Here is a 56037-nt window from a genome sequence, read left to right as displayed (position 1 = left end):
GCGCCGTCGAAGAAGGCCGCCTGCGCCCGGCGCTCGCCCCGGTGGAACGGCTCCATGACGCCTACCGGACCCTGGTCACCGACGCGAGCGACGGCCGCGTCGCCCGCCTCGACCCCGACCGGCTGACCGCCCTCGGGCGGCCGGCCGACACCCCCGCCTTCGTCAGCCCGGACCTGCTGCTCACCGGCGCCCGGCACGGCGAAGGTCCCCTCGTGCTCGGCGAGATCCACCCGTACGTCTTCGGCTGGGGCCTCCAGGGCGGCTTCGCCCCCGACCCGGAAGCGCTGCGGCAGGAACTGGCCGGGCTCCTGCCCGCCTGGGGCGGCCCCGACCGGCTCGCCACCGTGCTGCACCGCAGGCGCCACAAAGGCCTGATCACCAACCGCTTCCCGGGCACGTTCATCGAAGTCACCGGCACCGCGCACAGCGCACCCCGCCGCGTGCCCATCAACGCCCTGCGGGCCGCCCTGCGCGACGGCGAACCCACGCTGCTGGGCCCGGACGGCCCGCTGGAGCTGTACGTCGGCGAGGCAGACCACCCGCACCTGCGCGTCTTCGCCCCCGCCCAAGTCGAAGTGGCCCGGCTCGCCCTCGGCGAACGCACCCCGCGGATCGTCGTCGGTGACGTCGTGGTGCAGCGCGCGGCCTGGCGGCCCGGCGAGACTCACCGCGACGCCCTCGTGGCGGCCGGCACCGACCGACTTCCGCTGGCCGTCGCATCGTTGCGCCGCGCCCTCGATCTGCCCCGGCACCTCTTCTCCCTCGGCGCGGGCGAGATCAAGCCCCTCTACCTGGACCTCGACTGCGTCCACAGCCAGTACGCGCTGCGACAACAAGCCGAACACGGGCCCCTGTCCCTGGTGGAAATGCTCCCCGCGCCCGACCAGCTCTGGCTGCGCCGCTCCACCGGCGCCTTCACCAGCGAGCTGCGCCTGTCCATGTCCCGGGTGCCGGGAGGCCGCACATGATCACGGTCGTGCCCCCGTACGGAGACCCCAGCCTCCGTCTCGCCCACCGCCCGCAGGACGGTGAACTCCTCGACGTCACCGCCCGGTTCGTGGCTGATCTGGTGGCGGCGGCAGAGGCCGGAAAGCCCCTCGGCGGCGCCGAACCCGCCGACCGGGGCGCCGCGCTGATGCGGACGGCGGGGGCCGCCGCACTGGGCAACGGCCACGCCGACATCGTGCACCGGCTGCGCGGCCTCGGCCCCGTCCTCACCAGCCTCGCCGCCCCGGCACACGGCGTACACCTGCGCCTCGACGACCTCGAACTGACCGAAGGAACCACCCAGAGCAGCGCCGACGTGCTCCGCGCCGCCGCCGCACCCGCCCCCTACCAGGCCGCCCTGGACCGTGCCGCCGACCACGCCCGTACCCATCGCGAGGTCACCGTCGTCATCGAACGCGACCAACAACTGCCCGCCGCGCTGTGGCTCCTCGACGAACTGCGCGCGGCACCACCCCGCACCCTGCGGGTGACCGGCCGCTACGCCACCGCCTGCTGGCCCGTCCTGCGCACCCTGCCGCCCTGCGCGGACGCGACGCTCGCCCCCACCCCCCGCGGACTGCCCTGGCTCGTCGTCGACCCCTTCCGGCCCGATACCCCGCCCGCCCTGCGCTGGCGGGAACGGGCGGCCGACCCACGGCCGCACGGGCCATGGGCGGGTCGGGTCGCCCTGCGCGACGTCCTCGCGGGTGAGGCCACCGGCACCCGCACGGCCGTTCTCGGACTGTGCGCCGACGGCGAACGTGCCCTCGGCCGCGGCGGCTCCACCGCCACCTGGCCGGAGCTGGCCGGGGCCCTGGAGGCACTGCGCGCCCAGGGCACCCGCGTCCTCGCCGAAGTGTGGGTCGGCGCCCCGGGCTGTGTACCGGGCGAGGCCGGGCGGGGACTGCGGGCCGTGGCGGACGTAGTGGACCGCGTCGCCGGACTCCGCATCTTCGACTGGCCGGTCGGCTGGACCACCCCCCGGTGGGGCCCCCATCCGGTGACGTACAAGGAGACCGGCCTCGACCTCGCCCGCCACCACAGCCTGCACGGACAGCCGCCGCCCGGCGAGCTCACCGCACTCGTCACCGCCCTGGCCGGTCCCCTGGCGCGCGCCGGCGAGCTGGTCCCCGGCAGGGTCGCGGCCGCCTACCTCGCCACCCCGCCCACCCGCGCCGGCCAGGGCCTCGGGCTCGACCCCGATGTGGTGCTCGGCGCCCACAGCACCCGCACCGGCAGGGGCATCGCCGTCAACCTGCGCACCGGCGCCTGCACCAGGATCGGCGGCGAGGTGGCCGAACTCCTCGCCCGGCCCCCGCGGCCGCGGGCGGACACCGTCCGCACCGTCCTCGCGGCGCTGCCCGGGCCGCAGCTGTCCGCGCTGCGTGACGGCGACGTCCTGGTGGGGGCCGCGTGAGCGGGGCGTGGCGCATGTCGCCGGTCTTCGTGCTGCGCCACGCGGGGATGCCCTGGGAGTGGTTGACCGAAGTCGCCTTCCCCGACGATCTGGTGCGGCTCGCCGACCGCGCGGAGGAGGACGGCACCGACGCCGCTGCCCGCTTCGACGACGCGTACGCATCCGAACGCGCCCGCCTGCGCGAGGTGTTGCACCGGCGGGCCCGCCAGGAGGAGTTCCGCGCCGCCGTGTTCCTCTCCAACCCCGGCATGTACGAGGGCATGCTGCGCGGTTACCTGGGCCGGGACGAGATACCGGACAACGCGCGCTTCAGACGCGTCGAGCGGCAGATCTACCTCTACCTCCAGCGGTTCTGCGGCAAGAACGAGACCACAAGCACCTTCGGACCGATGGGATACGGCGAGCGGGACGACGGCGAGGGCCTGCGGATAGAGCGCCGCGCACAGCGCCGCAAAGTTCTGGCCGCACGCTGGGCACTGGAGGAACTGGCCCGCGCCCTGGCACGGGACCCCGCACTGCGCCGGCACATCCCGGTGCGCCGCCCTCATCTGACCGCACCGGCGAACCCGGGGCAGACGCCGCGTACGCCACAGGGGCGCGCCCTGTGGGACGCGCTGGCCGACGGCCCGCTGTCGCTCGCCGAGCTCGCCGCACGCCTCGGCATCTCCGTCGCGGAGGCCGGACGGCAACTGCGCCCGCTGCTCGCGGACGGACTGCTGCACCGGGGGCTGCTCTTTCCCGCCGACGTCGTCGACGGCCTCGCCGGGCTGCGCGCCGCGGTCGCGTCGCTGCCCGAAGTCCCGCGCCGCGACGTGTGGTTGGCGGAATTGGACGCCTTCGCCGATGGCTTCCGGGCCTTCGCCGCGGCCGGGGTGGACGAACGCGCGCGCCTCCTGACCGCGCTCGAGACCAGGTTCACGGCGCTGACCGGCGCCCCCGCCCGCCGCGGGGCCGGAGACATCTACGCGGACCGCCTCATCCTCTTCGAAGAGGCGTCCTCCCCCTTCCATCTCAGGATGGGAGACGACCTCGCGCGGAGTGTCGAACGCCAGGTGGCCGACGGACTCGACCTCTCCGCCGCCGCGGGATCCGCCGTCCAGCGCGACTACCAGCAGCAGATGGCCGCCGTGCTGCGGGAGCTCGGGGGCTCGGCGCGGTTCACCGACTTCGCGGCCGCCGCCAAGCCCCAGGGGGAGATGAGCTCCAGCTTCGGCGGCCACCGGCACACCACCACGGTCGACGTGCCGGCGGGGCGCGATGTCACCCTGCCCGCCCCGGCCGAGCTCGAGGCGCCCCAGCGCTACGCACTCCCCGACATCTGCCTGACCTCCCCGTTCGGCCCCCGCCCCGGGGTCCTGCTCGCCCGCGTGCACCACCACCTGCTCCTGGAAGGCTGGCTCACCACCTTCTGGGACGACACCGACCGCATCACCCGACAAGTACGGACCTGGCTCACCGGTGCCGCCCCGGGGCGGCAGCTCGCCGCGCTCGCCACCACCCGGCGCAACAAGGGCTTCTACCGCTTCCCGGGGCGGCGCGTCCTCATCGCGCACGTCGACCACGAGGGCGGCACCGACGCCGTGGCGGGTGACGAGCTGACCGTACGGCTGTGTGACGGTGCACCGCGGCTCACCGACCGCGACGGCCACCGGCTGCTCCTGTACCCGATGCTCGCCGACCTCACCACGTACCCTCCGATCGCGGCCCTGACGGACGCCCCCGTCCTGCACCTGCCGGTCCGGCAGGCCGACCCGGGGCGGCCCCTCGGGCGAGTGCGGGTCGGCGGCGCCGTCTACCAACGTGCATGCTGGGGACTGGAGTTGACGGAACTGCGCGGCCTGCGCGGCAGCGCGGCCTTCCGGTGGCTGCGCCGCACCGCGCGCCGCACCGGGCTGCCCCGGTTCTTCTTCGTCCGCGCGGAGAGCGAACGCAAACCCCTCCTCATCGACTCCTGGTCGCCCTTCGCCGTGGACGCGCTCTGCCATCTGGCGCGGGACGTGGACCGCTGCCGGGCCGAGGAGATGTATCCGGCACCCGAGGACCTCTGGCTCCAGGACGAGCGCGGGCACTATACGTGCGAGTTGCGCGTTCAGTTCTTACGTGCGGTGGACGGCCCGGCAGGCGGGAGGACAGCACCGTGATCGGCCACTACCGGACCTTCTTCGCCTCCCCTGGCGTGCCGTGGCTGGCGTCCTTCGGCCTCGTGGGACGGCTGCCGAACGGCATGCTCAGCCTGGTCTTCGTCCTGGCCACCGCCGAAAGCACCGGGTCCTACGCGGTCGCCGGGGCCGCCGCCGCCTGCTACACGGTGGGCACCGCCCTCGGCAACCCCCTGTGGAGCCGAGGCGTCGACCGCCTCGGCGCGCGCGCCGTGCTGGCCGGCACCGGCATCGCGCAGAGCGCCCTGCTCCTCGTCGTCGCCGCCATACTGACCGGCGAGGACCGTGGCGCCGTACTCCTGGTGCTGCTCGCCGCCCTGTGCGGAGTGCTGCTGCCGCCGCTGAACGCCGTGATGCGGTCCCTGTGGTCACGGATGTTCAGTGGCTCCGAGCTCAAGACGACGGCCTTCGCGTACGAATCCGTGGTCACCGACCTGGTCTTCATCGTCGGCCCCTTCCTGGTGGCCGCCGTGACGGCGGTCGCCGACCCCGGCCTCGCGCTGGTGGCGGCCGCGGTGGCGACGCTTGCCGGCTGTGTCCTGGTGGCCGTCAGCCCGCAGGCCAAGGCCGTCCCACCTGCCGAGCAGGGCGACCGGCACTGGCTCGGCCCCTTGCGGTTCCGCGCCGTACTCGGCCTGCTGCCCGTCGGGTTCCTGCTGATCGGCAGCATCGTCGCCATCGAGGTGACGCTCGTGTCCTTCTCCGACATCAGGGGCACGCCCAGCCTGTCCGGGGTGCTGATCGCTGTGCTCTCGGTGGGCGGTGTGGCCGGCGGCCTCTACTGGGGGGCGCGGCGCCAGCCCGGCACGCACGTCCAGCAGCTCGTCGTCCTCCTCGGCGCCCTGGGCGCGGGCTGGGCACTGCTCGCCGTGACGCGGAACCTCTGGGTCCTCGGCGGTCTGCTGCTGCTCGCCGGTCTGGTGCTCAACCCCGCGATCACCGCTCAGTTCTCCGCCATGGACGACGTGGCACCACCGGAGATGATCACTGAGTCGTTCGGCTGGCTCAACGCGATGACCTCGGCGGGCTCGGCGGCGGGTGCGACGCTCGCCGGTCTCCTCGTCTCGGAGCACGCGGAGCCCGGCTTCCTGCTCGCGGCAGGCATGTGCCTCCTCGGCTGCCTCGTCGCTGTGACGTCCCAGGGTCCGTGGCAAAGGGCCGGTGCGGCGCCGGAGAAGCCGACGGAGCAGGCGGAGCAGGCGAGTTGAGGGGCGTGGAAGGTGCAGCCAGACATGCACGGAAGGGAAACAGAACACCATGGCCATGATCAGCCCCCGCCCCAAGGTGGTGTGCGTCAGCGGTTCGCTGCCGCCGGACTCCAAGACCGAACGCCTGGCGCTGTGGTGCGCCAAGGCCCTCGGTGACCTGGGCGCGGATGTGGTCCTCCACCGAGGCGCCGACATCGAGTTCCCGCACTACCGCATGCTCCCCGCCGAGCGGGACAAGCCCGTACAGCGCTACCTGGAGGACCTCAAGGAGGCCGACGGCGTCGTCCTGATCTCCCCCACGTACCACGGCACCGTGTCCGGCGTACTGAAGAACGCCCTCGACTACGTGAACGATCTCATCGGCGAACCCCGCCCGTTCCTCGACGGCCGCCCCGTCGGCTGCGTCGCGGTGGCCGCGGGCGACCAGGGCGCGACCGCCACGCTGACCACGCTGCGCACCATCGCCCACGCGCTGCGGGCCTGGCCGACACCGCTGGGCGTGGCGGCCACCGGCCCGTCCGCCGCCCTCGACATCGAGGGCGGCCCGGCCGACGACCGCCTGGTGGCACAGCTCCAGATCATGTTCGGCCAGGTACTCACCCTGGCGGTGCCCCATGCGCGCAGGCGCAGCCGCAGGGTCACCTCCTCGACCTCGTGATACGACAGCGCGCGAGCACCCTCGCCCTCACTACGCCATATTGCACCGACCGTTCCAAAACTGTACGGTACCGGCATGGCCCGACCGAGGAGCTTCGACGAGGAGCGGGCCCTGGACGCGGCGATGCGCGCCTTCTGGGCGAACGGCTACGAGGCCACTTCGACCCAGGACCTGTGCGAAGCCACCGGCCTGGGCCGCAGCAGCATCTACAACACGTTCACCAGCAAGCACGAGCTGTTCCGGCGCGCCCTGACCCGGTACATGGACACCATGAACGCCGCGCAGTTCGAGATCCTCGACGCCCCTGACCGGCCCGCCGCAGAGCGCGTGCGTGACCTGCTCGACCGCGTCATCGACGGGGAGTTCGAGCGCCGCGACAACGGCCACAGCATCGGCTGCCTCACGGTCAACACGACCGTCGAACTCGCCGGGCGCGACGCCGAGGCCGCCGCGATGCTGGAGCGGGACCTCGCGGCACGACTCGCCGTACTGCGCACCACGATCCGGTCCGGCCAGCGCGACGGGGACATCACCTCGGAGCGCGACGCGGACAGCCTCGCCCGCTACGTGAACGCGATCATCGGCGGTATGCGGGTCTCCGCGCAGGGCGGCGCGGACCGCGAGGCGCTGCGGGCCATCGCCGAAACAGCCATGGACGCGCTGACGCGCCGGTAGCAGTCGGCGCCGACGCGCGCACCATCACCCATCTCGCCGTCTCCCCTGCCCTCGCACGCCCTTTTTCTGAACCGACCCATCCAAAAGTTCTGAACCGATCCATCCAAAACCTTCCGATACAGCTCAACCCGCCCGACAGGAGCACCCCGCCATGCCCCGCGCCGTATACGTACTGGCCCTCGGCATCTTCGCCATGGTGACCAGTGAATTCGTGGTCGCCGGACTGATGCCGCAGATGGCCGCCGGACTGGACGCCACCATCCCGGAGATCGGCTACCTCATCACCGCCTTCGCCGCGGCGATGGCCCTCGGCGGACCCTTCCTCACCGTGGCCGTCATGAGGATGCGTCAGAAGTCCGCGTTGATGCTGCTGTTCGGGGTGTTCCTCGCCGGCAACGTGCTCGCGGCAGTCGCCCCCGACTACCGCACCATGCTCGTGGCGCGCGTGCTCACCGGCATCGCGTCACAGGCCTTCTTCGGCGTCTCCATATCGCTGGCCTCCCGCATCACCCGGCCCGAAGTGCGCGGCCGAGCCGTCTCGGTGGCCCTCAACGGGCTGATGCTGGGCACGCTGCTCGGGCTCCCGTTCGCCACCGTCGTCGGTGAACACCTGGGCTGGCGCGCCGCGTTCTGGTCGATCACCGGGCTGACCGTGCTCGCCGCGGCGGCCACATTCGCGGGAGTGCCGAGCGCCGACGGCGGAGCCGAGGAGAGCAAGGGGCTCCGGCAGGAACTCGGCGCCTTCCGCTCGCCCCGGCTGTGGCTCGTCTTCACCACGAGCACCTTTGTGATCGGCGCGACCTTCTCGGCTTTCAGCTACCTCAACCCGATCCTCACGGAACTCACCGGGTTCTCCACCGGGACCGTCCCGCTGCTCCTCATCGCGTACGGCGCAGCCACCGTCATCGGCAACACGATCGTCGGCCGGTTCGCCGACCGCCGCGCCCTCCCCGTACTCGTCCTCGGTCTCGCGCTCAACCTGACCTTCCTCACCGGGTTCGCGCTCTTCGCCGAACTCACCGTTCCCGCCGTGGTGTTCATGCTCGGCATCGGTCTGGTCGGCGTCACCCTGAACCCGGCCCTGGTCACCCGCGTCCAGCGGGCGGGCAACGCGGGACCGCTGGTGAACACCGTCCACTCGTCGTTCATCACCCTCGGCATCATCGTCGCCACGTCCGTCGGCGGCCCCGCCATCGACACGTTCGGGCTCCGGGCGCCCCTCTGGATCGGCGCCGGTCTCGCCGGGCTCGGCCTCGTCTCCCTCGTCCCGGACCTGCTGCGCCGCCGCGCCACGCCCCCGAGCACCGACTCGGTTACGCCCGCCACCGACCCCATACGGGAGACCGCACCCGAAGCGCCCCAGCCCGTCTGACGCGTAGACCGGGACTGTCCGCCGGTCTGCCGCTGAACCGAGGTGCTCGATGAAGCGGATGCGCTGATCGCCTCAGCGGTAGCCAGCGAGACCGTCGGCCAGCTCCTCTTCGTCACCGTCGCGGACGGCGAAGAGGGCTTGCTGGAGGGCGAAGGTCGCCCGGATCACGGCGATGCGGGAGGCGAGTTCGGGGTCGGCTCGCCCGCCGAGTGCGAGCACCTGCTCCAGGACTCCATGCCCGTAACTCGCGTCGATGGCCGCGAGATCCTCGGCCGGATCGCCGAGCGTGACTTCGTCCCAGTCGAGCACTCCGGCGAGGTGGGGCAGGCCGTTCCGCCACTCCCACAGAACGTTCTCGGCACCGAGGTCGCCGTGGACCACTGCCCGGGTGAGGTGGGGCAGGCCGTCGAGTGCCGCGAGTTCCCGCTCGGCCCGCCGGCGCCCGCCGTCGGACATGACCGGGAACAGTTCGCCGCGCACACTCTCCGCGAACCGCTGCCACCCGTCTCGTGGTGCCTCGTGCAGAACCGCTCGTACCCTGTCGTCGGCGCCGGCACGGGCCAGGCCGGCCATCAGCGCGGCGTACTGCGCCGCCACAGTGGCGGCCACCCGGGCATCGTCCAGTGCCTCGGCCTCCAGCGGTTCTCCGGGAATGCGGCCCAGTACGAGAAACGGCACCTCTTCGGCGCCGTGGGCTCCGCTCTGCAATGGCTCCGGCGTACGGAAGCCGAGGTCGAGCCCGGCCAGTGCGCGTAGTACGGCCATCCGCTCGGGCAGGCGGGCAGCCGCCGCCCGCGTGCGAGGCAGGCACACGACACGGTCCGAGCCGATGACCACGAGGTGGAATTGCCCCTCACGTACGGCCAGGTCGTCCGGTTCGTCGTCGGGCAGCAGACGGCTCAGCAGGGCGCGATGCGTTTGCCGGATGTTCATGGGGCGACCTCAGCGAGGTACGGACGCCGTCCGGGTCAGCGCCCCCAAGGGGTCGTCGAGCACCGGCTGCCAAGCCAACTCGGCCGCTCCCACCAGGCTGTTGTGGTCCAGCGTGCACGCCAGGATCGGTACGCCGCCGCTGCGCCCCCACAGGCTCCGGTCCGCCACGACGGCGCGCAGCCGCTCCGGGTCGGCCTCCAAGAGGGCGCGGTGCAGCCCGCCCAGGATGATGCGGTCGGGGTTGAGGATGTTGACCAGTCCGGCAAGTCCGAGGCCGAGCCGGTCGATCAGGGCCTCGGCCGCGGTCCGTACGGACGGTTCGCCGTAGGCGTCGCGGAGCAGTTCGCGGGCCTGTACGAGCAGTCCCTCGGGACCCGGCTCGCGGCCCGCCTCCGTCAGGAACGCGAGGGGGTCGGTCTCGACGTCCAGACAGCCCCGGCTGCCGCAGTAGCAGGGGCGGCCCTCGGAGTTCACGGTGAGGTGACCCACCTCCAGGGCGAGCCCCGAACTCCCGGTGTGCAGGCGGCCGTCGAGGACGAGCGCGCCGCCGACACCGCGGTGCCCCGTCGCCACACAGAGCAGGTCCCGGGCGCCGCGCCCCGCGCCGTGCCGGTGCTCGGCGAGCGCGGCGAGGTTCACGTCGTTGCCCGCGAAGGCCGGTCCGGCGATCCCCGCTTCCCGTACGCACTCGGCGAAGATCTCGCGGACCTGCGCGCCCGCGGGCCACGCGACGTGCAGCGGGTTGAGGGCCGTGCCCTCCGGTTCGGCGACCGCCGAAGGCACGGCGAGGCCGGCACCCACACAGCGCCTGCCCGTCTCGCGCAGCAGCCCGGCGCCCGCGTCGACGACCGCCCCGAGCACCTGCGCGGGATCGGCGCCGACGGTCTCGCACCCCGGCGCGGTCGCCACGATGCTGCCGCCGAGGCCGACCAGCGCGGCGCGGAAACCGTCGGCGTGCACCTGCGCGGCGAGGACGACGGGCCCCTCCTCCGCGACGGCCAGGCGGTGCGAGGGCCGGCCCTGCGAGCCCGCCGCCGCGCTGGGCTTCGCGTCGATCCGGATCAGCCCCAACGCCTCCAGTTCGGCGGCGACGGCGCCCGCCGTGGCGCGGGTGACGCCCAGCTCCGCGGTGAGCACGGCACGGGTGGGGGCGCGCCCGGTGTGGACCAGTTCCAGTGCGGGACCCAGCGCACCGCGTCCTCGCTCCAGGCGGGTACGCGTGGTCACTTCCCTGGTCACTTCCCCCTCGGCACGGGGGTCAGCCTTGCCCTTCATGAGGGCGAGTCTCCCATGATCCGTACACGGCATCGCCGTTCAGCCGTCATCCGCTCGTTCCTCTCCGGCCTTCGTGTCGCGGGCGCACCGAAACCGTCTTGAACCCCGGCCGTGCCCACCCCTACTCTGGACTTTGTGTCGCTACTAAACAAACTCGGGACCGCAGCGTCGCGGCCCACCGACGTCGACCTCCGCCGCCTGCGCATCGCGCTCACCGTCTTCTTCGCCCTCGACGGCTTCGTCTTCGCCGGCTGGGTCGTCCGCATCCCCGCCATCAAGCAGCAGACCGGAGCCTCCGCCGGCGAACTGGGCCTCGCCCTGCTCGCGGTCTCCGCCGGTGCCGTGATCACGATGACGCTCACCGGGCGGCTCTGCAGGCGCTACGGCAGCATCCCCGTGACGGTGGCCTGCGGGGTGGCGCTGCCGTTGAGCGTCGCGCTGCCGCCGCTGACGAGTTCGGTCCTGGTCCTCGGACTCGCGCTGCTGCTGTTCGGGGCCTCGTACGGCGGCATCAGCGTCGCCATGAACAGCGCCGCCGTGGACCTCGTACGGGCGCTGCGGCGGCCGGTGATGCCCAGCTTCCACGCCGCCTTCAGCCTGGGCGGCATGCTCGGTTCGGGTCTCGGCGGGCTGGTCGCGGGGCACCTCTCCCCCACCCGCCACCTCCTGGGCATCACCGTCGTCGGTCTGGCGATCACCGCCGCGGCGGCGCCCGCCCTGCTCCGGTACGGCGCCTCGGACCGCCTGCGCACGACCGCCGACGACGTGCCATCACCCGCCCGGGACCGCGCTCCGCGCCGCATGGACCGCCGCACCCGCGGCCTCGTCATGGTCTTCGGACTCATCGCGCTGTGCACCGCGTACGGCGAGGGCGCCATCGCGGACTGGGGCCCGCTCCACCTGGAAGAAGACCTGCACGCGCACCCGGGCGTGGCCGCCGCCGGCTATTCGTGCTTCGCCTTCGCCATGACGATCGGCCGGCTCTCCGGCACCACGCTCCTGGAACGGCTCGGCAGGACCCGCACGGTCGTGGGTGGCGGCGCGACCGCGTGCGCCGGGATGCTGCTCGGCGCGCTCGCCCCGTCGACGGGTCTCGCACTCGCCGGGTTCGCCGTGACCGGGCTCGGACTCGCCAACATCTTCCCGGTCGCGGTCGAGCGGGCCGGCGCCCTCGCGGGGCCCGGCGGAGTCGCCGCCGCGTCGACTCTCGGCTACGGCGGCATGCTCATCGGGCCACCGCTGATCGGCTTCATGGCGGACTGGTACTCGCTGCCCACGGCGCTCACGAGCGTCGCCCTGCTCGCCGCCGTCGCCGCGCTCATCGGCTTCGCGACGCGGCGTACGGAGAGGGGCGAGGGCGCTGGGGGCGTCGAGAGTGCTGAGGGCGGGAAGAAGGCGGTGGCCGTGGGGGGCACAGAGGGCGCGAAGCGTACCTCCCGTACGGAAACGGTCTGAGATCACGCGGAGGTTCCGGTTCGAGCCCGCTCCATCCGACAGACTTTGCCCCATGGATATTTCCGAGCACATCCAAGTGGTGGCAAGGGAAGGCGCGTTGCTGGCTCGGGCCGCCGCGGAGGCCGGCACCGACGCAAAGGTTCCCACCTGCCCCGAGTGGCAGGTGCGGGAGCTGCTGAAACACACGGGAATGGTGCACCGCTGGGCCGCCGCGTTCATCAACGAACGACGTACGTCGTACCAACTGAGCGGCTCCCTCCCCGACTTGGACGGCGACGCCCTGATCGAGTGGTTCCGCGAGGGACACACCGCGCTCGTCACGACCCTCACCACGGCGCCGCCCGACGTCGAGTGCTGGGCCTTCCTGCCCGCCCCTTCCCCACTGGCCTTCTGGGCGCGGCGGCAGGCGAACGAGACGACCATCCACCGGGTGGACGCCGAGTCCGCGCGCGGAGGCGAACTCTCGCCGATCGGCCGCACGTTCGCCGTGGACGGGATCGAGGAGATCCTCCTCGGCTTCCACGCGCGCGAGAAGAGCCGGGTGCGCAGCGACATCCCGCGCGTGCTGCGGGTGCGGACCACGGACGCACCGGAGGAACGGACTTGGACGGTACGTCTCTCCGACGGGCCTCCGGTGACGGAGCGCGGCACGTCGGCGCCGGCCGACTGCGAGGTGTCTGGGCCCGCGTCGCGGCTCTATCTGGCGCTGTGGAACCGCCAGCCGTTCCCGCAGGTCTCGGGCGACCACTCGTTGGCGGAGCTGTGGAGGGAGGGGTCGGCGATCGTCATGGGGTGAGGGAAGGGGACGCGCGCCACACATGAGGGGCGGCGCGAGTCGGTTGCCGAGAGGCTCTGCCCGCGCGAGTCGGCTCTCGCGGCTCAGTTCCCGCGACCGTCGAGCATCCGCTCGAGGACCGCCCGTTGCAGCGGCCGGACCTCGCCGTGCAGTGCGCGCCCCTTGGCGGTCAGGGAGACACGCACGCCGCGACGGTCCTCGCTGCACATGCCGCGCTCCACCAGGCCGTCCTTCTCCAGCCGCCCGATCAGGCGGGAGAGCGCGCTCTGGCTCAGGTGGACCTGCGCGGAGATCTCCTGCACGCGGAACGTACAGCCGCCGTCGTCCGACGACCCCTCGGCCAGCACGTCGAGCACCTCGAAGTCACTGGCCCCCAGCCCGTGCGGATGCAGCTCGCGGTCGAGCTCGCACAGGGTGCGCGCATGCACCGCGAGGATGTCGCGCCATTGATCCACGAGCCCTTGCTCGGCCGTTTTCGCCGCCATGGAACCGCACGCTAGCAGAATCGCCGCCTTTTGTTGCGTCAGCATTAAATGCACATGCATGCACGTTCTGGCCGTCGGGGGATGCGTCAGCCCAGCCACCCCGGCCGGACCAGGCCCGACTCATAGGCGAGGACGACGAGTTGGGCGCGGTCCCTGGCGCCCAGTTTCACCATGGTCCTGCTGACGTGCGTCTTGGCGGTGAGCGGGCTGACCACCAGGCGGCGGGCGATCTCCTCGTTGGAGAGGCCGATGCCGACCAGGGCCATCACCTCCCGCTCCCGCTCGGTCAGTCCGCCGAGCGCGTCACCGGCCGCGGGCTCCTTGGAGCGGGCCGCGAACTCCGCGATGAGGCGGCGCGTCACCCCCGGCGACAGCAGCGCGTCACCTCCCACCACCGCCCGTACCGCACGCAGCAGTTCCTCCGGTTCGGTGTCCTTGACGAGGAAGCCGGAGGCTCCGGAGCGGATGGCCTCGAAGACGTACTCGTCGAGTTCGAAGGTGGTGAGCATGACGACCTTCACCTCGTCGAGCCCCGGCTCGTCGGTGATCCTGCGGGTGGCGGCGAGCCCGTCGAGCAGCGGCATGCGGATGTCCATCAGGACGACGTCGGGGCGCAGCTCCCGCACCATCCGTACGGCCTCCTCGCCGTCCGCGGCCTCCCCCGCGACCACGATGTCCGGCTGTGCGTCGAGAAGCGCCTTGAACCCGGCCCTGACCAGGGACTGGTCGTCGGCGAGCAGTACGCGGATCACTGGTCCTCCCGAGGTGTGGTGCGGGCCCCGGATCCGCGGTCCGGGTCCGGGCGCCGGTCCCGGCCTCGCTCCCGGTCCGCGGCCAGGGGCAGCACGGCGGTCACGCGGAAGCCGCCGTCCGGGCGCGGGCCCGCCTCGATCGTGCCATCGAGGGCAGCGGCGCGCTCCCGCATCCCGGCGAGTCCGTTGCCGCTGCCGCCGGCGTCGGCACCGGTGGCGGGCCCGTCGTCGTCGATGCACAGGGTGAGCGACGCCCGCTCATGGCGCACCAGCACGCGTGCGTGGCGCGAACCCGAGTGCCGCACGACGTTCGTCAACGCTTCCTGGACGATACGGAACGCTGCGAGGTCCGCGCCGGGCGGCAGGTTCACGGGGGCACCGCTCGTGACGGTTCCGGGCGACTCGCCGCCGTCGGGGGTGACGGTCTCCGTCGTGACGTCGACGGTCAGGCCCGCGCTCCTGGCCTGTTCGACGAGTTCGGGGAGCCTGTCGAGTCCGGGTGCCGGGGCGCGAGGTGCGTCCCCGGGGGCGCGCAGGGTGCCAAGGACCTGCCGTACCTCTCCGAGCGCTTCCTTGCTCGCCGCCTTGATGGTGGTCAGCGCGGTACGGGCCTGCTCGGGGTCGGAGTCGAGCAGGGCGAGGCCGACGCCCGCCTGGACGTTGATGACGGAGATGCTGTGCGCGAGAACGTCGTGCAGCTCCCGCGCCATCCGCAGCCGCTCCTCGTCCGCGCGCCGCTTGGCCGCCTGTGCGCGCTCGGCGCGCTCCTTGGCCCACTGTTCACGTCGTACGCGGGCGAGTTCGGACACCGCGACGATCGCGACGACCCAGACCGCGACCGCGATCTCCTCGCCCCACGGGCGGACGCCGTCGTCACCGGGCGGCAGCCAGCGGTAGAGCCAGTGAGCGATCAGCAGATGCCCGGCCCAGAGCCCACCGACGGCCGCCCACGCCGCCCTCCGCCGCCCCGCCACCACGGCGGCGAAGCAGCCCACCGCGACGGCGAGGAAGACCGGCCCGTACGGAAACCCGGCGCCGAGGTAGACCAACGTGACCCCGGCGGTGGCGCACACGACGGCCACGGGGTGGCGGTGGCGCAGCAGCAGGACCGCCGTGGCCAGGAAGAGCAGGACCCTCGCGAAGGGGTTGAGGTCGGCGCGGCCGGGCTGCGCGTGCTCGGCGAACCCGGAACCGATCTGCACGAACACGGTGAGCACGAGCGTCGTCAGCCAGGGCAGCCGGTGGCCTGTCCAGGCCGGGGTCCATCGGGGTGGCCCTCCCGGCTTCCGCCAGGGCGGGCCGTTCCGCCAGAGCGCCGGTCCGCCCCAGACCGGGGGCCGGTCCTCGGGCCCGCGTTCGTGCTGCTCATCCATGACGGCCACGCTAGACCGCGGCGGGCCCCTCGGGCGTCCGACGGGCGTGGCGATCACGCGTACTCCCGCGGGAGTAGGCGCAGCGGGGCGGGCGGGCTGCCGGGGGCGGAGGGAGGGCTGCCGGGGCGGTGGGGTGGTGCAGCGGGGCATAGTTGCACCCCCGCACCCGGCCTGTCACAGAAACGGCCCCGCAGCCCGAATCGATCTTGCTTTCCTGGCCCTGGGACGAGCCCCGCGGTTACGTTGAATCGCAGGTACTGGCAGAAACGGACCTGTACGGTCAGTGCCAGAACCGCAAGAAGAAGACACACAAGAAGAAGACACAGAAGACACAGAGGTGGGGGCCGACCGACAGGCCGACCCCCGGGGTGAGTGCGTCAGACAAGACGACTGATCTGTACGGTCAGATCCAGCGCCATCTGGATCAACATGACCACCAGACTCCAGTACGTCCAGTCTGACGACTCATCGAGCTTGTACATCGACCACCCTCCTTCCTCTTCCGGGACGTCCTCGGAAAAGTTCGGGAGGGGCCGACTGCCCGCTCTCGCTCGATGACTCACGAGTCACTCTATGGGCGACTCCGGGTCACCTTCAGCAATTTGCTCCGCCTTCGGGAAGTTGTGGGCGCGGGAGCGAGAAGTACCTGATAATGCCGCGCCGTTGCCCTCAGAACTGCAACAAAATCCCCTCATCCCTGCGGCAACAACCCGACACCATGGGCGAGTTGGGTCACGGCGTGCGAGAAAAAGACGGAACGCTCCTCGACGACCCGGTTGTACTGCCCGAACACCTCGAAGCTCACCAGCCCGAACAGCTGGGCCCACGCCGCGACCAGCGCCGTGATCACCGCGGGCGGCAGGTCGGGCGCGAGATCCGCCGCGATCCGCTCGCCCTCGGTCCGCAACTCCCCCGGCAACGGCTGAACCGCCACCCCCCGCCCCCGATGCGCGTCCCGCACGACTTCGATGAGCAACAGCCCCACGCGGGCCGCCGACTGCACGGTCGAGTCCGGCGCGCTGTACCCGGGCACAGGCGAGCCATAGATGAGCGCGTACTCATGCGGATGCCCCAGCGCCCAGGCCCGTACCGCCTCACAGATCACGGTCCACCGGCGCAGCGGCTGCTCCCCGGCAACCTCAGCATGCGCCCCTTCGGCGGCCGCACCGAGGGAGTCGTAGGCATCGATGATGAGCGCGGTCAACAGGTCGTCGCGGCTCGGGAAGTAGCGGTAGAGCGCGGAGGACACCATGCCGAGCTCACGCGCGACGGCACGCAGGGAGAGCTTGGCGGCACCCCCGGCAGCCAACTGCCGGCGCGCCTCGTCCTTGATCGCGCCGGTGACTTCCTCGCGGGCACGGGCGCGGGCCCCCTTGGTGACGCTGGGGGCGGCGGGGGTGTTGGGGCGGGTGGGGGTGGCGGGGGAGTCGGAGGGGCCGATATTGCTCGTCATGCGGGTCAGTGTGGCATGGGCCGGGAGCGGTGCACACGATTGCGAGCGGCGCCCCTGGTCGAGAGTGGCGCACACAGGCGAGAGCAGTGCACCTGATCGAGTCTGGTGCACTGTTTCGAGAGCGCCGCACCACTTTGCGATCGAGGCATCGCCAGATTCCGGCCGCGGAGCGGGCCGCGCGCGGTCGCCTCGCAGCCGAACTGCCCCACCGCGCGATCAGCGCCCACACCTCAGATCAGTGCTCACAACACAGAGCGGTACCCATTAAGGAAGCGCCAGACAAAACAGAGAGCAGTGCTCTTGCTTTAGAGCGCACCCCCAGTGCACACTGCTCTCAAGTGAGAGCAGTGCTCTCACCTGCACCCCCCACCCGCCACTACCACCCGCCCCGGAGCCGGCCATGCCCACGTCACCCACAGCCGCCACCCCCGCCTCACCCACCTCCCCCACCCCAGCGCCCTCCCCCTACTACCTAAAAGGCAGCCGCCTCAACCTCCGCCTGAACGGCATCGTCGGCTGGCTCGCCCGGCATGGCATCAGCCTCGCGGGCAGCGCGGAGCTCTCGGTCCGGGGTCGTAAAAGCGGCAAGATGCAGCGCATCCCTGTGAACCCGTATACGCCGGAGGGTGAGGGGGCCCAGTACCTCGTATCCGCGCGTGGGCATTCTCAGTGGGTGCTCAATATGCGCGCGGCCGGCGGTGGGGAGTTGCGGCTGGGGCGCAAGGTGCGGGAGTTCACGGCCGTCGAAGTGCCTGACGCCGAGAAGCCGCCGCTGCTGCGCGGGTATCTGGAGAAGTGGGGCTGGCAGGTCAACGAGTACTTCCAGGGTGTGACCGCCGCCTCCTCCGACGAGGAGCTCATGGCAGCGGCGCCCGACCACCCCGTCTTCCGGATCACCGTGCACGCACGCGGGCAGAAGTAGAAGAAGTAGTAGAAGAAGTAATCGCAGGCCCTACAGCCGCCCGCCCGCCTCAGCCCTACCCCTCACACCCCTCCCCTTTCACCCTGCGCCTTTCACCCCTCACTCTTCACCCCCGACCCCTCACCCCTCGCCCCTCACCCCGCCTGCCGATCCAGCCTCTGCAGAGCGCGGCCCACCATCGGGTGGGTGCGGACCAGTTCGCCCAGGGTCGTGGAGCCGCGCGTGATCTTCGCGAAGGCGTTCCACGCGGGGCGGAAGCCGGTGATCGCCGTGTGGATCACGCCGGGGCGGCGCTCGAAGATCTGGAGCATGCGGCGGCCCACGCTCATCTCGACGCCGAGGCCCGCCTTGATGGCGAAGGCATAGTTCAGGGCCTGGCGGCGGGCGTCCACCGCGTCGTGCGCCTCGGCGATCCGTACCGCCCATTCGCCCGCGAGCCGGCCGGAGCGCAGCGCGAACGAGATGCCCTCGCGGGTCCACGGCTCCAGGAGCCCCGCGGCGTCGCCGCAGACCAAGACCCGGCCGCGCGAGAGCGGCGAGTCGTCGCTGCGGCAGCGCGTGAGGTGGCCCGAGGAGATGCTGGGCTCGAAACCGGCGAGGCCGAGCCGGGCGATGAAGTCCTCCAAGTACCTCTTGGTGGCCGCGCCTTCGCCGCGGGCGGAGATCACGCCGACGGTGAGGGTGTCGCCCTTGGGGAAGACCCAGCCGTAACTGCCCGGCATCGGCCCCCAGTCGATGAGGACGCGGCCCGCCCAGTCCTCGGCGACGGTCTCGGGGACCGGGATCTCCGCTTCCAGGCCGAGGTCGACCTGGTCGAGCTTGACGCCGACATGCGCCCCTATCCGGCTGGCGCTGCCGTCGGCGCCGACGACGGCGCGGGTCAGGATGGTCTCGCCGCCCTGCAGGACGACCGCCACGGTGCGCCGGTCGGGGACCTCGGGGCCGTGCTGCTCCACGCGCGCGACCGTGACACCGGTGCGCAGCTCGGCGCCGGCCTTCTGGGCGTGCTCGACGAGCTGCTGGTCGAACTCCGGGCGGTTGATGAGCCCGAAGAGCATCTGGCGGGAGCGGCGGGTCCGGGTGAACTTGCCGTCGAGGGAGAACGTCACCGCGTGCACCCGGTCCCGCAGGGGCAGGTCGAAGCCGGGCGGCAGGGAGTCGCGGGAGGGGCCGATGATGCCGCCGCCGCACGTCTTGTAGCGAGGGAGCTCGGCTTTCTCCAGGAGGAGCACGGTGCGTCCCGCGACCGCTGCCGCGTAGGCCGCCGAGGCGCCCGCGGGGCCGGCCCCGACCACGACGACGTCCCACACGTGCCGGGTGTCGTCCGCTGAGTTCTCGCTGCTCACGTTGGTCTACCGCTCCTGATCCCGCTGTTGGCCGCGCTGTCCCCAGGCATCCTACGGCGGAGGCCCGCGGCTTCCTCCTGTGGGAGGATCACGTCTACCCACATGTACAACGTCGCACCTACGAGGAGCGTGCCCATGTCGCCGAATCCGATCGCCGAGACCGTCGCCTCACTGATGCCGAGGGCGAAGGCGGAGCTCACCGAACTGGTGGCCTTCAAGTCGGTGGCGGATTTCGATCAGTTCCCGAAGAGCGAGAGCGAGGCCGCCGCCAACTGGGTGGCCGACGCGCTGCGCGCGGAGGGTTTCCAGGACGTCGCGCTGCTCGACACCCCGGACGGCACGCAGTCGGTGTACGGCTACCTGCCGGGCCCCGAGGGCGCTCCCACTGTTCTCCTGTACGCGCACTACGACGTGCAGCCGCCGCTGGACGAGGCGGCGTGGGCGACGCCGCCGTTCGAGCTGACCGAGCGCGACGGCCGCTGGTACGGGCGGGGCAGCGCCGACTGCAAGGGCGGCGTCATCATGCATCTGCTCGCGCTGCGCGCCCTGAAGGCGAACGGCGGCGTTCCGGTGGGCGTGAAGGTGATCGCGGAGGGTTCGGAGGAGCAGGGCACGGGCGGCTTGGAGCGGTACGCGGAGGCGCACCCCGAGCTGCTCACGGCCGACACGATCGTCATCGGTGACGCGGGCAATTTCCGCGTCGGTCTGCCCACGGTGACGGCGACGCTGCGCGGCATGACGCTGGTCCGTATCACCGTCGACACCCTTGAGGGCAACCTGCACTCGGGACAGTTCGGCGGCGCCGCCCCGGACGCCCTGGGTGCGCTGGTGCGGACGCTGGACTCGCTGCGCGCCGAGGACGGGTCGACGACGATCGACGGTCTGACGAGCGACGCCGTCTGGGACGGGCTGCAGTACGAGGAGGCCGACTTCCGCAAGGACGCCAAGGTCCTCGACGGGGTGGAGCTGATCGGTGAGGGCACCGTCGCCGACCGCATCTGGGCGCGTCCCGCCGTCACGGTCCTCGGCATCGACTGCCCGCCGGTCGTCGGCGCGACGCCGTCGGTGCAGGCGGGCGCGCGGGCGCTGATCAGCCTGCGGGTGCCGCCGGGCGTGGACGCCGTCGAGGCGACGAAGCTGCTCCAGGCGCATCTGGAGGCGCACACTCCGTGGGGCGCTCACGTGCGGACGGAGCAGATCGGGCAGGGCCAGCCGTTCCGCGCGGACACGACGAGCCCGGCGTACGCGGCGATGGCCGAGGCGATGGGTGAGGCGTACCCGGGCGAGGAGATGCAGTACGCGGGCCAGGGCGGCTCGATCCCGCTCTGCAACACGCTCTCGGCGCTCTACCCGCAGGCCGAGATCCTGCTGATCGGCCTGAGCGAGCCGGAGGCGCAGATCCACGCGGTGAACGAGAGCGTGTCGCCGCAGGAGCTGGAGCGGCTGTCGGTGGCCGAGGCGCTGTTCCTGCAGAAGTACGCGGCGGCGGCGAGCTGACCTTCGGGCGGTCCGGAACCTCGCCCTGGTCTCGCGCCAGCACGAGGCCAGCTGCCCCCGGGCCATCCAGATCCCGCCCCCGCTCCCGGGGAATCTGCCCTCGGCAGAGGAGTCTCGCCTTTGGGCGGGGCTCCTTCTTATGGTCGGCGCATGGACGTCATCGAAGTTCTTCCCGAGCTGCACATGCTGCGCTTTCCGGTCGGCCAGGCCTATCTCTGGCGTGACGGCACGGAGTTGACCCTGATCGACGCGGGTGCGCCCGGTGCCGGGTGGGAGATCGCGGAGGCGGTCATCGGTCTCGGGCTGCGCCCCGGTGACGTACGGCGCATCGTGCTCACGCACTTCCACGAGGATCACGCCGGCGGCGCGGGTGAGTTCGCGGCGCTGAGCGGTGCGGCGGTCTACGCGCACCGTGCGGACGTGCCGTTCATACGGGGTGAAGTGCCGGGGCCCGAGCCGCTGTTCGAGGAGTGGGAGCTGCCGCTGCACGCGGCGGCCATGGAGCTGCTGCCGGCGCCGCCCGCCGACCCCGTCCTGCCCGGCGAGGTACGGGAGTTGGCGGACGGGGACGTCCTGGACTTCGGCGGGGGTGCCCGCGTGGTCGGGGCGCCGGGGCATACGGACGGCAGCATCGCTCTCCATCTGCCCGCGCACGGGGTGCTGTTCACGGGCGACGCGATCGCCGCGTCACCCGTGGACGGGCAGGTGCTGCCCGGGGTGTTCAATCTGGACCGCGAGCGGACCCTCGACTCGTTCCGGAAGCTGGCCGCGCTGGAGTGCGAGGTGGCCTGTTTCGGGCACGGGGATCCGGTGACCGAGCGGGCCTCGGATGCCCTTCGCGCGTCGGCGGCCGGCTATCCGCCGCAGGGGACGCCCGCCTCCAGGTAGAGGGCGACGCCGCGTTCGCGTGCGCGCAGCGCCCAGCGCAGCCGTTCGTAGCGTACGGCGGGCAGCAGGTCGGCGGCTTCCTGTTCGGTGACGAAGCGCCAGCCGCGCAGTTCCGGGCCGGGCAGGAGCATGCGGTGGGCCTCGTCGCTGTCGAGGTGGCCACCGTCGAAGAGGAACCGCATCCCTCCGTAGCCGGGCGGTTGGGGCGGTTCCCAGTCGGCCACCAGCAGGCGGGGGCTGTGGGTGAGCCGGATGCCGGTCTCTTCGGCCACTTCGCGCACGCCCGCGCGCGCGGGTGCCTCGCCGGGTTCGACGACGCCGCCGGGGAACTCCCAGCCCGCCTTGTAGGTCGGGTCGACGAGCAGGACCCGGTCGTGCTCGTCGAAGAGCAGCACGCCGGCGGCGAGGGTCTCGGCGGTGGGCTCGGGCGTCTGCACGATGTCGCAGACGGGGGCGGTACCGTCGCGGACGGCTTCGGCGATCCGCTCGGCGGTCCGGTACGGGGTGAGCGAGCCGTTGTCGATGCGGTGGGCGTCCGCGTCGATCCAGGAGGCGCGGGCGGCGAGATACGGCTCGATGTGGTCGAACGACCACTGGTGCACGCGCAGGTCCCCGTCGGGCAGGTCGGGTGGCACGTCGCGGCCCGATATTCGCTCGCGCAGGATCGTTTCGTCCGGGGCGAGAAGTACGTGACGTACGGGAATCCTGCGCGCGGCGAGACCGCCGAAGATCTCGTCGCGGTACTCCTGGCGCAGCAGCGTCATCGGCACCACGAGAGTGCCGCCCATCTCGGCGTGCAGGGCGGCGGCGGTGTCGATGACGAGGCGGCGCCAGATCGGCAGGTCCTGATGGTCGCTCACCTCGTCGAGGCGCTTGGGCGGCAGCAGGTGGCACAGTGCGCCGTCGATGACCTCGGGGTCGAAGAGTGTGCTGTTCGGGATCAGCTCGATCAGTTCCCGTGCGGCGCTGGTCTTGCCCGCACCGAACGCGCCGTTGATCCAGACGATCACGGTTCCCCCTCTTCTGTTGGCCCCCTGTGGCTTGCCCGTAACACCCTGCCATGGAAACCCTGCACTGATGGGAGTGGAACGGCCCACGCCGCGTGGGTGTCACGGCATCCCCAGAGGCAGACTCCAGCCACCTCCACCCGACCCGGAACACCGCGTCAAGAGGATTGCCGCATCTTCACCCCAACGCGTGGTGAAGTCCTTGCCTGAATCGTTCCCGCACCCCGGAGCGCCGTCGTTCCCGTTAGCGTGTGCGGACAGGCGCCCCAGCCCCCGGTGACCTCGGACAACGGTCACTTCCTTCGGGCCGCGCCTCCCAGGGACGCAGCGGCCCCGAAACTGGGGGGATAGATGCGGCGGGACGCTCAAGACAGCCCTACGTGGCAGGACACCGACAGGCCGCCACGCGTGTACGGGCTGGGCCACGCGATCGTGGTCGAGCTGCACGGCGAGGTCGACCTCGTGACCCTGCACGAGAGGGCGCCGCTGCTGGACATGGTGGCCGCGGGCCCCGAGCCGGTCGTGGTCGTCGACCTGACCCGGGTCACCTTCTTCGACTGCTCCGGTCTCGCCCTGCTGCTGCGGGTCCACCGCCGCGTGGCCTCCAGGGGCGGTTGCCTGCGCGTCGTCTGCGCACACCCTCTGACGCTGCGCATGCTGCGCGTCACGAACCTCACGTCGTTGCTGGCCCCGGACGCGACCTTGGAGGAGGCGCTGCGGTGACCGCCGGGAGGCCGCTGACCGCCGGAGGCCGCTGAGCGCCAGAGGCCACTGACCGCCGGAGGCCAGTGACCGCCGAAGGCTTCAGGAGGCGTCTCGATGGCGCAGCAAGGCGTCCTGGTAGGCGAGGTGCGTCGGCAGGCGGGTGGACGTGTCGATACGGGCGCGGCGCAGCTGTGCCACCGTCAGCACGCCGCCGTTCCACGGCACCGCGAGCGACGGAGTCGCCGTCAGGTCCGCGTCGCGGAGGTCCGCGCCCCGCAGATCGGCTTCTTCGAAGTCGACGTCCAGGAAGAACGCGCCGCGCAGGCTGGCGTCGCACAGGACGGCGCCGTGCAGGCTGGCCCTCCGGAGATCGGCGATCTGCAGGTCCGCGCCGGCCAGGTAGCTCTCGCCGAGATAGGCCTCCCGCAGGTCGGAGCCGCGGAAGTCGGCCCCCTCCAGGTCGACCGCGGTGAAGGAGACTTCCCGCAGGTCGCTTCCGGAGAAGTCCACGCCGCGCAGGTCGACGTATTCGCGGCCGCCGTCGCTGTGTGGACGTTCGCTGATGACGGCGAGCACGGTACGGATGTCCTCCGGCAGCGGGGCCGGGCGCGCCGCGCCGGCCACCGGCCCCTCGGCGGTGTCGGGACGCTCGCTGCGACGCTGGGTACGGACGAAGGAGGCGAGGACGTTGACGACCGTGGCACGGTCCTTGGCGGAGTCGGCCATGATGCGCTGCAGCGCGTAGATCCCGCCGAGGCGCTCCGTGAGGTTCTCCGAGCCCAGGAGCTTGATCGCCTCGACATACCGGTCGGTGACCTGCCCCTCGCGTGCGATCTCCGCCTGCTCGCGGTCGGTGGCGCGCGTGTGCTGGAGCGTGCGATGGGTGTAGTAGAGGCCGCCCGCGGCGAGGACGCCGGCCCCGAGCGCGACGAGAGCCGTACGGAAGCCGGTGATGACGACGCCGTCGGCGGGTTCCAGATGCCGTTCCCGCAGGTGCGTGCCGTCGATGAGCCAGGGCCCCCGCCACAGCAGCAGTACGTATCCGATGACGATCGCGCCGACGAAGGCGGTGAGCAGGACGCGTTTGACCACTGTCACGGGAAGCATCATGGCCACGTCGCGCACCGGGGACAAGCGGTCGGTCATGGTCCGAGGGGTGGTTGCCTGGACGGCTCGGCATGCTGGTCGGCGGCGACTCGGGGCGCCGGGTCAGCGGCAGCTCGGGCCGCCGGGATGCCTGCCGACCGTCCCAGTCGACCGTTCCAGGACGTCGACGAATGTGCTGGTCAGAGCGTGATCCGGCGTTCCAGCGTTCCGTTTTTCCGGCGGGTGCTGGTGCGTGGGACGGGGTGCGGCACACGCTCGTTCTGTCCGAGCGACCTGCCGGACGATGCCGAGTTCCCGTACATCTCGTACACCTTGGAGATACTGATGCGTTCGCGCCTCGCCACCCGTTCCGCCCGTCTTGTCGTCACCGCCGTCGCCGCGGCGGCTCTCACCGGCACCGCCACCACCACCGCGCTCGCCGTCGGCGGCCACAGTGGCAGGGCCGTCGAGCAGACCTGTGGGACCAATGACCTGACCTTCAAGATCACCGAGAAGACCCAGGCCGGCGGCTACTACCTCGTCACCGCCAAGGCCAGGCCCGGCATTACGTGCTGGCTCGAGGGCATCCTGCCGTCGGCGTCCTTCGGCTCCTCCCCCGACACCCGGGTGACCCCCGCCGAGCAGGCCGTGACCGACTCCGTCAAGCTCTCCGGCTCCGCCGCCGCCTACGCCGGCATCAACCCCAAGACCACCAACGACGACTACGGCACCGAACTGAACCGGCTCCACCTCGCCGTCTACGGCGACGAGGCCCATGCCGTCACCCTCCGCCTGCCCAGCCCCGCCCTCGTCGACCGGCCCATCGCCACCAACTGGCACGCGAACCCGGCCGACGCGGTCCCCTTCACCAGCTGAGGACCGGCACGGCTCGGAACCGGCGTCCACCGGTACCGACCGTGCCGCCGGCGCCGGGGACCGCTGACACCCGGCGCCGGCGACGGCGCGGAGAGAGACCGGACGGGGGCACCGGCCCCGTCTCCCGCACCCTCTCTTCCGTCCGGGACGCGCCGGCGGATGCACCTTCTCGACCGGTTCCGGAGAACGAGGCGCCGACCGTGGTTCTCCGGGGGCCCGGCGCCTCAGAACCGCCGGGCCGACTCCTGCGCGTGGGCCATGCGCCGCAGGCTCAGCAGTACCGGCTCGTACAGCACCGTGAGCGCCACGGCCGCCTCGATCTGCCCGGCCGGCGTCGGCTGCTCCTCGACCATGTCCAGGTCGGTGACGGCCAGTTGCCCCGCAAGCCGCCCGTACGGGAGCAAGTGCTCGGCGTCGCAGGGGTAGCCGAGCCTGACCAGCGCGGCGACGGATTCGACGAGTCGCCGGTGGGCGGGGTCGTGCAGGTCCGGGCCTGTGCCGCAGGACCAGCCGAGCTGCTCCAGCAGCGCCGCCACGGAGCGGCGGGCCGTCTCCACCGCCGGGTCGTCCTCGGCGGGCGCCGCGGCGGAGGGCAGCGCCCGGGTCGCCGCGCCCAGCCGCAGGTGGTGGTCGAGCGACTCGTCCTCCGCGGCGGCGATCACCTCACGGGCGGCGGCCACCGGCATCCCGCCGATCTGGATCAACGCGCGCACCAGACGCAGCCGACGCAGGTGGTCGTCGCCGTACTCGGCCTGGGTGGCGGAGACCCGGCGTCCCGGGTGGAGCAGGCCCTCGCGCAGGTAGTACTTGATCGTGGCGGTGGACACACCGCTGCGCTCACTCAGCTCCGCCAGCCTCATGACTTCGCACCCTTCTTGGACAGTAAAACTATCCAATCATGGGTCCTCACCCCATTCCCGGCTTCCTCGCCCGTCATCAGACCCTTGTGGAAGTCGTAGCCGTTGAGGCGCAGGTCGATGCGGTCGAAGGTGCCCATCGCGGGCCGGCCACCCTTGCCGCAGAAGGCGACCGGCACCCGGTCCCGTGCAACTCTCCTGGCGAGGGCGATGAACTCGTCCCGGTTCTTGGCCTGTTCGTGTCCGTGCTTCTCGAAGAGGCTCTTGCGGTAGAAGACGGCCCAGGGAGAGTAGTAATACGGCACGAAATACTGCATGCGATATCCGGCGAACCGCATGAACACGTCGTCCGGTGTGGCGCGGAGGTAGCGCGTAATGTTCTGCTGGAATTCGTTGTGCTCCGTGGTGTGGACCTCGACCGTCTTCCCGGTCTTCTTCTCGTACGCGTCGAAGGCGGCCTGATACGCCTTCTTCGGCACCACGTCCGAGGAGTTGGAGTCCAGGGTGACTTCGTTCTTCTTGGCTCCCGGCTTCTCGCCGCAGGCGGTCGTGCCGCGCAGGAGATCGCGCCGGGACATCCGATGTCGCGCCCTGCCCGTCGAGACGAAGGATCCGCCGAACGATGACTGCGCCATGCCCCCCTCCTCGGGGCTCAACCGAACACAACCGAACTCGAGGGTTGGATCCGTCAAGGGTTCCGGCGGAAGGTGGCCGAACCAGCACCGCTCCTCTTCCAACAGAGTCCAACAAGCCCTACCGTAAGCGCGCACGTGACACGTACCTGCAAACCCCCCATCTTCCGCGCGTACGGAGGAACGTAACGATGCGTCATCTCCCCGCCCGCACCACCCGCCGCAGAGTGGTCGGATCACTGACCGCAGCCCTGCTGTGCGCCGCCGGGCTTGCCGCACCCGCCGCCGCGGCGCGTGGCACCGCCGACCGGAGCGCCGCCGGGCCATCCTCGGACAGCCGCACCGCCGCCGAACCCGGCATGCGGCTCCCCGACGGACTGGCACTCACCCCTCCCATGGGCTTCAACAACTGGAACTCCACCCACTGCAGGGCCGAGTTCAATGAGGCGATGGTCAAGGGAATCGCGGACATCTTCGTCGAGAAGGGACTCAAGGAAGCCGGTTATCAGTACGTCAATCTCGACGACTGCTGGGCGCTTCCGCGGCGCGACGCGAACGGCAAGCTGGTGCCCGACCCGGCGCGTTTCCCGAACGGCATCAAAGCGGTCGCCGACTACGTCCACGCGAAGGGACTCAAACTCGGCATCTACACCAGCGCCGGCACCAAGACCTGCAACTCCGCCGGTTTTCCCGGGGCGCTCGGCCATGAGCGCAGCGATGCGCGGCAGTTCGCGGAGTGGGGCGTCGACTACCTCAAGTACGACAACTGCAACAACCAAGGTGTCGACGCCAGGCAGCGGTACACCGCCATGCGGGACGCCCTGAAAGCCGCCTCGGAGACCACCGGCCGACCCATCGTCTACAGCATCTGCGAATGGGGGGAGAACAAGCCCTGGGAGTGGGCTGCGGACGTCGGCCACCTGTGGCGGACCACCGGCGACATCAGCGACAGCTGGGGCTCCATGCTCTCGATCATGAAGCAGAACCTGCCCCTCGCCCCGCACGCGGGCCCCGGCCACTGGAACGATCCGGACATGCTGGAGGTCGGCAATGGCGGCATGACCGACGCCGAGTACCGCACACACTTCTCGATGTGGTCGATCATGGCCGCGCCGCTGCTCATCGGCTCCGACCTGCGCAAGGCCACCCCCGCCACCTTCGAGATCCTCGGCAACGACGAGGTGATCGCCGTCGACCAGGACCCGCTGGGCCGGCAGGGCGAGGTCGTCTCGTCGGAGGGCGGACGCTGGGTCGTCGCCAAGGAGATGGAGGACGGCAGCCGCGCCGTCGCCCTCTTCAACGAGACCGGCAGCCCCCGCTCCATCTCCACCACCGCGCAGGCGGTCGGTCTCCCCGGCGCCGAGGCGTACACGCTGCGCGACCTGTGGCGGCACAAGAGCTACAACACCGCGGGCCGCATCGCCGCGACCGTCCCGGCGCACGGCACCGTCCTGCTGCGCGTGGCGGCGGACGGCGACTGGGCCCACCTCCCGCCGGCCACCGAACTCGGCCTGGACGGAAGCCTGTTGACCGAGGCCGGCAAGTCCACGAAGTTGACCTCCACCGTCACCGACCTGGGCCGCTCGCCCGCACAGCGGGTCTCCGTATCGCTCGGCGCCCCATCGGGGTGGACGGTACGGGCCACCTCGCCGACCACCGCGAAGTCGCTGCGGACCGGCTCGACGCTGACCACGTCCTGGACTCTCACCGCGCCCGCGGGCACGCAACCGGGACCGTACGAGGTGCGGCTCCGGGCCACGTACCGTTCGCCCGATGGCGCACGCGCCGAGCAAGTGCTGCCGCTCACCGCCCGGGTGGTCGTCGCGCCGCCCGCGGGCAGCTCACCGCTGAGCGACCGGCCGTGGCTCTCGGCGGCCAACGGCTGGGGCCCCGTGGAGCGCGACACCAGCAACGGCGAACAGGAGCCCGGTGACGGATCGCCGCTCACCATTGGAGGGAAGAGGTACGCGAAGGGGCTCGGCGTCCATGCTGAGAGCGCCGTCGAGTACTACACCGGCCAAGCCTGCGAGAAGGTCACCGCGGAGGTCGGCCTCGACGACGAGAAAGCGGCGAAGGGCACGGTCGCCTTCGAGATCTGGGCGGACGGCAGGAAGGCCGCCTCGACCGGCGTACTCACCAACGCCATGCCCGCCCAGAAGCTGTCCGCGGACGTCAGCGGCGCCCGGGTCGTCCGCCTCGTCGCCACGGACGGCGGTGACGGCATCGACTCGGACCACGCCGACTGGGCGGAGGCCACGCTGAGCTGCTGAGAGCGGACCGCTGACGGGCAGGTGCGAGGCGCGGCGTCCCGGGCTCGGGCCACGCCGACTGGGCGGGGGCCACGCTGAGTTGCTGGGCGCGGACCGCTGACCGGCAGGTGCCGGGGTGCGGTGCTCCGGGCTTGAACCACGCCGACTGGGCGGGGGCCACGCTGAGTTGCTGGGCGCGGACCGCTGACCGGCAGGTGCCGGGGTGCGGTGCTCCGGGCTTGAACCAGGCCGACTGGGCGAACGTCACGCTGAGCTGCGACCGTGTCGTACCCGTCGGGAAGGGCGGCGACGTGGAGGTGGATCTGGGCGGCGCGCGCGGCGGTGACGAGCTCCTCGTCGGTGGCGTCCGGCTTGGCGAAGCGGACTGAGGGCGGACCGCTGACAGGCAGCCGGGAGGGGCAGCATTCCTGGCTCGGATCACCCCGACTGGGCGAACGCCACACTCAGCTGCTGACCTCAGACCGCTGACGGGCAGCCGCGCGGAAGGCGGTGCTCCGGGCTCGAACCACTCCGGCCAAGCGGACGCGGATGCTGAGCGCGGACCGCTGACCGGCAGCCGCGCGGAGGGCGGCGCCCCGGCCGAGGAGGCCGAAGCCGCCCGTCCTGCGTCCTCAGCCGCCCACCGCCGACCGTACCCCCACCGCCGCGCTCGGCTCGATGTCGAGTGCGGCGGCCGCGGCACCGACCAGCCCGGCATCCGTCCCCATCAGGGCGGGCGCCACGGTCAGCTGCCGCACGAAGGAGAGCGTGGCGTACTCCCGCAGGGCCCTGCGCAGCGGCGTGAAGAGCACGTCGCCCGCCTTTGCCACTCCCCCGCCGATCACCGCGATGTCGATCTCGACGAGCGTGGCCGTGGCGGCGATGCCCGCGGCGAGCGCCTGCGCCGCCCGCTTGAAGGAGGCGGTCGCGATCGGGTCCCCGGCGCGGGCGGCGGCGGCGACGGCGGCCGCCGAGGTGTCGCCGTCGGGGCCCGGGACCCAGCCGGCCTCCACGGCGCGGCGGGCGATGTTCGGGCCACTGGCTATCCGCTCGACGCAGCCGCGCGCGCCGCACGGGCAGGGGTCACCGTCGAGGTCCACGCTGATGTGACCGATGTGGCCCGCGTTGCCGGTGGGGCCCGGGTGGAGCTTGCCGTTGAGGACGAGGCCGCCGCCGACGCCGGTCGAGACGACCATGCAGAGTGCGTTGTCGTGGCCCCGGGCGGCGCCCTGCCAGTGCTCGGCCGCGGTCATCGCCACGCCGTCGCCGACCAGGGCGACGGGGAGGCCGCCGGTGGCCGCCCGGACCCGGTCGACCAGCGGGTAGCGGCGCCAGCCCGGGACGTTGACGGGGCTGACCGTGCCGGCCGACGCGTCCACGGGGCCCGCGCTGCCGATGCCCACGGCCCCGGCCCGGCCCCACAGTTCGCCTGCGGTCAGCTCCCCGAGCACCTCCTCGACCGCCCGCATCACCGTGTCGCCGTCCTCGCGCGCGGGCGTCGGCCGCTGGGCGCGCAGCAGGATCCGGCCGCGGCCGTCCACCAGGGCTCCGGCGATCTTGGTGCCGCCGATGTCGAGTGCGGCGACGAGGTCCATGTGCATCTGTGTCGGGTCTCCTGGTGTATCGGCAGGCCGGAGAGTGCGAAGGTCAGTCTCCCTTGCATCTGACAACGTTGTCCAGGCCCTATGCTCGACGCCACACGCTCACGGACGGCCCTGTGGAAGAACCGTGTACGCCCCGCGGGGACCCCGTGGACGACTTGGTGAACGACCTCATGGACGATCCCGTGAACGACCGCGTGGACGACTTCGTGGACGACAGGACAGGACAGCGCACCGTGGCCGAGACCGCCGCCCGACGACCCGAGAACCGTTACGGCAACCGGCCGACCATGAAGGACGTCGCCGCGCGCGCCGGGGTCGGCCTCAAGACCGTCTCCCGCGTCGTGAACGGCGAACCCGGCGTCACGCCCGACACCGAGCGCCGCGTCCAGGAGGCCATCGAGGCCCTCGGCTTCCGCCGCAACGACAGCGCACGCGTGCTGCGCAAGGGACGCACCGCGAGCATCGGCCTCGTCCTGGAGGACCTCGCCGACCCGTTTTACGGCCCCCTGAGCCGCGCCGTGGAGGAGGTGGCCCGGGCCCACGGGGCGCTGCTGATCAACGGGTCGAGCGCCGAGGACCCGGACCGGGAGCAGGAGCTGGTGCTCGCGCTGTGCGCGCGGCGGGTGGACGGGCTCGTGATCATCCCGGCCGGGGACGACCACCGCTATCTGGAGCCGGAGATCGCCGCCGGTGTGGCCACCGTCTTCGTCGACCGGCCCGCCGGGCGCATCGACGCCGATGTGGTGCTCTCCGACAGCTTCGGCGGCGCGCGGGACGGTGTCGCGCACCTCATCGCCCACGGCCACCGCCGCATCGGCTTCATCGGTGACCAGCCGCGCATCCACACCGCGATAGAGCGCCTGCGGGGGTACCGCGCCGCGATGGAGGACGCCGACATCCCCGTCGACGAGGCGTGGGTCTCGCTCGGCGTGACCGATCCGGAGCGGGTGCGCACGGCGGCCGAGACGATGCTCAGCGGCCCCGACCCGGTCACGGCGGTCTTCGCCGGCAACAACCGGGTGACCGTGACCGTCGTCCGCGTCCTGGCCGCGCTCGACCGACCCGTCGCGCTCGTCGGCTTCGACGACATCGAACTCGCCGATCTGCTGAACCCGGGGGTGACCGTCGTCGCGCAGGACGCGGCGCAGTTGGGCAGGACGGCGGCGGAGCGGCTGTTCCGGCAGCTCGACGGTGCGTCGGGGAAGCCGGAGCGGGTCGAGTTGCCGACGCGGCTCATCACGCGCGGCTCGGGCGAGCTGCCACCGGCGGGCTGAAGCCCACCGGTCCGGCGCGCGCCCGGCCGTCACTCCTCTCCGGGATCGCGTGCCGGATACCGCGGCGGCGGATGGAGGAGCGGACGATGCCGTTGCCCGTAGGCCCCCTCGGCACCAGCTCTGGCCGGCCTCCGGCGGGGCCGGCCAGAGCTGGTGCTGGGCACGCAGGCCCTGTCCCCGCCGGCCCCAACTCGCGCTGACGACGGCGGAGTCGACGTCCGCCCCCGGGACGGCCGGGTCCGTGAGCGGGAAACGGCTCAGGCGAGGTTGCCCGTGATGCGCTGGAGTACGGAGATCGCCGTCGCGTACTCCTCCTCCGTGATGTCACCGACGAGGTCCGCGCGCACCTGGGCCATGTGGCCCTTCGCTGTCGCGAGGCCCGCGTGGCCCTGGTCCGTGAGGGTGAGCCGGCCGTCTGTGTCGGCGGCCAGCCAGCCCCGGTGCAAGAGCGAGTCAGCGGCTTGGGCGATCACCTCGGCGCCGATGCCGTACGGCACGTCCACAGCACGGACTTCTTCCCTGGTCAGGCCGGACTCGGCCCGGACGATGTTGTTGAGCGCCCACCATTGGGGCTGGGTGAGGTCGACGCGTGCCAGCGCGGTCTGGGAGTGCCGCAGGATCGCCTCGGTGGCGTGCCAGGCGAAGAGGGCGATCGGGCGTTGGTCGGGTGTGGTGGTGCCGCTCTGTGGGGCATGTGTGGTGACGTTCTGCTTGGTGCTCACGTTGGTCATGATCATGAAGCTAGGACCTGAAGTGCGGTTGAGGTCAAGGCCCGTTCGGCTCCCGGTCCTGGTCGGGAGCCGTGTCGGGCCGGACCTCCTCTTTCGGCGCCCCGCCCCCCTCAGACCGTACTGAGAGGGTGCGCCGCCGTGGCGGAGCGCGGGGGCCAGGCTCTGGGGGCGAGGATGCCGAGGACGTAGGCGCGCGCGACGAGGGCGGGGCGGGTGGCGGCGCCCAGGAGCTGGCGCAGGCGGCTGAGGTGGTAGTCGACCGTCTGCCGCGAGAGGTTCAGGGAGCCGGCGATGTCGCTGTTGCTGCTCCCCTCCGCGAGGAGGGAGAGGATGCGGATCTGCGCTGCCGTCAGTGCCGGGTGTGCCTCGTGGGCGAGGCTCTGGTGGGTGACGACGGCCCACACGTGCCGGGCCCGGGCGGCGGTGTGGCCGACGGTCGTCAGGTGGAGCTGGGCGCGGCGCTGCCGCCCCTGGGCGTCGACGAGCACGGCGGAGGTCTCCACCCGTCTGGTGCGGCGGCTTATCAGACCGTGCCATCTGCGGTGCAGCCGGTCGAGGTCGGGGGCGGGCTCGGGGGCGAGCAGGGTGTGGGCGCGGCGGCCGACCAGGTCGGGCAGGCTGAGGTCGAAGAGTTCGGCCGCCGCCGTACTCGCCTCGACCACACGGCCGTTGGCGGAGAGCAGCGCGCAGGGCAGGCCGCTGTGGTCGCGCAGCGCCTGGAGGCTCTCCTCGGCCTCCTGGCGCTGGACCATGGTGCGCAGGTGGTCCGTGATGTCCACGTAGATTCCGGCGACGCAGGTCTGCGCGTTCTCCCGTACCGGGAAGCGGTGGCCGACGGCCTGGCCGGTGGTGCCGTCGGGACGGCGGTAGCCGAGGGTGTGGCGTACCGGAGCGCCCCGGGTGAGCACCTCCTGGTCGAGGGCGCGGAACCGGTCGGCCTCGGCGGGGGCGTCGAAGTCCTCGATGCGCTTGCCGGTGAGTTCGTCGGGGTGGATGCCGTAGAGGTGCGCGTAGGCGTGGTTGGCCCATAGGTAGCGTCCGTCCCGGTCCCGTATGAAGGCGGCGGCCGGGGCGAGGTCGACGAGGTCGGCGAAGGCGGCGTAGCGGCGCGGCGCCTCGGGGTGGGCGTCGACCTCCACCGCGAGACCCCGCGACCGGCTGCGGGCGCGGTTCTCGTCCAGGGGCCAGCTCACGTCGAAGGTTCGGCCGTCGAACCGGGCCTGCCACCGGCCCTCCTCGGGCCGGTGTCCCTGGGCCGAGAGTTCCTGGCGCATCCGGTCGAGGAAGCGCTGGGCCGTGCCGGTGTCGGCGAAGGCGCCGCCTCCCCTCTCCAGCACCTGCCACGGCTCGTCGACCTCCCACCAGAAGACGGGCAGGTGCTCGAGCAGTGCCTTGAGACTGGAAACGTCCACAGCGGTTTCTCCGTCCGTATACGACGAGTTGACGCATGGTCACCTCGCGATGGGTATCCCGTCCGGATCGCGCACATGCTCGGTTCTCGGCCGAAGTGGCGGCCGGTCCGCGGCTTTTCGTGGCGTTCCGGATGCCCCAATACGGCCTGCGACTCAGGCATTTGCCTGAGTCGCAGGCGCCTCTCGGGGGCCCGGGGACGCCTGCCGCCTGTTCCCCTTGAGTGTGCGGGTGAACACGCCCCGCGACGTACAGCCGGTGATCCCCCACGCTCTACGCGCGTCCCGGCCGTACGAGGACCTACACGCCGATCGGACGAATGGAGACGAACTTCAGTGAGCAAGGTGCTGCTAGTGCATGCCAAGGGTGGTCCGCCGCTCGGCCATGTCCTGTCCAGGACGGCCGCGAGGGCGGAAGTGCACCTGCTGGCGCTCAGCGCTCTTCCTCCCGCCGTCACGGGTGCCGCCCGGAGACTGTGCGCCTCGGTCGTGACACCCACCGACGCGCAACGCTCCGACCTGGTCTCCCTGATCGTCTCGCGGGCAGGGGCCGTGGGCGCGGACGCGGTGCTCACCTTCTCCGAGTACGCGGTCGTGGCCGTCGCCGAGGCGTGCGAGGCGCTCGGTCTGGCCGGGGCGGGCGGCGCGGCCGCGCTCGCCCGCGACAAGCGTCTGATGCGGCGCACGTGGCAGGAACACGGCCTGCCACAGCCTCAGTTCCGGCCGGTCGCCGAAGAGGCGGACCTGCACGAGGCGGCCGGAGACCTGCCGTTCCCGCTGCTCCTGAAGGCGGCCTGGAGCGCGGGCTCAACCGCCCACCAGATCATCCGCTCGCCGCACGAGGTGGCCGACGCCTGGCGCCGCTCCCGTGAAGTGATGACGGAATCGGCCCAGTTGGGCTACGCCGAGCTGCATGTTGCCGAGGCGAACGCGGACTTCGTGGTCGAGCAGATCGTGACCGGCACCGCGTCGGACTGGTTCGACGAGTCCGGCTGGGGCGACTACGTCAGCGTCGAGGGCGTCGTGGCCGACGGCACCTTCCGTCCCGTGTGCCTCAGCGGGCGGATGCCCACGGTTGAGCCGTTCACCGAGCGGGCGGGTATCACACCCGCCCTGCTGCCCGAGGACGCGCAGGAGCGGATCGTCGATCTCGCCCGGAAGTCCGTCGACGCCCTCGGGCTGCGCGACTGCGGAACGCACACGGAGATCAAGCTGGGTGCGGACGGCCACATGTGGCTCATCGAGACGGCGGCCCGGTTCGGCGGCGCGATGACGGTGCCGCAGATCGAGGAGGTCTTCGGGCTCGACCTCGTCGGCATGCTCGTCGACCAGCTCCTCGGCCGCCCGGTCGAGTGGCCCGAGCGGGCCCTCACCCCCGCCGAGGCGCGCGGCGCGGCCGGCTCCCTCGTCGTCCTCGCCGTCGACGGCGAGGGCAAGGCCTGGCAGGACCGCATGGTCTGGGACTTCCCCGCGGTCACGGCCGGTGTCCCGCTCAGCCCGGGCAGCAAGTTGTCGGTGGTGGCGGAGAGTTCGCTCACCGACGGCAGCGTCATACCGGTCTACGATCCGGCCGCCGGCGCCAACACCATGGCGGCCCTGTGCCTGCTCTCGGCCACCGACCCGCGGACCGTGCTCCGCGACTTCGAGACCCTGGTGGACGCACTCCCCCGGGTCCTGCCCGCCGTACGGCCCGAGGAGGTTTCCCGATGACCGCCCAGCTGTTCACCCACGCCGCCGAACCGGCCACGGACCGCACGGTGATCGGCGAGAACCTCTCCCTGCCGCTCTTCCGCACGCTCTCCGGGGTCCTCGCCGGCCACCCGTACCTCAAGGTGGTCGTCGACCGCGCCGAGAACACCTGGCATCTGCTCGACACCGCGGCGCACCCCTTCCACGTCAACTACATCGCCACCCACGTCCTCGGCATGGAACTGGCCGAACTCGACGCGGACCTGGACGCCTTCAACGCCTCCGTCTACATGGATCCGTGCCGCCGCTTCCTGCTCGGTGTGCTCTCCCTGCACACCGACGAGGACACGGAGGGCCGCGAGCGCACCTTCCTCGTCCTTGAGACGACCGAGGCCGACACCATGCACGGCGAACTGCTCGTGTTCTTCTACGAGTTCGTGCGGGAACGCGTGGACGGCAGGCTGCCGGTGCTGCTCAAGCCCGCCAACCACGGGCAGGAGGAGGAGCTTGCGGCCATCAGCGAGCTGCGGGTGCCGCGCATACTGAGCCATGAGCTCTTCGGGAACAGGACCCGGACGCCGCTGAACCCGGGCGAAGCCACCGGGCGGCTGCGGTTCTTCCGTACGCAGGAGGAGTACGCGGCGGCCGAGGCGGAGCTCGGCTGGGCGGACATCGTGGCGATGCCGTGTCTGCCGGACGACGTGCCCCGGGTGGCGGGGTTCCTCAACACCGCGCCGATCACCCCGCTTTCGCACACCAACGTCCTCGCCTCCGGCTGGGGCATACCCAACGCGATCGTGCGGGACCTGGAACAGCTCGTCGAGCGGTACGACCTGGACGGCGCGTGGGTGCGCTACCGGGTGCGCGAGGACGAGATCTCCCTGGAGCGACTCGACCACGCGCCGGAGCTGCGGGCCCCGGCCTGGCACCAGCAGCGCATCCGCCTCGAACCGCCCCTGCTCGGGGACTCCCCCGTACTGGCCCTGCACCGGCTGCGCAGTGCCGACCGGGACCGGTACGGCACCAAGGCGGCCAACCTCGGCGAGCTGCACCACGTGCTGGACAGCCGCACCGCCGACCTGACCGCCTTCTATGGTCGGCCGCGCCCGCCCCGTGAGGACCTGTACGGCCATCTCGCGGCACGGTTCGGTCTGGCCTCGCCCACCACCGCCGAACTGCGGTCGCGTGCTGCCGACTTCGTCGCCGATACGGTGGGCGCCCCGGAAGGCGTGGCGCTGCCCTTCGCGCTCCAGCAGCATTTCCTCGCCTCGTCCCCCGCCATCCAGCAGGGCATCGGCAAGCTCAAGATGGCGCTGGAACTCGACGCCACCGACGTCCTGGACTCGCTCTGCCTACAGCTCCAGCACCTGATCCGGCAGACCCCTGTCCCGGATTCGGTTACCCGGCAGATCAGTCAGGCCTTCCCCGCCGCGGCCGACCCGCGCGGACGCCTGGTGGTGCGCTCCTCGTCCAACGCCGAGGACCTGCCGGGTTTCTCCGCGGCGGGCGTCTACGACTCCGTCACCACTGTCCACGGCACCGGTGAACTCCTGGACGCCGTACGCCAGGTGTGGGCCTCCCTGGTCTCGCCCCGCAGCGTGCGCCTGCGCCACCAGGTCGGCATCTCCCTGGACGACACCTACATGGGCGTGATCGTCCAGGAGTACGTGCCCGCCTCGCTCGGCGGCGTCCTGGTGACCTGCAACCCGACGCGTCGCGAGGACTTCCGCAACGTGTACCTCAACTGCTCGCCCGGCTCCCCCGAGCAGGTGGTCGACGGCACGGTCCTGCCGCAGCAGTACCTGTACAACACGGTGGAGGGCGGCGGCCGTACGGTCGCCCTGGGCTCCTGGGGCAAGGCCCTGTCCGCGGCCACCCGCGCGCGGCTCGCCGACCTCTCCCTGACAGGCCGGCTGCTCCAATCCCACTTCAGCGGTTCGGAGTTGGGCGGCGCGGATGTCGACAAGCCGCTGGACATCGAGTGGCTCATGACCGAGCGGGGCGGCTTCCGGCTGGTCCAGATCCGCCCGTACGCGCTGTGAGCCCGCGACCAGGGCGACCGCGCCCCGGCAAGGAGGGCGCGCGGGGCCTGACGGACACCGCCCGCCGCATCATCCACCTCAACTACGGCTTCCAGCTGCTGTTCAACCTGCTGTGGTGGATGCCGGTGTTCTACGCCTACCAGAAGGCGGCCGGCCTCTCGGACGCCCAGATCTTCGGCATCCAGAGCATCTACTACGTCGCGTTCTGCCTCTTCGAGATCCCGACCGGGCTGATCGCCGACCGGATCGGCACCCGCAACTGCCTGCGCGCGGGCGCGGTGGTGATGACGGCGGCCAACCTGGCGCCCGTCTTCAGCGCCTCGTACACCGGGTTCCTCGTCCACTTCCTCGCCATCGCCGCGGGCCGCTCCCTCACCTCGGGCGCGGCGAGCGCCTATCTGTACGACGGGCTGCGGGCCGAGGAGTGCGACGAGCACTACCTGAAGGCGGAGGGCACGGCGCGGGCCCTCGGGCTGGCGGCGAAGGTGGTGTGCTGGCCCCTGGTCGGGCCGCTGATGTCGCTCGCCCACGCGGCTCCCTACGTGCTCAGTGCCGCCAGCGCGGCGGGCTCCCTCGCCTGCGCCATCGCGCTGCCCCGGCTCGCCGGGCAGGCGGGCGACGGTACGGGGAAGGCGTCCGAGCGGTCGGACGGCGGACGCAGGGGCGGCGCCTTCCTGCGGGACGCGGGCTCCGCGCTGCGCTGTGTCGTCTCCTCGCGGTGGCTGGCCCTGGTGATGGTGCAAGGCGTGGCGGTCTTCACGCTCTCCCGCATCTGCCAGGTCAACCTCTTCCAGCCGATCCTGCTCGACCACGGGATCGCGGAGGCCTCGCACGGCGGGGTGCTGGCCGCGATGACGGTGGCGGAGGCGGTCGCCTCGGCACGTCCCCAGTGGCTGAGCCGCCGCCTGCCGCCGGTCGCCTGGGTGTCGATCCTGAGCCTCGCGCTCGCGGGCACGCTGGCGGCGATGACGCTCGGCGGGCCGTGGGTCGTCGTCGCACTGCTCTGCCTGTTCGCCGCCGCGACGGGATTCGCGTACCCGGTCCAGCGCAAGCTGGTGAACGACGCGGTGCCCGCGCACGCCCCGCGCGCCACGCTGCTCTCCATCGAGAGCATCGTGGACCGGGCGGTGTGCGCCCTGGCCGCGGTCGCCGCCGGCGCCTATCTGTCGGCCGGGCAGCTCGACGCCCTGCTGTGGCACAGTGCGCTTGCGACGGCGGTCCTGCTCGGGGCGTTCCAACTGCTCCTGCGCAGCGGGGCGGTGAAGCGGGAACGGGCGTCCGCTCACGCCGCCCCCTCGCCGGAGCGGGACACGCGCCGTGCGGCGGCTGAGGCGGGTGACGACGAGGTCGGCGATGGCGTCCATGGCATCGATGACGCGACCCGACTGCCCGCCGGGGGCCGCGAGTCACGACCGCGCACCTAGGGGCTGTTCCGCCGAGGGCCGGGCTCTCTCCGCAGAGGGCCGGGCTCTCTGCCCCCGCCAGCCTTGCGATACATCGGGTGGAGTGGCGTCTCGGCCGTACTTGGTTGCTGAAGGCCGTCATCCGCCCTCCTCGCCCTCGGCGAGACGGCGACGCCACCACAGATCAGAGCGCCACTGTCGCTGATGGGCGAAGGGATCGGGCAAGGTGCGCCCGAGGTATGCGGTGTCCAGGAACCGCACGCGGCGCTTCAGCTCCAGGCGAGGTCGGGCAGGCAGTTCCTGGAGGACCCGTTCCAGCACGTCGCGTGCATGCCGCACGTCGTCGAAGGAACAACCGCGGCACGAGCACCGCGCGTACCGCGGATAGAGAGGGTCGCGTCTCTGCGGTGCCAGGAACTCTTGGTACCGCCGCAACGCGCGCCCAGTGGCGCCGGGGTAGACGTAATAGTCGCCCAGACGCCACTCCACCCGATGTATCGCAAGGCTGGTGGGGACAGAGAGCCCATGGATCTGGTCGAAGGACAGAACCTCCCAGGTACGCGGGCCACGCCCTTCGGCGCGCGCAGCACCCGGCCCTCTACGCGGCATCGGCCTTTCGGTATGCAGTCATGAAGGCCATCATGCCAGCGCGGCGCCGGGTCAGCGGGGCATGCGGCCGAGGAGTTCGATGAAGCCGACCGGGAGGTACGCGGGGCGGTGGGGCCGTGCGACCTGGTAGGGCACATAGCCGAGCGAGGCGGCGACATCGACTTCCTCGGCCGTCTCCGCCTGGTAGACGAGCCGGCAGTGGCCGGAGCCGGCCTTGGCGCGCTCCCAGAGGGCGGTGGCCGGTTTGCGTTCCGCCTCGGTGCGGGGGGTGAGGATGCGGTCGCCGAAGTCCTGCCAGGCGAAGGGGGTGGCGCCGCTCCACGCGGCGTCGACCTCCTTCTTCAGCCGGGCGGCGCGCTCGGCGTCGGTCGTGCCCCAGGCGGGCGGCACGTTGGTGATCAGGCCGATCCTGATGTGGTGGGCGCGCAGGGCGCGCAGGTACGAGGCCGCTCCGGGCCGGTAGCCGATCCCGCCGTCGTCGGAGGTGTGCACCAGGGTCTCGCCCAGGTCGAAGTAGACGACGGGGCAGCCGCGTTCGGTGCCCGTCCGGGCGGTGGAGGCCGTCGCCGAGCCGTCTCTCGCGTCCGGCGGTACCGCCGCGCCGGCCGGAGCGCAGAGTGCGGTGGACGCCAGGACCGCGCCGAGCGCGAGGGTCGTCCACACCGGGCCCCTGGGGGCGGATCTGTTCATGGCGTCGTCGCCCTTCTCCTTGCGCACCGGCGAGGGTGCGCGGATGTCCGGTCCATGACATACAGCCGCCGCAAGGTATCCCATCGACGGCCCGGGTGTCTGCTCAGCAGGTGGGAAGGCCGGGCAGCGGCTTGTCGTTGTCGCCGCCCTTGAGGTAGACGTCGCTGACGAAGACGCCGGTGTTGCCGCTGTCGTCGTCCGTCTTGGCCCACCAGACGTTCGTCCACTGTCCGTACGTCTCCCGGCGGCCCAGGTTCTGCTGGCAGTAGAAGTAGTTGGTGCCCGCGTTGAGGGTGCCGGCACGGGCGCCGCCCGCGGTGTAGGACGTCGCGGAGCGCCACACGTCGCAGTTGTACTTTCCGCCGCCCACCGGATGACAGACGGGGTCCGGCGCCGAGCCGCCCCCGCCGCCCGCCCCCTTGGTCGGCTTGGCGGTGGGGTCGGGACGCGAGGACGACGTGTCGCCGTCCTTGCCCTTGCCGTCACCCTTGGGCCGGCCCGCCGGGTCCTTGCCGCCCCTGTCGCCCTTGCCGTCCTTGTCGCCCTTTCCGGCGCCGGACGGCTCCGCGTGCGGTGCGCGTGACTTCTTGTCGCCCTGGCCGGAGGGCGCGGGGCGCTTCGACCCGCCGCCCAGCGGGCCGTTGCTGTCGTCATCCTGGGTCGAGCCCGCGCCTTCCGCCGCCACGTCCTGCCGCCTCTGCCCGTCGTCCTCCCCCTTGCCGTTGAGGGCGGCCACGGTGACGCCGGTCGCCGCGAGGACGACGGCCACCGCCACGGCGGCGAGCAGGGCTCGGCCGCGGCGCGGGCGCCGCGTGGCGCGGGTCTCCGCCCGGCTCGCGGGGGTGGCGGGGCCCTGCCGCTCCGCGTGGGAGGCGTGGGCCGCCGGTGATCCGGGAACAGGGGCCGGCCCCTGGTGCACCGGCGCGGGCGGCGGCGGCCCGAAGCCCGGCGGGGGTGCGCTCGGGATGCTGCGCTCCGTCGTTCCGTACGGCCCCGGGGCGGGGTCCCGTGGCGCGGGAGCGGCCGCGTGCCCGTGCGGCGCGGCCGCCACCTCCTCGAGCAGCAGCCGCGCACGGTCGGCGTCCGGGCGTGCCTGCGGGTCCTTGTCCATGAGGCGGCGCAGGACGGGCGTCAGTGCGCCGGAGCGCCGCGGCTCGGGCAGCGGGTCGACGACGATCGCGGTGAGCGTCGACCACGTCGACGTACGGCGGAAGGGCGAGGAGCCCTCCACCGCGGCGTACAGCGTGGCGCCGAGGGCCCAGACGTCGGAGGCCGGGCCCGGGTCGTTGCCCTGGGCGCGCTCGGGCGCCAAGTAGTCCAGCGAGCCGACCAGTTCGCCGCTGCGGGTCAGGTGGGTGGCCGAGCCGTCGCCGGGGTCGTCCATCGTGGCGATGCCGAAGTCGGTGAGGACGACGCGGCCGCCGGTCTCCAGGAGGATGTTGCCCGGCTTCACGTCGCGGTGCAGGACGCCCGCCCGGTGCGCGGCGGCCAGTGCCTCCATGACCTTGGCACCGATGGCGGCGGCCTCGCGGGGGTCGAGCGTGCCGCGGTCGCGCAGCACGTCGTCCAGGGAGGGGCCGTCGACGAGCTCCATGACGATGAGAGGCCGTCCCTCGACCTCCGCCACGTCGTGCACGGCGACGACTCCGGGGTGACGGACGCGGGCGGCGGCCCGTGCCTCGCGCTGCATCCGAAGGCGCAGGTCGTTCAGTTCCGGGCCCGCCGTGTCCGTGTACGTGCGCAGTTCCTTGACCGCGACCTCGCGGTGCAGCACCTCGTCGACGGCGCGCCACACGACGCCCATGCCGCCGCGGCCGAGCCGTGCGACGACGCGATAGCGCCCGGCGAGGAGTCTGCCGACCCCGTCCGTCTGTTCCTGGTCCCCCGAATGCACCGCTGCCCCGTTCCTGCGACTCCACTTCCGTGGCGTACAGAGTACGGGGCAGCTGTGACGGGCGGCGGCGGGTGTTACTTGCCCGAGACCGTGAGGTCGCCGCGGCGCGGGCCCGAGAAGCCCTGGAGGCGGGCCAGGGTGAGGCCGGTGAGGCGGGTCACCTCGCCCGCGTCGAGGGCGCCGCAGTCGAGGCCGCGCAGCAGGTAGCCGGCGAGGGCCTTGGCGGTGGCGGGCTCGTCGGCCACGCCACCGCCCTCGTGGTGGCCGGCGTAGGCGGCCAGACGTGCGGCGGCCGCCTCGAAGCCCTCGCGGTAGAACGCGAACACCGCGGCGTAGCGGGTGGGGATGTGGCCGGGGTGCATGTCCCAGCCCTGGTAGTAGGCGCGGGCCAGGGCGCGCCGGGTGAGGCCGTAGTGCAGCCGCCAGGCGTCGTGGACCTGCTCGGTGGTGCCGACGGGCAGGACGTTGGTGGAGCCGTCGGAGACGCGGACTCCGGTGCCGGCGGCGGCGACCTGCATGACGGCCTTGGCGTGGTCGGCGGCCGGGTGGTCGCTGGCCTGGTAGGCGGCGCTCACGCCGAGGCAGGCGCTGTAGTCGAAGGTGCCGTAGTGCAGGCCGGTGGCGCGGCCCTCGGCGGCCTGGATCATGCGGGCGACGGCGGCGGTGCCGTCGGTGGCGAGGATGGACTGGCTGGTCTCGATCTGGATCTCGAAGCCGATGCGGCCGTGCTCCAGGCCGCGCGCCTTCTCGAACTCCTCCAGGAGCCGCACCATCGCGGTGACCTGCTCCGGGTAGGTCACCTTGGGCAGCGTCAGGACGAGTCCGTCGGGGAGGCCGCCCGCCTCCATGAGGCCGGACAGGAAGATGTCGAGGGTGCGGATGCCGCGGTCGCGTACCGCCTCCTCCATGCACTTCATGCGGATGCCCATGTACGGGGCCGCGGTGCCGTCGCGGTAGGCCGCGGCGACGAGGCGGGCCGCGCGGGCGGCGTCCTGGTCCTCGTCGGCGCCCTTGTAGCCGTCCTCGAAGTCGATGCGCAGGTCTTCGATGGGCTCGCGTTCCAGCTTGGCGCGCACGCGCGTGTAGACGGCGTCGGCGAGGTCGCCCTGCAGGCCGAGGACGGCGGCGAAGGAGGCGGCGTCCGGGGCGTGCTCGTCGAGCATCGCCAGGGCCTTGTCGCCCCACGTGCGCAGCGAGTCCGCGGTGAACTGCTCGCCGGGGACGTACACGGTGTGGACGGGCTGGCGGGTGCCGGGGTCTCCGGGGTAGCGGCGGGCGAGCTCCGCGTCCACGGGGGCGAGGGAAGCGCTGATGCCCTCGCTGACCGCGCCGGCGAGGCTCGTCGCCACCTTCTCTTGCTGACCCATTCCTGCATCCTCCACACGCTCGGTGCCGCGCCCGGCATTTCCGCTCCACGGAATCAACAATCCGTATAGCGAAGTTATCCGTGAGCTTCGTGCTGGTCAACACCTTCCCTTGTGCTGCATCCGTAGCCGACCGCGCGGCTTCACGCGTGTCCCGGTCACCCCGGGCGGCGGTTACCGACAGTGTGGCGGCGCCCCCTCCACACGCGTGTGCCCGGCACGGGCCGCGCAGCCGTACCCAAGGAGACCTGTGCCGACCGTCCCGTCCTTCTCGCGCCGCTCCGGTCTGCGCGCGCTCGCCGCGGCCGCGGCGGCTCTCCCTCTCGCCGGCACGGCTCTCTCCGCGCCTCCGGCGTACGCCGCGGCCGCGCCCGAGGCGCGTCTGGATGTCATGTCGTTCAACCTGCGCTACGCGAGCGCCAAGCCGCCGCACACCTGGGCCGAGCGCCGCCCGGTGATGCGGGAGTTGCTGCTGCGCGCCAAGCCGCACGTCATCGGCAGCCAAGAGGGCCTGTACTCGCAGCTGCAGGACATCCAGGCCGACATCGGCGCGGAGTACGACTGGGTCGGTACGGGCACCGGCGGCGGCAGCCGCGACGAGTTCATGGCCGTCTTCTACGACACCCGGAGACTGGTCCCGCTGGAGTTCGAGCACTTCTGGCTCTCCGACACCCCGAACGTGATCGCGTCCAACACCTGGGGCGGCGCCGCGGTCCGCATGGTCACCTGGGTGCGCTTCCGCGACCTGATCACGGGCGGCGGGCTCTACGTCCTCAACACGCATCTGGACCACGTCAGCCAGAACTCCCGCGCCCGTTCGGCCACCCTGATCGCCGAGCGGATCGGCCGGCTCGACGCGTCGCTGCCGCTCGTCGTGACGGGCGACTTCAACGCGGCGGCCCACGACAACCCCGCGTACGACACGCTGCTGGCCGCCGGCCTCGTCGACACCTGGGACGCGGCCAAGGAGCGCGGCAAGGCGTACGGCACCTTCCACGGCTACAACCCGCCCGTGCCGGACGCCGCCCGCATCGACTGGATCCTGACGAGGCCGAGCGCGCAGGTCCATTCGGCGTCGGTGAACACGTTCACGCTGGGCGGGGAGTACCCGAGCGACCATCTGCCGGTGCAGGCGAGCCTGACGCTCTGACGCGGCGAGGCCCTCGCCTCCGCGCACGGCGGGGACGAGGGCCTCGGACACCCGACGGGCTCAGCCCTTGCGGGACTTGACCTCTTCGGTGAGGGCGGGGACGACCTCGAAGAGGTCGCCGACCACGCCGTAGTCGACCAGGTCGAAGATCGGGGCCTCGGCGTCCTTGTTGATGGCCACGATGGTCTTCGAGGTCTGCATGCCGGCGCGGTGCTGGATCGCGCCGGAGATGCCGGAGGCGATGTACAGCTGCGGGGAGACCGACTTGCCGGTCTGGCCCACCTGGTTGGAGTGCGGGTACCAGCCGGCGTCGACGGCGGCGCGCGAGGCGCCGACGGCGGCACCGAGCGAGTCGGCGAGCGCCTCGATGATCGCGAAGTTCTCGGCGCCGTTGACGCCGCGGCCGCCGGAGACCACGATCGCGGCCTCGGTCAGCTCGGGGCGGCCCGTCGACTCGCGCGGGGTGCGCGAGACGACCTTGGTGCCGGTGGCCTTCTCGGAGAACGAGACCGTGAGGGCCTCGACGGTGCCCGCGGCGGGGGCGGCCTCCACGGCGGCCGAGTTCGGCTTGACCGTGATGACCGGGGTGCCCTTGGAGACACGGGACTTGGTGGTGTACGAGGCGGCGAACGCGGACTGCGTGGCCACCGGGCCCTCGTCGCCGGCCTCGAGGTCGACGGCGTCGGTGATGATGCCGGAGCCGATGCGGACCGCGAGGCGGGCCGCGATCTCCTTGGCCTCGGCGGAGGAGGGCACGAGCACGGCGGCCGGGGAGACGGCCTCGTACGCGGCCTGCAGCGCGTCCACCTTGGGCACGACGAGGTAGTCGGCGAACTCGGGGGCGTCGGCGGTGAGGACCTTGACCGCGCCGTGCTCGGCGAGCGTGGCGGCGGTGGCCTCGGCGCCGGGGCCGAGGGCGACGGCGACGGGCTCGCCGACGCGGCGGGCCAGGGTCAGCAGCTCCAGGGTGGGCTTGCGGACGGCGCCGTCCACGTGGTCGACGTAGACGAGAACTTCAGCCATGGGACTTCAATCTCCTGCGATTACGAAGAAGTTGGGGCGGTTGAGGGGGTGACTGAAGCTCAGATGAACTTCTGGCCCGCGAGGTACTCGGCCAGCTGCTTGCCGCCCTCGCCCTCGTCCTTGACGATCGTGCCGGCCGTGCGGGCCGGACGCTCGGCGGCGGAGTCGACCTTGGTCCAGGCACCCTCGAGGCCGACCTCTTCGGCGTCGAGGTCCAGGTCGTCCAGGTCGAGCGACTCCACCGGCTTCTTCTTGGCGGCCATGATGCCCTTGAAGGACGGGTAGCGGGCCTCGCCCGACTGGTCCGTCACGGACACGACGGCCGGCAGGGACGCCTCGAGCTGCTCGCTGGCGGCGTCGCCGTCGCGGCGGCCCTTGACGGTGCCGTCCTCGACGGAGACCTCGGAGAGCAGCGTGACCTGCGGGACGCCGAGGCGCTCCGCGAGGATCGCGGGCAGCACGCCCATGGTGCCGTCGGTGGAGGCCATACCGGCGATGACCAGGTCGTAACCGGTCTTCTCGATGGCCTTGGCGAGCACCAGCGAGGTGCCCATCACGTCGGAGCCGTGCAGGTCGTCGTCCTCGACGTGGACGGCCTTGTCGGCGCCCATGGAGAGCGCCTTGCGCAGCGCGTCCTTGGCGTCCTCGGGACCGACGGTCAGGACGGTGACCTCCGCGTCGTCGGCCTCGTCGGCGATCTGCAGCGCCTGCTCGACGGCGTACTCGTCGAGCTCCGACAGCAGGCCGTCGACGTCGTCGCGGTCGACGGTCAGGTCATCGGCGAAGTGCCGGTCGCCGGTGGCGTCGGGCACGTACTTCACACAGACAACGATCCTCAAGCTCACGCCGGCTCTCCTACTGCATCGTCTTTACTGGGCTGCTGCCTCGGCTGGTGGCCACTGCCTTCTTGCAGGCAGCATAGGCGCCTGAAGCGGCGGATCCCGGTCGGGGCGGCCCGCGCTCCGATCGAAATATTACTCATGAGTACACCCAGTTCATTCCCGCTGAGCAAGCGCTTTGAACTGTGACCTTCCCAACGCTCCGTAATCGGGCCTGAGCGCCGCCCACCGGGAACTCTCAGTCGCGCAGCGCGTTGAAGCGCCCCTGGTGGTACAGGAGGGGGCGGCCCTCTTCGGAGCCGTCGCCCACGACGGCCTCCGCCAGCACGATCCGATGGTCCCCCGCGGGCACGCGCGCGACGATCCGGCAGACCAGCCAGGCGAGCGCCCCGTCGAGCACGGGCACCCCCTCGGGCCCCTCGCGCCACCGCGTGGGCGCGCCGAAGCGGTCGGCTCCGCTGCGCGCGAACGTGCCGGCGAGCTCCTGCTGGTGCTCGCCGAGTATGTGGACGCCGACGTGCCGGGCCTCGGAGACCACGGGCCAGCTGGAGGAGCCCGTGCCGATGCCGAACGAGACCATCGGCGGCTCGGCGGAGACCGAGGTGAGCGAGGTGGCGGTGAAGCCGACGGGGTGGGAGCCCCGGGCGGCGGTGATCACGGCGACACCCGCGGCGTGCTGCCGGAAGACCGAGCGCAGCAGGTCGGGGGTGGCGAGCCGGGGGGCGCTGAGGGCTGACGATGCCGTCATGGAGTTGTCCTTCTGCCGGAGGTGCGAGCGAAGACGTCGGGGCTCAGGACCGCGGACAGCGCGCGCTGGCGTGGCGGGCGAGGTCCAGGTGGACGCGCTCGTACAGAAGGAGATCGCGGGGCATGAGAGCAGGCTCGCGACAGCTGCCGCATGCAGTCAAGTCCTTTCCCGGAGATGAAAGATGCGTCACGATCTTCGCTCCCCGCACCTGGCGTGACCTGCGGAGCAGTCCGTCACAGGGCCTCCCCGAGCGCGGCGATGACATCGGCCTTGCGCGGCTGGCCCGCGGCGCGGCGCACCACGTGTCCGGCCGCGTCCAGGACGAGGACGGTAGGTGTCTTCTCGACGCGCAGCTCCCGTACGAGTTCGAGCCGGGCCTCGGCGTCGATCTCCACGTGGGAGACCCCTGGCACCAGGGCGGCCACCTCCGCGAGGACTCTGCGTGTCGCCCGGCAAGGCTGGCAGAAGGCGCTGGAGAACTGCACGAGCGTCGCCCGCGCCCCCAGCCGCTCCCCGATGTCCGCCGCGCCGAGCCGCCGCCCGGTCCCGCCTCCTGGCACCTGTACCTCCCGCCCCATGGGCCTCGTTCCGCTGCCTCCCCGGTACAGCATGCGGGGCGCCCGGAACATTCCTACGTGACGAGAATCTCGCGGATCCGGGGCACCAAGGCTGGTCAGCCGTCCGTTCTTGGGGCACGATCTGCGCAACGCCGAAAAACCTACGGCTGCGTAACCTCCCGCCGGGAGCCCCCTCCCCAGGCAGAAACGAAGGGCCCTCCCCACCCATGGCAGAGCTTGTTTACCGTCCGGTCATCGGTGCCGCGAAAACCCTGTTCAAGGCATGGGACCTGAAGATCGACTGCAAGGGGTCGGAGAACATCCCACGCTCCGGCGGTGCGGTCCTGGTGAGCAATCACATCAGCTATCTCGACTTCATCTTCGACGGTCTCGCCGCCCTTCCGCAGAAGCGTCTGGTGCGCTTCATGGCGAAGGAATCGGTGTTCCGGCACAAGATCTCGGGTCCGCTGATGCGTGGGATGAAGCACATCCCCGTCGACCGCAAGCAGGGCGAGGCCGCCTACGCGCACGCCCTGGACTCGCTGCGTTCCGGGGAGATCATCGGGGTCTTCCCCGAGGCGACGATCTCGCAGTCGTTCACGCTGAAGACGTTCAAATCCGGCGCCGCGCGCCTGGCCCAGGAGGCCGGGGTGCCGTTGATCCCGATGGCCCTGTGGGGCACGCAGCGGCTGTGGACCAAGGGGCACCCCCGCAACTTCAAGCGCAGCCACCTGCCGATCACGATCCGTGTCGGCGAGCCGGTGGAGGCGCCCAAGGACCAGTACGCGGGCGCGATCACGCGGCGCCTGCGCGAGCGCTGCCAGGAGCTCCTGGAGGCCGCGCAGCGCGCGTACCCGGTGCGCCCCAAGGGTCCGGACGACACGTGGTGGATGCCGGCGCACCTCGGTGGCACGGCGCCCACCCCGGCCGAGGTGAAGGCCGCCGAGGCGACCTGACCGGCCGCTTCGTCATCGACCCCTTCGTCACCGGCCCCTTCGTCACCGGCCCCTTCGTCATTGCGGCGCGCGGACGGTGATCCGCGCGCCGGGGGCGCATTTCTCCAGGAGCTCGGCGAGTTCGGCGCCCGCGACCTCGAGCCCGGCGCCCGGCCCCATGCCCTCCAGGAGGAAGACCGCGTTCACGGAGCCCTCGGTGAGGCGGGTGCGAGGGCCCCGGCGCCAGTTCCAGCGGCGGCAGGTGACGCGCTCGTCGTCGCACCAGACGACCTCGCCCGCCTCGGGGTGCTCGACGGTCCGCTCCCCCGCGGCGGCGGTGACGAACTCCTCGTCGCCGGTGGCCCGCACCAGGCGCATGCCGCCCTTGATCAGGTCCAGGTCCTCGCCGCCGACCGGGATCAGGTGGGCCACGCTGACCGCGTTGTAGAGGTCGACGAGGGTGTTGATCCTGGGCAGGCCGCCGGCGGTGAGCGTCCGCCTGGCCAGGGCCTCGGCGGAGTTGCGGGTACGGGAGGGCTTCGCGCCGAACGCCTGGTAGGCGGCGCGCCAGGCGGCCATGTGCGGGTCCTCGTGCGGGGCGCGACCGTCGAGGCGTACGGCGAGCCGGCGGGCGGCGTCGTCGAGCAGGGCCGACGTGGCGTCGGTGCTGGGGCCGTTGACGAGTCCGCGGGCCTCGATCACGAGGTGGGTGAAGCCGGGCGCGAGGGCGCGCACGTCGTCGGAGACGGTCGGATCGAAGGTCATGGTCCGTCGTGCCTCACAGTTCCGAGGGGTAGATCTGCCAGAGGTGCGGCCGGTCCGGGGCTTCCTTGAGCGCGCGGAGGACCGCCGGTCTCGGTTCAGCATAGAGGACCGGGTAGTCCACTTCATTGGACTTTGTATCGACCGGCCAGGCCAGCCGCTCCTCGCCGGGCCGGAACTGCGCGTCGACGCCGGCCGGGATGTTGCCGCGCGGGTCCTGCCGGTGCCAGGCGCCGTCGAGCCGTACGGCGACGAGGCCGTGCAGGGCGTATCCGCCGCCGGCGTTGTCGTCCCGCAGCCGCTGGTAGCAGAACGCCGTCGGGATGTCCTCGGCGCGCAGCAGGGCGGCCAAGGCGTGAGACTTGGCGGTACAGATGCCGGTGCGCTCCCGCAGGACGTCGGAGGCGCGCCAGGTGACCTCCATGCGGCCGGAGTCCTGGGAGTGCGGAATCGCGTCGCGCACGAACTCGAAGGCGGCGCGGGCATACGCGCACGTATCGGCGGATGACTTTGCAAGACCTGCCGCCGTCTCGCGGACCAGCGGGTGGTGGTGGTCGACTACCTCGTCCGCGGCCAAGTACGCGGACAGGTCAGGGTTTTCCTGGATCAGCTGCATGCCCGGGAGCGTAGGAACGCGGCCGACCGCACGTCAATGACTTTACGGTCAGCCGCATACCTATGCGGTCGGCGAGGCCGAGTCGGCTCAGGGACGCCGCGTCAGCGCGCCATCTCTTCCTTGAGCGCCGCGAGGAATCCGTCGACGTCCTCCTCGCGCGTGTCGAACGAGCACATCCAGCGGACGACGCCCGCCGCCTCGTCCCAGAAGTAGAAGCGGTAGCGCTTCTGCAGCCGCTCCGTCACGTCGTGCGGCAGGCGGGCGAAGACGGCGTTGGCCTGCACGGGGTAGAGGATCTCCACGCCGTGCACGGACCGGACGCCCTCGGCGAGGCGCTGTGCCATCGCGTTGGCGTGCCGGGCGTTGCGCAGCCACAGGTCCTTGGCGAGCAGCGCCTCAAGCTGCACCGAGACGAACCGCATCTTCGAGGCGAGCTGCATGGACATCTTGCGCAGGTGCTTCATGTGGCGGACGGCGTCCTGGTTGATGACCACGACGGCCTCGCCGAAGAGCGCGCCGTTCTTCGTACCGCCCAGCGACAGGATGTCGACGCCGACCGCGTTGGTGAACGTCCGCATGGGGACGTCGAGGGCGGCCGCCGCGTTGGCTATCCGGGCGCCGTCGAGGTGCACCTTCATGCCGAGCTGGTGGGCGTGGTCGCAGATCGCGCGGATCTCGTCGGGCGTGTAGAGCGTGCCCAGCTCGGTGTTCTGCGCGATCGAGACGACCTGCGGCATGGCGCGGTGCTCGTCGTCCCAGCCGAACGCCTGCTTGTCGATCAGCTCGGGGGTGAGCTTACCGTCGGGCGTGGGCACGGTCAGCAGCTTGAGGCCGGCCATCCGCTCGGGGGCGCCGCCCTCGTCCACGTTGATGTGCGCGGACTCCGCGCAGATCACCGCGCCCCAGCGGTCGGCGACCGCCTGGAGCGCGACGACGTTGGCACCCGTCCCGTTGAAGACCGGGAAGGCCTCCGCGGTCGGGCCGAAGTGGCCGCGGATCACCTGCTGGAGGTTTTCCGTGTACTCGTCCTCGCCGTACGAGACCTGGTGGCCGCCGTTGGCGAGCGCGAGGGCGGCCATGACCTCCGGGTGGCCGCCCGCGTAGTTGTCGCTGGCGAAGCCGCGGACGTCCGGGTCGTGGTGGCGCCGGGCGTCGGTCTTCGGGGGGTTCACGGGGTCTCCGGTACGCGTGGTCGTGTCGCGTGCGGTCACGGCTTCTCGGTCAGCCACAGGCGGTTTCCGTTCACTTCCCCGGCGGGCCGCTCCCAGACGCCGGCGATGGCCTCGGCCAGCTCCTTGACGTCCGTGAAGCCCGCGAACTTCGCGTTGGGCCGCTCCGCGCGCATCGCGTCGTGCACCAGCGCCTTGACCACCAGGATCGCAGCCGCGGCGCGCGGCCCGTCCTCGCCCCCCGCCTTGCGGAAGGCGTCGGCGAGGGCGAGCGTCCAGGCCTCAGCCGCCGCCTTGGAGGCCGCGTACGCCGCGTTGCCCGCGGTCGGCTTGCTCGCGCCCGCGGCGCTGATCAGCAGATACCGCCCGCGGTCGCTGCGCCGCAGCCCCTCCTCGAAGGCGAGGGAGGTGTGCTGCACGGTGCGGATCAGGAGCTTCTCCAGGAGGTCCCAGTCGGCGAGGTCGGTCTCGGCGAAGCTCTTGCTGCCGCGCCAGCCGCCGACGAGGTGCACCAGGCCGTCGATCCGCCCGAACTCCTTCTCGGTGCGCGTCGCCCACTCGCGGGCCGCGTCCAGGTCGAGGAGGTCGACGGTGTCGCCGATGACGGTCGCGCCGCCGTGCGCGTACCGCGCGGCGTCCACCGCTTCGGCCAGGCGCGCGGGATCGGCGTCCGAGGCCACGACCGTGGCTCCCGCCTCGGCCAGCCTGAGCAGGGTGGCACGCCCCGCGGCTCCGGCGGCTCCGGCCACCGCGACCACGGCTCCATCAAGTGCGGACATGGTCCTCGCCTCCTCCTGGCGGCCGCTCACGCGGCGGCCTTCTCGGCGCCCGAGGAAGCGGTGATCCCCTTGGTGGAGGCGATCACGTGCTTCAGCTTCTTGGAGAGCGCCTCATAGAACATGCTGAGCGGAAACTCGTCGGGAAGCACCTCGTCGACGAGTTTGCGCGGCGGCAGCGACGTGTCGAGGGCGTCCGGGCCCTTGGCCCAGCGCGATCCGGGGTGCGGGGCGAGGTAGGTGGAGACCAGGTCGTAGGCGGCGAACCAGTGGACCAGCTTGGGGCGGTCGATGCCCGCGCGGTACAGCTCCTCGATCTCGCCGCAGAGCTGGTTGGTGATCTGCGGCGCGCGCTCCCAGTCGATGCGGAGCTTGTTGTCGGTCCAGCGGACCACGTCGTGCTTGTGGAGGTAGGCGAAGAGGAGCTGGCCGCCGAGGCCGTCGTAGTTCTTGACGCGGTCGCCGGTGACCGGGAAGCGGAACATCCGGTCGAAGAGCACGGCGTACTGGACGTCGCGCGCCTGCGGGACGCCTTCGGCCTCCAGCTTCACGGCCTCCTTGAAGGCGGTGAGGTCACAGCGCAGCTCCTCCAGGCCGTACATCCAGAACGGCTGGCGCTGCTTGATCATGAACGGGTCGAACGGCAGGTCGCCGTGGCTGTGGGTGCGGTCGTGGACCATGTCCCAGAGCACGAACGCCTGCTCGCAGCGGTCCTGGTCGCCGACCATCGCGCGGATGTCGTCGGGCAGTTCGAGGCCGAGGAGCTCCACGGCGGCCTCGGTGACGCGGCGGAAGCGGGCCGCCTCGCGGTCGCAGAAGATGCCGCCCCAGGAGAAGCGCTCGGGGGCCTCGCGCACGGCGATGGTCTCGGGGAAGAGGACGGCGGAGTTCGTGTCGTACCCCGCGGTGAAGTCCTCGAAGGTGATGCCGCAGAAGAGCGGGTTGTCGTAACGGGTGCGCTCCAGCTCGGCCAGCCAGTCGGGCCAGACCATGCGCAGCACGACCGCTTCGAGGTTGCGGTCGGGGTTGCCGTTCTGCGTGTACATCGGGAAGACGACGAGGTGCTGCAGGCCGTCCCTGCGGTCCGCGGCGGGCTGGAAGGCGAGGAGCGAGTCGAGGAAGTCCGGCACCCGGAAGCCGTCGTCGGCCCAGCGGCGCAGGTCCGCGACGAGCGCGCGATGGTAGGCGGCGTCGTGCGGGAGGAGCGGGGAGAGCTCCTCGACGGCGGATATGACGCGGTCCACGGCGAGTTCGGCGATGCTCCGCGCCGGGGCGCCGTCCGCGTCGAAGTCGATGGAGCCGTCCGCCGACTGCCAGGGCCGGATGTCCTCCACGGCGTCCTTGAGCACCGGCCACGCCGGGTGGTCCACCACCCGCTCTTCGGCGGCAGGAACCGCGCCCTCCGTACCCGACTGCACAAGAATTTCCGTCATAACCCATCCTCCACGGGAGAACCTCGCGTCAGGACACCGTATGCGCGCGAGGTTCACCGGGACAAGGGGGATCTCGGGAAATCATCCTGTGTCACCCCCCACTCGACCGCAGTTTTTCCTGTGCGGCTCCGGCGGCCCGGCCGATGCGACCGCCGCCGCCACGCCCGCCCAGGCCCTGTTCGCGTCGGGCAGCAGTTCCGGGAAGCCGAGGAATCCGTGGAACATGCGCGGCCAGTGGGCCGCGGTGACCGGCACTCCGGCCGCGCGCAGGCGCTCCGCGTAGGCCAGCCCCTCGTCGCGCAGCGGATCGCAGCCCGCGGTGACGACGTGCGCCGGCGGCAGACCGGTGAGGTCGGCGGCCCGCAGCGGCGAGGCCAGCGGGTGCGCGCCGTCGCCGCCGGGGCCGAGGTACTGCCGCCAGTACCAGCGCATGTGCGCGGCGGTGAGGAAGTATCCGCGGGCGTTCTGCCGGTACGAGAAAGTGTCCTGGGCGGCGTCGAGCACTGGGTAGAGCAGCACCTGGAGCGCGAGGGCGGGCCCGCCCTCGTCCCGGGCCCGGAGCGCGGCGGCGGCGGCGAGCCCGCCGCCGCTGCTGTCCCCGGCGGTGACGAGGCGGCCCGGGTCACCGCCGAGCGCGGCGCTCTCGCCGGCGGCCCAGCACAGGGCGGCGTACGCGTCGTCGACGGCCGCGGGGAAGCGGTGTTCCGGGGCGAGGCGGTAGTCGACCGAGACCACGGCGGCGCCGGAGCGTGCGGTCAGGCGGCGGGCCGTGGCGTCGTGCGAGTCGAGCCCGCAGAGGGTGTAACCGCCCCCGTGGAAGAAGACGACGGTCGGGCGGGGCCCCGGATGCGGCTGCGGGTCGGGCAGGTAGACGCGTACGGGAATGTCGGGTGCGCCCGGCGGCCCCGGCACCACCCGGTCCGTCACCGACGCGACGGCGGGTGGCGCCTTCGTGGGGGCGGGCGCCGCGGCGAGGATCCGCCGGGCCTCGACGGCGTCGGTGACGACGCCACCCAGGTCCGGGAAGGCTGCGGTCAGGGCGTCCACGAGGGGGCGGGCGAGGGGGTCGAGGCGGTCCGGCGCGGGCGTGTCGGGGCCCGGGCGGCGGTCGGCGGGGCCGGGCCGCATCAGCCGGCGACCGCTTCTCGGGCGCGGAAGTGCGGGATGACCTTCTCACCCCACTGCCGCAGGGTCTCCAGGCACGCCTCCTGCGGGACGGTGCCCATCTGGATGAGGCACATGATCTCGTCGGCCCCCGCGTCGCGCAGGCGCTCGACGTAGGCGATGGCGTCGTCCGCGGTGCCGTAGGCGTGGTCGGCGTTGAACGTGGCGGTCGAAGTCGGCCGCACCGGAATGTTCTGCTCGTGCAGCCGGGCGACGACCTGCTCGGCCGCCTCGCGCATCTTCGCCGCCTCGTCGCCGCCCTCCACGACCGCCTCGTCGGGGATGCCCGAGCCGCCGTACCAGTACCCGATGGACTGCGCGAAGAACCGCTGCCCGCGCAGGCCGACCCGGCGCGCCGTCTCCCGGTCGTCGAGCACGATCGTGGGGCAGAGCACGGAGAAGTGGTCGTTGACGACGCTCGACACGAGGCGCCCGCCGGTGCGCTCCGCGACGGCGGTGTCGTACGCCCGGCGCATCCCGGCGATCGCCTCGGGGCCCGCGAAGCCCATCACGAGGGCGCCGATGCCGAGCTCGGCCGCCTGCGTCAGCGTCTCGGTCCTGCTGCACGCGAGGAAGAGGGGCGGGTGCGGGGTCTGCGCGGGGCGCGGCAGGATGGGGTGCGGGGCGATGTCGAGCAGCTCGCCGTGGTGTTCCAGCTCCTCCTTCTCCCAGGCCTTGCCGATGATCCGCAGCGCCTCCTCGACCTCCTGGGCCGTACGTTCCTTGTCGACGCCGCACAGTGACGTCTCCTGCGCGGTGCCGCCCCGGCCCGCGCCGAGGTCGAGCCGTCCGCCGGAGAGCAGGTCCAGCATGGCGGCGCGCTCGGCGACGCGGGCCGGGTGGTTGAAGTTGAACGGCATGCAGACGACGCCGTGGCCGATCCTGATGGTGGTCGTGCGCGCGGCGACCCAGGTCAGGAAGATTTCCGGGGCGCTCATGTGCGCGTACCACTTGAGGGAGTGGTGCTCGACCGCCCAGACGCGGTCGAACCCCATCTCCTCCGCGAACACGGCTTGTTCGACGCTGTCGCGGATGACCTGGTGCTCGCGCTCGACGGTGGGGTCGGCGAGCTGTGCCTCGAAGATGACGGAGA

At 72.0% G+C, this 56037-nt stretch carries 51 protein-coding genes (2 of these 51 cut by a window edge); 22 read left to right on the top strand and 29 right to left on the bottom strand.

The window, feature by feature from the left end:
- From ACZ7DY_RS15825 to ACZ7DY_RS15795, 7 genes are all read left to right on the top strand, one after another.
- A protein-coding gene (locus ACZ7DY_RS15825) for a lantibiotic dehydratase (protein WP_471135213.1) crosses the window boundary here: on the top strand, nt 1-968 show its end. It extends 1411 nt beyond the left edge of the window; 968 of the gene's 2379 nt are visible here — the last part of the coding sequence; its start codon lies off the left edge, out of view; the stop codon is at nt 966-968.
- On the top strand, nt 965-2404 hold the full coding sequence (locus ACZ7DY_RS15820) for a hypothetical protein (protein WP_471135210.1): 1440 nt from the start codon (nt 965-967) through the stop codon (nt 2402-2404). The genes ACZ7DY_RS15825 and ACZ7DY_RS15820 overlap by 4 nt, the downstream gene beginning before the upstream one ends.
- Nucleotides 2401-4545, top strand: a complete 2145-nt coding sequence (locus ACZ7DY_RS15815) for a lantibiotic dehydratase (protein WP_471135207.1) — start codon at nt 2401-2403, stop codon at nt 4543-4545. Before ACZ7DY_RS15820 ends, ACZ7DY_RS15815 begins: the two co-directional genes overlap by 4 nt.
- Complete coding sequence (locus ACZ7DY_RS15810; protein ID WP_471135205.1) at nt 4542-5771, top strand: MFS transporter; 1230 nt, start codon at nt 4542-4544, stop codon at nt 5769-5771. Before ACZ7DY_RS15815 ends, ACZ7DY_RS15810 begins: the two co-directional genes overlap by 4 nt.
- A gap of 49 nt (nt 5772-5820) precedes the next feature.
- The gene (locus tag ACZ7DY_RS15805; protein ID WP_471135202.1) at nt 5821-6429 is read left to right on the top strand and encodes an NADPH-dependent FMN reductase; all 609 of its coding nucleotides are present in this window, start codon (nt 5821-5823) and stop codon (nt 6427-6429) included.
- A 75-nt stretch (nt 6430-6504) separates the two neighbouring features.
- The gene (locus ACZ7DY_RS15800) at nt 6505-7104 is read left to right on the top strand and encodes a TetR/AcrR family transcriptional regulator (protein ID WP_471135199.1); all 600 of its coding nucleotides are present in this window, start codon (nt 6505-6507) and stop codon (nt 7102-7104) included.
- A gap of 151 nt (nt 7105-7255) precedes the next feature.
- The gene (locus tag ACZ7DY_RS15795; RefSeq protein WP_471135196.1) at nt 7256-8476 is read left to right on the top strand and encodes an MFS transporter; all 1221 of its coding nucleotides are present in this window, start codon (nt 7256-7258) and stop codon (nt 8474-8476) included.
- Between the two features lie 72 nt (nt 8477-8548).
- On the opposite strand, the gene vph is transcribed toward ACZ7DY_RS15795, so the two are convergent.
- Both vph and ACZ7DY_RS15785 read right to left on the bottom strand, forming a co-directional pair.
- Nucleotides 8549-9409 carry a viomycin phosphotransferase gene (gene vph / locus ACZ7DY_RS15790; protein WP_471135193.1) on the bottom strand — a complete coding sequence of 287 codons (861 nt, stop codon included), beginning with the start codon at nt 9407-9409 and terminating at the stop codon, nt 8549-8551.
- Between the two features lie 9 nt (nt 9410-9418).
- Nucleotides 9419-10684, bottom strand: coding sequence for an ROK family protein (locus ACZ7DY_RS15785; protein WP_471135190.1), 1266 nt, complete (start codon nt 10682-10684; stop codon nt 9419-9421).
- 135 nt (nt 10685-10819) lie between these two features.
- Between ACZ7DY_RS15785 and ACZ7DY_RS15780 the strand changes: the two genes are divergently transcribed.
- Both ACZ7DY_RS15780 and ACZ7DY_RS15775 read left to right on the top strand, forming a co-directional pair.
- Entirely contained in the window at nt 10820-12139 is a 1320-nt protein-coding gene (locus tag ACZ7DY_RS15780; RefSeq protein ID WP_471135188.1) for an MFS transporter, read from the top strand.
- 52 nt (nt 12140-12191) lie between these two features.
- Entirely contained in the window at nt 12192-12935 is a 744-nt protein-coding gene (locus ACZ7DY_RS15775) for a maleylpyruvate isomerase family mycothiol-dependent enzyme (protein WP_471135185.1), read from the top strand.
- An 83-nt stretch (nt 12936-13018) separates the two neighbouring features.
- On the opposite strand, the gene ACZ7DY_RS15770 is transcribed toward ACZ7DY_RS15775, so the two are convergent.
- The 4 genes from ACZ7DY_RS15770 to ACZ7DY_RS15755 form a co-directional block, all read right to left on the bottom strand.
- Entirely contained in the window at nt 13019-13420 is a 402-nt protein-coding gene (locus ACZ7DY_RS15770) for a MarR family winged helix-turn-helix transcriptional regulator (RefSeq protein ID WP_471135183.1), read from the bottom strand.
- Between the two features lie 86 nt (nt 13421-13506).
- Complete coding sequence (locus ACZ7DY_RS15765; RefSeq protein ID WP_471135180.1) at nt 13507-14172, bottom strand: response regulator; 666 nt, start codon at nt 14170-14172, stop codon at nt 13507-13509.
- Nucleotides 14169-15545, bottom strand: coding sequence for a sensor histidine kinase (locus ACZ7DY_RS15760; RefSeq protein ID WP_471135177.1), 1377 nt, complete (start codon nt 15543-15545; stop codon nt 14169-14171). The genes ACZ7DY_RS15765 and ACZ7DY_RS15760 overlap by 4 nt, the downstream gene beginning before the upstream one ends.
- A gap of 691 nt (nt 15546-16236) precedes the next feature.
- The gene (locus tag ACZ7DY_RS15755; RefSeq protein ID WP_471135175.1) at nt 16237-16998 is read right to left on the bottom strand and encodes a TetR/AcrR family transcriptional regulator; all 762 of its coding nucleotides are present in this window, start codon (nt 16996-16998) and stop codon (nt 16237-16239) included.
- A 400-nt stretch (nt 16999-17398) separates the two neighbouring features.
- Between ACZ7DY_RS15755 and ACZ7DY_RS15750 the strand changes: the two genes are divergently transcribed.
- Complete coding sequence (locus ACZ7DY_RS15750) at nt 17399-17920, top strand: nitroreductase family deazaflavin-dependent oxidoreductase (protein WP_471135172.1); 522 nt, start codon at nt 17399-17401, stop codon at nt 17918-17920.
- A 134-nt stretch (nt 17921-18054) separates the two neighbouring features.
- Here ACZ7DY_RS15750 and ACZ7DY_RS15745 read toward each other — a convergent pair whose 3' ends face one another.
- Nucleotides 18055-19266 carry a geranylgeranyl reductase family protein gene (locus ACZ7DY_RS15745; protein WP_471135169.1) on the bottom strand — a complete coding sequence of 404 codons (1212 nt, stop codon included), beginning with the start codon at nt 19264-19266 and terminating at the stop codon, nt 18055-18057.
- 135 nt (nt 19267-19401) lie between these two features.
- Between ACZ7DY_RS15745 and ACZ7DY_RS15740 the strand changes: the two genes are divergently transcribed.
- Nucleotides 19402-20763: a M20/M25/M40 family metallo-hydrolase gene (locus ACZ7DY_RS15740; protein ID WP_471135167.1), complete on the top strand. Its 1362-nt coding sequence runs from the start codon at nt 19402-19404 to the stop codon at nt 20761-20763.
- 150 nt (nt 20764-20913) lie between these two features.
- Nucleotides 20914-21651 (top strand): MBL fold metallo-hydrolase, encoded by a 738-nt coding sequence (locus tag ACZ7DY_RS15735; RefSeq protein WP_471135164.1) that lies wholly within the window; start codon nt 20914-20916, stop codon nt 21649-21651.
- Here the strand turns inward: ACZ7DY_RS15735 and ACZ7DY_RS15730 are convergent.
- Nucleotides 21618-22661 carry an NUDIX hydrolase gene (locus ACZ7DY_RS15730; protein ID WP_471135161.1) on the bottom strand — a complete coding sequence of 348 codons (1044 nt, stop codon included), beginning with the start codon at nt 22659-22661 and terminating at the stop codon, nt 21618-21620. The genes ACZ7DY_RS15735 and ACZ7DY_RS15730 overlap by 34 nt on opposite strands.
- A 405-nt stretch (nt 22662-23066) precedes the next feature.
- On the opposite strand from ACZ7DY_RS15730, the gene ACZ7DY_RS15725 reads away from it, so the two are divergent.
- Nucleotides 23067-23381 (top strand): anti-sigma factor antagonist, encoded by a 315-nt coding sequence (locus ACZ7DY_RS15725; protein WP_471135158.1) that lies wholly within the window; start codon nt 23067-23069, stop codon nt 23379-23381.
- 81 nt (nt 23382-23462) lie between these two features.
- On the opposite strand, the gene ACZ7DY_RS15720 is transcribed toward ACZ7DY_RS15725, so the two are convergent.
- The gene (locus ACZ7DY_RS15720; protein WP_471135156.1) at nt 23463-24509 is read right to left on the bottom strand and encodes a pentapeptide repeat-containing protein; all 1047 of its coding nucleotides are present in this window, start codon (nt 24507-24509) and stop codon (nt 23463-23465) included.
- A gap of 285 nt (nt 24510-24794) precedes the next feature.
- On the opposite strand from ACZ7DY_RS15720, the gene ACZ7DY_RS15715 reads away from it, so the two are divergent.
- Nucleotides 24795-25325, top strand: coding sequence for a DUF4232 domain-containing protein (locus tag ACZ7DY_RS15715; protein WP_471135155.1), 531 nt, complete (start codon nt 24795-24797; stop codon nt 25323-25325).
- A gap of 224 nt (nt 25326-25549) precedes the next feature.
- Here ACZ7DY_RS15715 and ACZ7DY_RS15710 read toward each other — a convergent pair whose 3' ends face one another.
- Entirely contained in the window at nt 25550-26185 is a 636-nt protein-coding gene (locus tag ACZ7DY_RS15710) for a MerR family transcriptional regulator (protein WP_471135152.1), read from the bottom strand.
- Nucleotides 26182-26817, bottom strand: a complete 636-nt coding sequence (locus ACZ7DY_RS15705; RefSeq protein WP_471135151.1) for an extracellular solute-binding protein — start codon at nt 26815-26817, stop codon at nt 26182-26184. The genes ACZ7DY_RS15710 and ACZ7DY_RS15705 overlap by 4 nt, the downstream gene beginning before the upstream one ends.
- A 188-nt stretch (nt 26818-27005) precedes the next feature.
- On the opposite strand from ACZ7DY_RS15705, the gene ACZ7DY_RS15700 reads away from it, so the two are divergent.
- A complete protein-coding gene (locus ACZ7DY_RS15700; protein WP_471135149.1) occupies nt 27006-29084 on the top strand; it encodes an NPCBM/NEW2 domain-containing protein in 2079 nt (692 codons plus the stop codon).
- A gap of 218 nt (nt 29085-29302) precedes the next feature.
- On the top strand, nt 29303-29452 hold the full coding sequence (locus ACZ7DY_RS15695; protein ID WP_471136727.1) for a hypothetical protein: 150 nt from the start codon (nt 29303-29305) through the stop codon (nt 29450-29452).
- A gap of 243 nt (nt 29453-29695) precedes the next feature.
- Here the strand turns inward: ACZ7DY_RS15695 and ACZ7DY_RS15690 are convergent, their stop codons facing one another.
- Nucleotides 29696-30664 (bottom strand): ROK family protein, encoded by a 969-nt coding sequence (locus tag ACZ7DY_RS15690; RefSeq protein ID WP_471135146.1) that lies wholly within the window; start codon nt 30662-30664, stop codon nt 29696-29698.
- A gap of 236 nt (nt 30665-30900) precedes the next feature.
- Here ACZ7DY_RS15690 and ACZ7DY_RS15685 point away from each other — a divergent pair, with 236 nt between their 5' ends.
- Nucleotides 30901-31941 (top strand): LacI family DNA-binding transcriptional regulator, encoded by a 1041-nt coding sequence (locus ACZ7DY_RS15685; RefSeq protein ID WP_471136664.1) that lies wholly within the window; start codon nt 30901-30903, stop codon nt 31939-31941.
- A gap of 257 nt (nt 31942-32198) precedes the next feature.
- Here the strand turns inward: ACZ7DY_RS15685 and ACZ7DY_RS15680 are convergent, their stop codons facing one another.
- Nucleotides 32199-32672 (bottom strand): MarR family winged helix-turn-helix transcriptional regulator, encoded by a 474-nt coding sequence (locus ACZ7DY_RS15680; protein ID WP_471135144.1) that lies wholly within the window; start codon nt 32670-32672, stop codon nt 32199-32201.
- A gap of 110 nt (nt 32673-32782) precedes the next feature.
- Nucleotides 32783-34084, bottom strand: a complete 1302-nt coding sequence (locus tag ACZ7DY_RS15675; protein ID WP_471135141.1) for a PAS domain S-box protein — start codon at nt 34082-34084, stop codon at nt 32783-32785.
- A gap of 342 nt (nt 34085-34426) precedes the next feature.
- On the opposite strand from ACZ7DY_RS15675, the gene ACZ7DY_RS15670 reads away from it, so the two are divergent.
- From ACZ7DY_RS15670 to ACZ7DY_RS15660, 3 genes are read left to right on the top strand one after another with little or no spacing between them, the layout of a single operon-like run.
- The gene (locus ACZ7DY_RS15670; protein ID WP_471135139.1) at nt 34427-35791 is read left to right on the top strand and encodes an ATP-grasp domain-containing protein; all 1365 of its coding nucleotides are present in this window, start codon (nt 34427-34429) and stop codon (nt 35789-35791) included.
- The gene (locus tag ACZ7DY_RS15665) at nt 35788-37812 is read left to right on the top strand and encodes a PEP/pyruvate-binding domain-containing protein (protein WP_471135137.1); all 2025 of its coding nucleotides are present in this window, start codon (nt 35788-35790) and stop codon (nt 37810-37812) included. Before ACZ7DY_RS15670 ends, ACZ7DY_RS15665 begins: the two co-directional genes overlap by 4 nt.
- The gene (locus tag ACZ7DY_RS15660; RefSeq protein WP_471135134.1) at nt 37809-39236 is read left to right on the top strand and encodes an MFS transporter; all 1428 of its coding nucleotides are present in this window, start codon (nt 37809-37811) and stop codon (nt 39234-39236) included. Before ACZ7DY_RS15665 ends, ACZ7DY_RS15660 begins: the two co-directional genes overlap by 4 nt.
- 117 nt (nt 39237-39353) lie before the next feature.
- On the opposite strand, the gene ACZ7DY_RS15655 is transcribed toward ACZ7DY_RS15660, so the two are convergent.
- From ACZ7DY_RS15655 to ACZ7DY_RS15640, 4 genes are all read right to left on the bottom strand, one after another.
- Nucleotides 39354-39554: a hypothetical protein gene (locus ACZ7DY_RS15655; RefSeq protein WP_471135131.1), complete on the bottom strand. Its 201-nt coding sequence runs from the start codon at nt 39552-39554 to the stop codon at nt 39354-39356.
- Between the two features lie 321 nt (nt 39555-39875).
- Nucleotides 39876-40514 carry an HAD family hydrolase gene (locus ACZ7DY_RS15650; RefSeq protein ID WP_471135128.1) on the bottom strand — a complete coding sequence of 213 codons (639 nt, stop codon included), beginning with the start codon at nt 40512-40514 and terminating at the stop codon, nt 39876-39878.
- 103 nt (nt 40515-40617) lie between these two features.
- Nucleotides 40618-42408 (bottom strand): serine/threonine-protein kinase, encoded by a 1791-nt coding sequence (locus ACZ7DY_RS15645; RefSeq protein ID WP_471135126.1) that lies wholly within the window; start codon nt 42406-42408, stop codon nt 40618-40620.
- A 74-nt stretch (nt 42409-42482) separates the two neighbouring features.
- Nucleotides 42483-43775 carry a DUF6986 family protein gene (locus tag ACZ7DY_RS15640; RefSeq protein WP_471135124.1) on the bottom strand — a complete coding sequence of 431 codons (1293 nt, stop codon included), beginning with the start codon at nt 43773-43775 and terminating at the stop codon, nt 42483-42485.
- A 247-nt stretch (nt 43776-44022) separates the two neighbouring features.
- On the opposite strand from ACZ7DY_RS15640, the gene ACZ7DY_RS15635 reads away from it, so the two are divergent.
- The gene (locus ACZ7DY_RS15635) at nt 44023-44922 is read left to right on the top strand and encodes an endonuclease/exonuclease/phosphatase family protein (RefSeq protein WP_471135121.1); all 900 of its coding nucleotides are present in this window, start codon (nt 44023-44025) and stop codon (nt 44920-44922) included.
- A gap of 60 nt (nt 44923-44982) precedes the next feature.
- Here ACZ7DY_RS15635 and ACZ7DY_RS15630 read toward each other — a convergent pair whose 3' ends face one another.
- From ACZ7DY_RS15630 to ACZ7DY_RS15615, 4 genes are all read right to left on the bottom strand, one after another.
- On the bottom strand, nt 44983-45945 hold the full coding sequence (locus ACZ7DY_RS15630) for an electron transfer flavoprotein subunit alpha/FixB family protein (RefSeq protein ID WP_471135120.1): 963 nt from the start codon (nt 45943-45945) through the stop codon (nt 44983-44985).
- Nucleotides 45946-46004: 59 nt separating this feature from the next.
- A complete protein-coding gene (locus ACZ7DY_RS15625) occupies nt 46005-46790 on the bottom strand; it encodes an electron transfer flavoprotein subunit beta/FixA family protein (protein ID WP_471135118.1) in 786 nt (261 codons plus the stop codon).
- Between the two features lie 232 nt (nt 46791-47022).
- Nucleotides 47023-47532, bottom strand: a complete 510-nt coding sequence (locus ACZ7DY_RS15620; protein WP_471135116.1) for a flavin reductase family protein — start codon at nt 47530-47532, stop codon at nt 47023-47025.
- A 233-nt stretch (nt 47533-47765) separates the two neighbouring features.
- Nucleotides 47766-48110 (bottom strand): thioredoxin family protein, encoded by a 345-nt coding sequence (locus tag ACZ7DY_RS15615; protein ID WP_471135113.1) that lies wholly within the window; start codon nt 48108-48110, stop codon nt 47766-47768.
- A 206-nt stretch (nt 48111-48316) separates the two neighbouring features.
- Between ACZ7DY_RS15615 and ACZ7DY_RS15610 the strand changes: the two genes are divergently transcribed.
- Nucleotides 48317-49045, top strand: coding sequence for a lysophospholipid acyltransferase family protein (locus ACZ7DY_RS15610; protein ID WP_471135111.1), 729 nt, complete (start codon nt 48317-48319; stop codon nt 49043-49045).
- 57 nt (nt 49046-49102) lie between these two features.
- Here ACZ7DY_RS15610 and ACZ7DY_RS15605 read toward each other — a convergent pair whose 3' ends face one another.
- The 7 genes from ACZ7DY_RS15605 to ACZ7DY_RS15575 all read right to left on the bottom strand — a co-directional run.
- Nucleotides 49103-49789, bottom strand: coding sequence for a B3/B4 domain-containing protein (locus tag ACZ7DY_RS15605; protein WP_471135109.1), 687 nt, complete (start codon nt 49787-49789; stop codon nt 49103-49105).
- A gap of 13 nt (nt 49790-49802) precedes the next feature.
- Entirely contained in the window at nt 49803-50402 is a 600-nt protein-coding gene (locus ACZ7DY_RS15600) for a transglutaminase-like domain-containing protein (RefSeq protein ID WP_471135108.1), read from the bottom strand.
- Between the two features lie 101 nt (nt 50403-50503).
- Nucleotides 50504-51574 carry a threonine aldolase family protein gene (locus ACZ7DY_RS15595; protein WP_471135105.1) on the bottom strand — a complete coding sequence of 357 codons (1071 nt, stop codon included), beginning with the start codon at nt 51572-51574 and terminating at the stop codon, nt 50504-50506.
- 35 nt (nt 51575-51609) lie between these two features.
- Complete coding sequence (locus ACZ7DY_RS15590) at nt 51610-52350, bottom strand: SDR family NAD(P)-dependent oxidoreductase (protein WP_471135102.1); 741 nt, start codon at nt 52348-52350, stop codon at nt 51610-51612.
- Between the two features lie 26 nt (nt 52351-52376).
- A complete protein-coding gene (locus tag ACZ7DY_RS15585; protein WP_471135099.1) occupies nt 52377-53780 on the bottom strand; it encodes a DUF6421 family protein in 1404 nt (467 codons plus the stop codon).
- An 81-nt stretch (nt 53781-53861) separates the two neighbouring features.
- Nucleotides 53862-54908 carry an alpha/beta hydrolase gene (locus ACZ7DY_RS15580; RefSeq protein WP_471135096.1) on the bottom strand — a complete coding sequence of 349 codons (1047 nt, stop codon included), beginning with the start codon at nt 54906-54908 and terminating at the stop codon, nt 53862-53864.
- Nucleotides 54908-56037: the 3' portion of an LLM class flavin-dependent oxidoreductase gene (locus ACZ7DY_RS15575; RefSeq protein ID WP_471135094.1), read on the bottom strand. 7 nt of this gene lie beyond the right edge of the window; 1130 of the gene's 1137 nt are visible here — the last part of the coding sequence; its start codon lies beyond the right edge, outside the window; the stop codon is at nt 54908-54910. The genes ACZ7DY_RS15580 and ACZ7DY_RS15575 overlap by 1 nt, the downstream gene beginning before the upstream one ends.

It is taken from the genome of Streptomyces sp. NPDC037013, from assembly GCF_055607265.1.
This window is presented reverse-complemented; position numbering and strand designations above follow the sequence as displayed.

Bases quoted from the DNA above. Each gene is read 5' to 3' on its own strand.
- ACZ7DY_RS15820 (WP_471135210.1), top strand. From the start codon at position 965: ATGATCACGGTCGTGCCCCCGTACGGAGACCCCAGCCTCCGTCTCGCC.
- ACZ7DY_RS15805 (WP_471135202.1), top strand. From the start codon at position 5,821: ATGGCCATGATCAGCCCCCGCCCCAAGGTGGTGTGCGTCAGCGGTTCG.
- ACZ7DY_RS15800 (WP_471135199.1), top strand. From the start codon at position 6,505: ATGGCCCGACCGAGGAGCTTCGACGAGGAGCGGGCCCTGGACGCGGCG.
- ACZ7DY_RS15795 (WP_471135196.1), top strand. From the start codon at position 7,256: ATGCCCCGCGCCGTATACGTACTGGCCCTCGGCATCTTCGCCATGGTG.
- vph (WP_471135193.1), bottom strand. From the start codon at position 9,409: ATGAACATCCGGCAAACGCATCGCGCCCTGCTGAGCCGTCTGCTGCCC.
- ACZ7DY_RS15785 (WP_471135190.1), bottom strand. From the start codon at position 10,684: ATGAAGGGCAAGGCTGACCCCCGTGCCGAGGGGGAAGTGACCAGGGAA.
- ACZ7DY_RS15775 (WP_471135185.1), top strand. From the start codon at position 12,192: ATGGATATTTCCGAGCACATCCAAGTGGTGGCAAGGGAAGGCGCGTTG.
- ACZ7DY_RS15770 (WP_471135183.1), bottom strand. From the start codon at position 13,420: ATGGCGGCGAAAACGGCCGAGCAAGGGCTCGTGGATCAATGGCGCGAC.
- ACZ7DY_RS15760 (WP_471135177.1), bottom strand. From the start codon at position 15,545: ATGGATGAGCAGCACGAACGCGGGCCCGAGGACCGGCCCCCGGTCTGG.
- ACZ7DY_RS15755 (WP_471135175.1), bottom strand. From the start codon at position 16,998: ATGACGAGCAATATCGGCCCCTCCGACTCCCCCGCCACCCCCACCCGC.
- ACZ7DY_RS15750 (WP_471135172.1), top strand. From the start codon at position 17,399: ATGCCCACGTCACCCACAGCCGCCACCCCCGCCTCACCCACCTCCCCC.
- ACZ7DY_RS15740 (WP_471135167.1), top strand. From the start codon at position 19,402: ATGTCGCCGAATCCGATCGCCGAGACCGTCGCCTCACTGATGCCGAGG.
- ACZ7DY_RS15735 (WP_471135164.1), top strand. From the start codon at position 20,914: ATGGACGTCATCGAAGTTCTTCCCGAGCTGCACATGCTGCGCTTTCCG.
- ACZ7DY_RS15720 (WP_471135156.1), bottom strand. From the start codon at position 24,509: ATGACCGACCGCTTGTCCCCGGTGCGCGACGTGGCCATGATGCTTCCC.
- ACZ7DY_RS15715 (WP_471135155.1), top strand. From the start codon at position 24,795: ATGCGTTCGCGCCTCGCCACCCGTTCCGCCCGTCTTGTCGTCACCGCC.
- ACZ7DY_RS15710 (WP_471135152.1), bottom strand. From the start codon at position 26,185: ATGAGGCTGGCGGAGCTGAGTGAGCGCAGCGGTGTGTCCACCGCCACG.
- ACZ7DY_RS15705 (WP_471135151.1), bottom strand. From the start codon at position 26,817: ATGGCGCAGTCATCGTTCGGCGGATCCTTCGTCTCGACGGGCAGGGCG.
- ACZ7DY_RS15700 (WP_471135149.1), top strand. From the start codon at position 27,006: ATGCGTCATCTCCCCGCCCGCACCACCCGCCGCAGAGTGGTCGGATCA.
- ACZ7DY_RS15690 (WP_471135146.1), bottom strand. From the start codon at position 30,664: ATGCACATGGACCTCGTCGCCGCACTCGACATCGGCGGCACCAAGATC.
- ACZ7DY_RS15680 (WP_471135144.1), bottom strand. From the start codon at position 32,672: ATGACCAACGTGAGCACCAAGCAGAACGTCACCACACATGCCCCACAG.
- ACZ7DY_RS15665 (WP_471135137.1), top strand. From the start codon at position 35,788: ATGACCGCCCAGCTGTTCACCCACGCCGCCGAACCGGCCACGGACCGC.
- ACZ7DY_RS15650 (WP_471135128.1), bottom strand. From the start codon at position 40,514: ATGAACAGATCCGCCCCCAGGGGCCCGGTGTGGACGACCCTCGCGCTC.
- ACZ7DY_RS15640 (WP_471135124.1), bottom strand. From the start codon at position 43,775: ATGGGTCAGCAAGAGAAGGTGGCGACGAGCCTCGCCGGCGCGGTCAGC.
- ACZ7DY_RS15630 (WP_471135120.1), bottom strand. From the start codon at position 45,945: ATGGCTGAAGTTCTCGTCTACGTCGACCACGTGGACGGCGCCGTCCGC.
- ACZ7DY_RS15620 (WP_471135116.1), bottom strand. From the start codon at position 47,532: ATGACGGCATCGTCAGCCCTCAGCGCCCCCCGGCTCGCCACCCCCGAC.
- ACZ7DY_RS15615 (WP_471135113.1), bottom strand. From the start codon at position 48,110: ATGGGGCGGGAGGTACAGGTGCCAGGAGGCGGGACCGGGCGGCGGCTC.
- ACZ7DY_RS15610 (WP_471135111.1), top strand. From the start codon at position 48,317: ATGGCAGAGCTTGTTTACCGTCCGGTCATCGGTGCCGCGAAAACCCTG.
- ACZ7DY_RS15605 (WP_471135109.1), bottom strand. From the start codon at position 49,789: ATGACCTTCGATCCGACCGTCTCCGACGACGTGCGCGCCCTCGCGCCC.
- ACZ7DY_RS15600 (WP_471135108.1), bottom strand. From the start codon at position 50,402: ATGCAGCTGATCCAGGAAAACCCTGACCTGTCCGCGTACTTGGCCGCG.
- ACZ7DY_RS15590 (WP_471135102.1), bottom strand. From the start codon at position 52,350: ATGTCCGCACTTGATGGAGCCGTGGTCGCGGTGGCCGGAGCCGCCGGA.
- ACZ7DY_RS15585 (WP_471135099.1), bottom strand. From the start codon at position 53,780: ATGACGGAAATTCTTGTGCAGTCGGGTACGGAGGGCGCGGTTCCTGCC.
- ACZ7DY_RS15580 (WP_471135096.1), bottom strand. From the start codon at position 54,908: ATGCGGCCCGGCCCCGCCGACCGCCGCCCGGGCCCCGACACGCCCGCG.